Source organism: Streptomyces sp. NPDC029836, assembly GCF_055574495.1.
On the sequence record NZ_JBVHZI010000004.1, the window covers coordinates 532812 to 590482 of the forward strand.

Annotated in this window: 48 protein-coding genes and 1 tRNA gene (1 of these 49 only partly in view); 35 read left to right on the top strand and 14 right to left on the bottom strand. The window is 72.2% G+C overall.

Going from position 1 to position 57671, the window contains the following annotated elements; genetic code table 11:
* Positions 1–352: 352 nt before the first annotated feature.
* Positions 353–703 carry a WhiB family transcriptional regulator gene (locus tag ACZ4XJ_RS16200; protein ID WP_053676911.1) on the top strand — a complete coding sequence of 117 codons (351 nt, stop codon included), beginning with the start codon at positions 353–355 and terminating at the stop codon, positions 701–703.
* A gap of 40 nt (positions 704–743) precedes the next feature.
* Here the strand turns inward: ACZ4XJ_RS16200 and bagB are convergent, their stop codons facing one another.
* Both bagB and bagA read right to left on the bottom strand, forming a co-directional pair.
* Positions 744–1982 (bottom strand): ATPase BagB, encoded by a 1239-nt coding sequence (bagB, locus tag ACZ4XJ_RS16205; protein ID WP_468496530.1) that lies wholly within the window; start codon positions 1980–1982, stop codon positions 744–746.
* Positions 1979–2965, bottom strand: coding sequence for an ATPase BagA (bagA, locus tag ACZ4XJ_RS16210; RefSeq protein ID WP_468496531.1), 987 nt, complete (start codon positions 2963–2965; stop codon positions 1979–1981). The genes bagB and bagA overlap by 4 nt, the downstream gene beginning before the upstream one ends.
* A 72-nt stretch (positions 2966–3037) precedes the next feature.
* Here bagA and ACZ4XJ_RS16215 point away from each other — a divergent pair, with 72 nt between their 5' ends.
* The 5 genes from ACZ4XJ_RS16215 (at position 3038) to ACZ4XJ_RS16235 (ending at position 5893) form a co-directional block, all read left to right on the top strand.
* Positions 3038–3199, top strand: a complete 162-nt coding sequence (locus tag ACZ4XJ_RS16215) for a DUF4177 domain-containing protein (RefSeq protein ID WP_007264966.1) — start codon at positions 3038–3040, stop codon at positions 3197–3199.
* A complete protein-coding gene (locus ACZ4XJ_RS16220; RefSeq protein WP_362875375.1) occupies positions 3196–3669 on the top strand; it encodes a RidA family protein in 474 nt (157 codons plus the stop codon). Before ACZ4XJ_RS16215 ends, ACZ4XJ_RS16220 begins: the two co-directional genes overlap by 4 nt.
* Before the next feature lie 174 nt (positions 3670–3843).
* A complete protein-coding gene (locus ACZ4XJ_RS16225) occupies positions 3844–4755 on the top strand; it encodes an NUDIX hydrolase (protein ID WP_468496532.1) in 912 nt (303 codons plus the stop codon).
* Entirely contained in the window at positions 4752–5597 is an 846-nt protein-coding gene (locus tag ACZ4XJ_RS16230; RefSeq protein ID WP_362875377.1) for an MBL fold metallo-hydrolase, read from the top strand. Before ACZ4XJ_RS16225 ends, ACZ4XJ_RS16230 begins: the two co-directional genes overlap by 4 nt.
* Positions 5594–5893, top strand: coding sequence for a hypothetical protein (locus ACZ4XJ_RS16235; RefSeq protein ID WP_468496533.1), 300 nt, complete (start codon positions 5594–5596; stop codon positions 5891–5893). Before ACZ4XJ_RS16230 ends, ACZ4XJ_RS16235 begins: the two co-directional genes overlap by 4 nt.
* A 14-nt stretch (positions 5894–5907) precedes the next feature.
* Here the strand turns inward: ACZ4XJ_RS16235 and ACZ4XJ_RS16240 are convergent, their stop codons facing one another.
* Both ACZ4XJ_RS16240 and ACZ4XJ_RS16245 read right to left on the bottom strand, forming a co-directional pair.
* On the bottom strand, positions 5908–6708 hold the full coding sequence (locus tag ACZ4XJ_RS16240) for a nucleotidyltransferase domain-containing protein (protein WP_362875379.1): 801 nt from the start codon (positions 6706–6708) through the stop codon (positions 5908–5910).
* Positions 6709–6853: 145 nt separating this feature from the next.
* On the bottom strand, positions 6854–7528 hold the full coding sequence (locus ACZ4XJ_RS16245) for a Crp/Fnr family transcriptional regulator (RefSeq protein ID WP_003981529.1): 675 nt from the start codon (positions 7526–7528) through the stop codon (positions 6854–6856).
* Between the two features lie 248 nt (positions 7529–7776).
* Here ACZ4XJ_RS16245 and nth point away from each other — a divergent pair, with 248 nt between their 5' ends.
* The 3 genes from nth (at position 7777) to ACZ4XJ_RS16260 (ending at position 10710) form a co-directional block, all read left to right on the top strand.
* A complete protein-coding gene (gene nth, locus ACZ4XJ_RS16250) occupies positions 7777–8649 on the top strand; it encodes an endonuclease III (RefSeq protein WP_468496534.1) in 873 nt (290 codons plus the stop codon).
* A gap of 128 nt (positions 8650–8777) precedes the next feature.
* On the top strand, positions 8778–9494 hold the full coding sequence (locus ACZ4XJ_RS16255; RefSeq protein WP_468496535.1) for an NUDIX hydrolase: 717 nt from the start codon (positions 8778–8780) through the stop codon (positions 9492–9494).
* A 13-nt stretch (positions 9495–9507) separates the two neighbouring features.
* Positions 9508–10710 (top strand): MarP family serine protease, encoded by a 1203-nt coding sequence (locus ACZ4XJ_RS16260; RefSeq protein ID WP_383990886.1) that lies wholly within the window; start codon positions 9508–9510, stop codon positions 10708–10710.
* Between the two features lie 433 nt (positions 10711–11143).
* Here the strand turns inward: ACZ4XJ_RS16260 and ACZ4XJ_RS16265 are convergent, their stop codons facing one another.
* The 5 genes from ACZ4XJ_RS16265 to ACZ4XJ_RS16285 form a co-directional block, all read right to left on the bottom strand.
* A complete protein-coding gene (locus ACZ4XJ_RS16265) occupies positions 11144–12115 on the bottom strand; it encodes an alpha/beta fold hydrolase (protein WP_362875389.1) in 972 nt (323 codons plus the stop codon).
* Positions 12112–12573: a phage holin family protein gene (locus tag ACZ4XJ_RS16270; RefSeq protein ID WP_362875390.1), complete on the bottom strand. Its 462-nt coding sequence runs from the start codon at positions 12571–12573 to the stop codon at positions 12112–12114. Before ACZ4XJ_RS16270 ends, ACZ4XJ_RS16265 begins: the two co-directional genes overlap by 4 nt.
* Positions 12574–12628: 55 nt before the next feature.
* Positions 12629–14050 (bottom strand): Na+/H+ antiporter NhaA, encoded by a 1422-nt coding sequence (gene nhaA, locus ACZ4XJ_RS16275; RefSeq protein WP_362875391.1) that lies wholly within the window; start codon positions 14048–14050, stop codon positions 12629–12631.
* A gap of 244 nt (positions 14051–14294) precedes the next feature.
* Positions 14295–16292 (bottom strand): acetate--CoA ligase, encoded by a 1998-nt coding sequence (acs, locus tag ACZ4XJ_RS16280; protein WP_362875392.1) that lies wholly within the window; start codon positions 16290–16292, stop codon positions 14295–14297.
* 178 nt (positions 16293–16470) lie between these two features.
* Positions 16471–18972 carry a SulP family inorganic anion transporter gene (locus tag ACZ4XJ_RS16285; RefSeq protein WP_468496536.1) on the bottom strand — a complete coding sequence of 834 codons (2502 nt, stop codon included), beginning with the start codon at positions 18970–18972 and terminating at the stop codon, positions 16471–16473.
* Between the two features lie 235 nt (positions 18973–19207).
* Here ACZ4XJ_RS16285 and ACZ4XJ_RS16290 point away from each other — a divergent pair, with 235 nt between their 5' ends.
* Positions 19208–20512 (top strand): polysaccharide deacetylase family protein, encoded by a 1305-nt coding sequence (locus ACZ4XJ_RS16290; protein ID WP_362875394.1) that lies wholly within the window; start codon positions 19208–19210, stop codon positions 20510–20512.
* Here ACZ4XJ_RS16290 and ACZ4XJ_RS16295 read toward each other — a convergent pair.
* Positions 20469–21500 (bottom strand): ATP-binding protein, encoded by a 1032-nt coding sequence (locus tag ACZ4XJ_RS16295; RefSeq protein WP_362875395.1) that lies wholly within the window; start codon positions 21498–21500, stop codon positions 20469–20471. The genes ACZ4XJ_RS16290 and ACZ4XJ_RS16295 overlap by 44 nt on opposite strands.
* A gap of 109 nt (positions 21501–21609) precedes the next feature.
* On the opposite strand from ACZ4XJ_RS16295, the gene ACZ4XJ_RS16300 reads away from it, so the two are divergent.
* A complete protein-coding gene (locus ACZ4XJ_RS16300) occupies positions 21610–22431 on the top strand; it encodes a Fic family protein (protein ID WP_468496537.1) in 822 nt (273 codons plus the stop codon).
* Positions 22432–22835: 404 nt separating this feature from the next.
* On the opposite strand, the gene ACZ4XJ_RS16305 is transcribed toward ACZ4XJ_RS16300, so the two are convergent.
* A complete protein-coding gene (locus ACZ4XJ_RS16305) occupies positions 22836–23705 on the bottom strand; it encodes an HAD family hydrolase (protein ID WP_362875397.1) in 870 nt (289 codons plus the stop codon).
* Positions 23706–24197: 492 nt separating this feature from the next.
* Here ACZ4XJ_RS16305 and ssd point away from each other — a divergent pair, with 492 nt between their 5' ends.
* From ssd to ACZ4XJ_RS16340, 7 genes are read left to right on the top strand one after another with little or no spacing between them, the layout of a single operon-like run.
* A complete protein-coding gene (gene ssd, locus ACZ4XJ_RS16310) occupies positions 24198–25376 on the top strand; it encodes a septum site-determining protein Ssd (RefSeq protein ID WP_468496569.1) in 1179 nt (392 codons plus the stop codon).
* Positions 25373–26521 (top strand): TadA family conjugal transfer-associated ATPase, encoded by a 1149-nt coding sequence (locus tag ACZ4XJ_RS16315; protein ID WP_468496538.1) that lies wholly within the window; start codon positions 25373–25375, stop codon positions 26519–26521. Before ssd ends, ACZ4XJ_RS16315 begins: the two co-directional genes overlap by 4 nt.
* Complete coding sequence (locus tag ACZ4XJ_RS16320) at positions 26518–27402, top strand: type II secretion system F family protein (protein WP_468496539.1); 885 nt, start codon at positions 26518–26520, stop codon at positions 27400–27402. Before ACZ4XJ_RS16315 ends, ACZ4XJ_RS16320 begins: the two co-directional genes overlap by 4 nt.
* On the top strand, positions 27402–28181 hold the full coding sequence (locus ACZ4XJ_RS16325; RefSeq protein ID WP_362875399.1) for a type II secretion system F family protein: 780 nt from the start codon (positions 27402–27404) through the stop codon (positions 28179–28181). Before ACZ4XJ_RS16320 ends, ACZ4XJ_RS16325 begins: the two co-directional genes overlap by 1 nt.
* A 57-nt stretch (positions 28182–28238) precedes the next feature.
* Positions 28239–28436 (top strand): DUF4244 domain-containing protein, encoded by a 198-nt coding sequence (locus ACZ4XJ_RS16330; RefSeq protein ID WP_362875400.1) that lies wholly within the window; start codon positions 28239–28241, stop codon positions 28434–28436.
* Positions 28423–28800 carry a TadE family type IV pilus minor pilin gene (locus ACZ4XJ_RS16335; protein WP_468496540.1) on the top strand — a complete coding sequence of 126 codons (378 nt, stop codon included), beginning with the start codon at positions 28423–28425 and terminating at the stop codon, positions 28798–28800. Before ACZ4XJ_RS16330 ends, ACZ4XJ_RS16335 begins: the two co-directional genes overlap by 14 nt.
* Positions 28797–29156: an Rv3654c family TadE-like protein gene (locus ACZ4XJ_RS16340; protein ID WP_468496541.1), complete on the top strand. Its 360-nt coding sequence runs from the start codon at positions 28797–28799 to the stop codon at positions 29154–29156. The genes ACZ4XJ_RS16335 and ACZ4XJ_RS16340 overlap by 4 nt, the downstream gene beginning before the upstream one ends.
* 1074 nt (positions 29157–30230) lie before the next feature.
* Here ACZ4XJ_RS16340 and ACZ4XJ_RS16345 read toward each other — a convergent pair.
* Positions 30231–32696 carry a DEAD/DEAH box helicase gene (locus ACZ4XJ_RS16345; protein ID WP_468496542.1) on the bottom strand — a complete coding sequence of 822 codons (2466 nt, stop codon included), beginning with the start codon at positions 32694–32696 and terminating at the stop codon, positions 30231–30233.
* Between the two features lie 81 nt (positions 32697–32777).
* Here ACZ4XJ_RS16345 and bldG point away from each other — a divergent pair, with 81 nt between their 5' ends.
* The 11 genes from bldG (at position 32778) to ACZ4XJ_RS16400 (ending at position 49528) form a co-directional block, all read left to right on the top strand.
* Positions 32778–33119, top strand: coding sequence for an anti-sigma factor antagonist BldG (bldG, locus tag ACZ4XJ_RS16350; RefSeq protein ID WP_362875404.1), 342 nt, complete (start codon positions 32778–32780; stop codon positions 33117–33119).
* A 117-nt stretch (positions 33120–33236) separates the two neighbouring features.
* On the top strand, positions 33237–33677 hold the full coding sequence (locus ACZ4XJ_RS16355) for an ATP-binding protein (protein WP_362875405.1): 441 nt from the start codon (positions 33237–33239) through the stop codon (positions 33675–33677).
* Between the two features lie 396 nt (positions 33678–34073).
* Complete coding sequence (locus ACZ4XJ_RS16360; RefSeq protein ID WP_362875406.1) at positions 34074–36482, top strand: sodium-translocating pyrophosphatase; 2409 nt, start codon at positions 34074–34076, stop codon at positions 36480–36482.
* Positions 36483–36703: 221 nt separating this feature from the next.
* Positions 36704–37270 carry a small secreted protein gene (locus ACZ4XJ_RS16365; RefSeq protein ID WP_362875407.1) on the top strand — a complete coding sequence of 189 codons (567 nt, stop codon included), beginning with the start codon at positions 36704–36706 and terminating at the stop codon, positions 37268–37270.
* A gap of 321 nt (positions 37271–37591) precedes the next feature.
* Entirely contained in the window at positions 37592–39109 is a 1518-nt protein-coding gene (locus ACZ4XJ_RS16370; protein ID WP_362875408.1) for a DUF7059 domain-containing protein, read from the top strand.
* A gap of 152 nt (positions 39110–39261) precedes the next feature.
* The gene (locus tag ACZ4XJ_RS16375) at positions 39262–39459 is read left to right on the top strand and encodes a hypothetical protein (protein ID WP_362875409.1); all 198 of its coding nucleotides are present in this window, start codon (positions 39262–39264) and stop codon (positions 39457–39459) included.
* Positions 39460–39724: 265 nt separating this feature from the next.
* Positions 39725–42562 carry a type I DNA topoisomerase gene (gene topA, locus ACZ4XJ_RS16380; RefSeq protein WP_468496543.1) on the top strand — a complete coding sequence of 946 codons (2838 nt, stop codon included), beginning with the start codon at positions 39725–39727 and terminating at the stop codon, positions 42560–42562.
* Positions 42563–42844: 282 nt separating this feature from the next.
* Positions 42845–46099, top strand: a complete 3255-nt coding sequence (tmk, locus tag ACZ4XJ_RS16385) for a dTMP kinase (RefSeq protein ID WP_468496544.1) — start codon at positions 42845–42847, stop codon at positions 46097–46099.
* 255 nt (positions 46100–46354) lie between these two features.
* Entirely contained in the window at positions 46355–47566 is a 1212-nt protein-coding gene (locus ACZ4XJ_RS16390; RefSeq protein WP_362875412.1) for a DNA polymerase III subunit delta', read from the top strand.
* A gap of 228 nt (positions 47567–47794) precedes the next feature.
* Positions 47795–49327, top strand: coding sequence for an alpha/beta hydrolase (locus tag ACZ4XJ_RS16395; RefSeq protein ID WP_468496545.1), 1533 nt, complete (start codon positions 47795–47797; stop codon positions 49325–49327).
* Positions 49328–49454: 127 nt separating this feature from the next.
* Positions 49455–49528 (top strand) — tRNA-Thr (locus ACZ4XJ_RS16400).
* A gap of 196 nt (positions 49529–49724) precedes the next feature.
* Here the strand turns inward: ACZ4XJ_RS16400 and ACZ4XJ_RS16405 are convergent.
* Together ACZ4XJ_RS16405 and ACZ4XJ_RS16410 are read right to left on the bottom strand one after the other, a co-directional pair.
* Positions 49725–49955: a hypothetical protein gene (locus ACZ4XJ_RS16405; RefSeq protein WP_468496546.1), complete on the bottom strand. Its 231-nt coding sequence runs from the start codon at positions 49953–49955 to the stop codon at positions 49725–49727.
* 10 nt (positions 49956–49965) lie between these two features.
* Complete coding sequence (locus tag ACZ4XJ_RS16410) at positions 49966–50430, bottom strand: hypothetical protein (protein WP_468496547.1); 465 nt, start codon at positions 50428–50430, stop codon at positions 49966–49968.
* A gap of 493 nt (positions 50431–50923) precedes the next feature.
* Here ACZ4XJ_RS16410 and ACZ4XJ_RS16415 point away from each other — a divergent pair, with 493 nt between their 5' ends.
* The 6 genes from ACZ4XJ_RS16415 to ACZ4XJ_RS16440 form a co-directional block, all read left to right on the top strand.
* Positions 50924–51169 carry a phosphopantetheine-binding protein gene (locus ACZ4XJ_RS16415; RefSeq protein ID WP_281207318.1) on the top strand — a complete coding sequence of 82 codons (246 nt, stop codon included), beginning with the start codon at positions 50924–50926 and terminating at the stop codon, positions 51167–51169.
* Entirely contained in the window at positions 51166–52380 is a 1215-nt protein-coding gene (locus ACZ4XJ_RS16420) for a beta-ketoacyl-[acyl-carrier-protein] synthase family protein (protein ID WP_362875437.1), read from the top strand. The genes ACZ4XJ_RS16415 and ACZ4XJ_RS16420 overlap by 4 nt, the downstream gene beginning before the upstream one ends.
* A 90-nt stretch (positions 52381–52470) precedes the next feature.
* Entirely contained in the window at positions 52471–54219 is a 1749-nt protein-coding gene (locus ACZ4XJ_RS16425; RefSeq protein WP_468496548.1) for an acyl-CoA dehydrogenase family protein, read from the top strand.
* Entirely contained in the window at positions 54203–55189 is a 987-nt protein-coding gene (locus ACZ4XJ_RS16430) for a beta-ketoacyl-ACP synthase III (RefSeq protein ID WP_468496549.1), read from the top strand. Before ACZ4XJ_RS16425 ends, ACZ4XJ_RS16430 begins: the two co-directional genes overlap by 17 nt.
* Positions 55190–55394: 205 nt before the next feature.
* A complete protein-coding gene (locus ACZ4XJ_RS16435) occupies positions 55395–56387 on the top strand; it encodes a TauD/TfdA family dioxygenase (protein ID WP_468496550.1) in 993 nt (330 codons plus the stop codon).
* Positions 56388–56448: 61 nt separating this feature from the next.
* Positions 56449–57671, top strand: the 5' portion of a protein-coding gene (locus ACZ4XJ_RS16440; protein WP_468496551.1) for an ABC transporter ATP-binding protein. The gene runs 652 nt beyond the window's last position; only the first 1223 of its 1875 coding nucleotides appear in the window; it begins with the start codon at positions 56449–56451; its stop codon lies off the right edge, out of view.

The window sequence follows — 57671 nt, forward strand, 5'->3', positions numbered from 1 at the left end:
TTGGCCTAAGCTGGCCCCAACTGTCACAGCAGTGCGGTGCGACATCAACCCCTCGGCTTGTTTTTCACCCTTCCCGAATGGGGTGGACACGTGTCCGAATCTCGCCCTTCGCTCTGTCGGCCGCTTACCGGCAGCCCCCGATTTCACCCGAATCGCCGGAATGGTCGGGCATGTCGCCGGATCACTCCGTCGGGTGATCTGCCGCTTACCCATAGTCCGTTCGGACCATTCAAGATTGGGCCCGTCGGGGGTGTTGCACTGTGCCCACCTTCCGTAACGTCCTCAACTGGCAGCGGTGAATATGCCGCTACCGCCGTGGGGGAGCCTCGATTCGGGAGAGGACGGCGCCGGGATGGGCTGGGTTACCGACTGGAGTGCGCAGGCAGCCTGCCGCACTACCGATCCGGATGAACTGTTCGTTCAAGGAGCGGCACAGAACAGGGCCAAGGCGGTGTGCACCGGATGTCCGGTGCGGACCGAGTGCCTGGCCGACGCGCTCGACAATCGTGTCGAGTTCGGAGTATGGGGCGGAATGACCGAGCGGGAACGACGCGCGTTGCTGCGCCGACGTCCCACCGTCACCTCGTGGCGACGGCTGCTCGAAACCGCCCGCACGGAGTACGAACGCAGTACGGGCATCCTCACCATGGATGTCGACGCGGAGATCGACGTTCCGTACGAGACGTACGCGGCGGCCGGGTAGATCACCCGGGCACCACGTCGTACGAGAACCCTGCGAACGCCTACGCTCCGGCCGGTACCCCGGCCGCGAGGCACTCTCCGATGGCCCGCAGCCCGGCGAGGTCGTGCACGTCGCCGGGCAGGGCGGTCACTTCTGTCACCGCCACTTCCGGGTGCAGAGAGGTGAAGCGATCGCGTGTGCGCCGTTCACGCGCGATCACCTGCATCCGTTCCGCATGCAGACGCAGCAGTCCTGCCGTGACCTCGTCCACGTCGGGGGAGCCGTCGTCGGCGGCGTCACGAAGTCCAGCTTTCCCGGACTCCTGATCGACAATGCCGCCCTCTTCAAGATTCTCTGCGGCGGCCAGGGCCCGTTCCGCCGAGAGTTGGCCGGCGCCGCTCCCGTGGACCCGGTTCAACACCAGGCCGGCCAGCGGCATCCGTTCCGCCGCGAGCCGTTCCACGAAGTACGCCGCCTCGCGCAGGGCGTCCGGTTCGGGCGCCGCGACCACGAGGAAGGCCGTACCGGGGGCCTGGAGCAGCCGGAACGTCGCGTCCGCGCGGGTGCGGAACCCACCGAACATCGTGTCCATCGCGGCCACGAAGGTCTGCACGTCCTTCAGCAGCGAGGCCCCCATCAGCTTGCTCAGCGTGCCCGTCATCATCGACATGCCGACATTGAGGAACTTCATCCCGGCCCGGCCGCCGACCTTCGCCGGGGCCATCAGCACCCGGATGAACTTCCCGTCCAGGAAGGACCCGAGGCGCTTCGGCGCGTCGAGGAAGTCCAGCGCGGACCGGCTCGGTGGGGTGTCGACGATGATGAGGTCCCAGTCGTCCCGGGCCCGCAGTTGGCCCAGCTTCTCCATCGCCATGTACTCCTGCGTGCCCGCGAAGCCGGCCGACAGGGACTGGTAGAAGGGGTTCGCCAGGATCGCCCGGGCCCGCTCGCCGTCCGCGTGCGCCTCGACGATCTCGTCGAAGGTCCGCTTCATGTCCAGCATCATGGCGTGCAGTTCGCCGGTTTCGCCACCCCCCTCCAGGGGGACCCTGCGCGGGGTGTTGTCCAGGGAGTCGATGCCCATGGACTGGGCCAGCCTGCGGGCCGGGTCGATGGTCAGCACGACGGCCTTGCGGCCGCGTTCGGCGGCCCGTACGCCGAGCGCGGCGGCCGTGGTGGTCTTGCCGACGCCGCCCGAGCCGCAGCACACCACGATCCGGATGCTCGGGTCGTCCAGCAGCGCGTCGACCGCCAGCCTCGGCGGCGTGTCCAGGCCCATGGTGTCCACTCCCTCGCTCATTCGGCGTCCGCCTGCTTGCGCAGCTCCGCGGCCAGCTCGTACAGCCCGGCCAGCTCCATCCCCGCCCCGAGCAGGGGAAGTTCGTACGTCGGCACGTCCAGCTCCGCGAGCGTGGCGCGCTGTTCGCGCTCCAGCCGGACCCGGCCCGCGTGTTCCGCGGCCTGCGCGAGCAGCGGCTCCACCAGCCGCTCGGCCAGCCCGCCGCGGCGGGAGCCGCCCAGACCGGCCCGGGACAGGGCCTGCGCGATCTCGGCCCGGTGCTCGCCGACCGCGGAGCGCAGGGTGTCCTCGTCCAAGTGGTGCGGGCGCACCATGTTCACGACGACGCGGCCCACCGGAAGGCCGGCTTCCCGCAGTTCCGCGATGCCGTCCGCGGTCTCCTGGACGGGCATCTCCTCCAGCAGCGTGACCAGGTGTACCTCGGTCTCCGGGGACTTGAGCACCTTCATGACGGCCTGGGCCTGGTTGTGGATCGGCCCGAACCGGGCGAGCCCGGCGACCTCGTCGTTGACGTTCAGGAAGCGGGTGATCCGCCCGGTGGGCGGGGCGTCCATGATCACGTGGTCGTAGACGAACCTGCCGGCCTTGTCCTTGCGCCGCGCGGCCTCGCACGCCTTGCCGGTCAGCAGGACGTCCCGCAGGCCGGGCGCGATGGTCGTCGCGAAGTCGATCGCGCCGAGCTTCTTGAGCGCGCGGCCCGCCGAGCCGAGCTTGTAGAACATCTGGAGGTAGTCCAGCAGCGCCCGTTCGGCGTCGATGGCGAGCGCGTACACCTCACCGCCGCCCCCGCCGGGCGCGACGGCGATCTTCCGCTCCTCGTAGGGGAGCGCTTCCGCTCCGAACAGTTGTGCGATGCCCTGCCTGCCCTCGACCTCCACCAGAAGTGTCCGCCTGCCCTCGCGTGCGAGGGCGAGCGCGAGTGCCGCGGCGACCGTGGTCTTGCCGGTGCCGCCCTTGCCGCTGACCACCTGGAGCCTGCTCACAGCGTCCGAGCCTAACGACTCGGTCCACGGGCCGCGCATGAGGCCCGCACGACAGGCGTTACGCTCGCCCCCATGACCAAGAAGTTCGAATACGCGACGGTCCCCCTGCTGGTCCACGCCACCAAGCAGATCCTGGACACCTGGGGCGAGGACGGCTGGGAGCTCGTCCAGGTCGTGCCCGGCCCGAACAACCCCGAGCAGCTCGTGGCCTACCTCAAGCGGGAGAAGGCATGAGCGGCGTCGTCGACGCGAAACTGGCCGAGCTCGGCCTGACGCTGCCGGACGTCGTTCCTCCGCTGGCCACCTACCAGCCGGCCGTGCGCTCGGGTGACTACGTGTTCACCTCGGGCCAGCTGCCCATGGTCAAGGGCACCCTGCCGATGACCGGCAAGGTCGGCGCCGAGGTGTCCGCCGAGCAGGCCAAGGAACTCGCCGCGACCTGCGCACTGAACGCGCTGGCGGCCGTGAAGTCCGTGGTCGGTGACCTCGACAAGATCGCCCGCGTCGTCAAGGTCGTCGGCTTCATCGCCTCCGCCCCGGACTTCACCGCCCAGCCGGGCGTGCTGAACGGCGCGAGCGAGCTGCTGGGCGCCGTCCTCGGCGAGAAGGGCGTCCACGCCCGCAGCGCGGTCGGTGTGGCGGTCCTGCCGCTCGACGCCCCCGTCGAGGTCGAGATCCAGGTCGAGCTGGTCCCCGGAGCCTGACCCGAGCCCCGCACCGCGCGGGTCTGCGGCAAGGGGCCGCTGCTCGCGCAGCGGCCCCTTCCGCTTCCCCGGGGGCCGCCACGCCGCCCGCGGGGACGTCGCCCGCTTCGCCGTCGGGGCAGGTCACCGCGGGTGCCCCTCGAACATCGGGCCGGATGGTCGTAGCATCCGGCCATGCCGAACGGTCAGCACGGTCAGTCGTCGTCCAGCCCCGCCGGGGGTCAGTGGTACCCCCCGGAGTGGCCCGACCGCATCCGCGCGCTCGCGGACGGATCGCTCACCCCGGTCGCGCCCAGACGCGCCGCCACGGTGATGCTGCTGCGCGACACCCCCGCCGGCCCCGCCGTGCACATGCTGCGCCGCCGCTCCTCAATGGCCTTCGCGGGCGGCGCCTACGCCTACCCGGGCGGCGGGGTCGACCCCCGCGACGAGGACCACCGCATCGGCTGGGCCGGCCCGGACCAGGACGCCTGGGCCGCACGCCTCGGCACCGATGCCGCCTCCGCGCAGGCCATCGTGTGCGGAGCCGTACGGGAGACCTTCGAGGAGGCCGGGGTGCTGCTCGCGGGGCCGACCGCGGACACCGTCGTCGGCGACACCACCGGGGACGACTGGGAGGCCGACCGGCAGGCCCTCGTGGGCCGCGAGCTGTCCTTCGCCGAGTTCCTCGACCGGCGCGGCCTGCTGCTGCGCTCCGACCTGCTCGGCGCGTGGGCCCGCTGGATCACCCCGGAGTTCGAGCCCCGCCGCTACGACACGTGGTTCTTCGTCGCGGCCCTCCCGGAGGGGCAGCGCACCCGCAACGCCTCCACCGAGGCCGACCGCACCGTCTGGATCGGCCCCGCCGTCGCGGCCGACGGTTACGACAAGGGCGAGCTGCTGATGATGCCGCCCACCATCGCGACGCTGCGTTCGCTGGAGCCGTACGGGAGCGCCGCGGCGGCGCTCGCGGGCGCCGCAGCGCAGGACCTGACCGCCGTCGTGGCCCGGGCCGCCCTGGTGGACGGCGAGCTGGTGCTCAGCTGGCCGGGCCACGACGAGTTCACCAAGCGCGTCCGTTCCGACCGGCCGGGGGCCCCCTCATGACCGACGCCGCAGCCCTGCCGGGCCAGCCCCGCGGAGTGGTCTCCTCCGGGCCCGCGACCGCCCGCGCGGTCAACGTCCTGGCCCCCAACGCCTCCGCCATGACCCTGGACGGCACCAACACCTGGCTGGTCGGCGAGCCGGACTCCGAGCTGGCCGTCGTCATCGACCCCGGCCCGCTCGACGAGGCCCACCTCAAGGCCGTCATCGCCGCCGCCGAGCAGGCCGGCAAGCGGATCGCGCTGACCCTGCTCACCCACGGCCACCCGGACCACGCCGAGGGCGCGGGCCGCTTCGCCGAACTCACCCGGACCAAGGTCCGCGCCCTCGACCCGGCCCTGCGGCTCGGCGACGAGGGACTCGCCGCGGGGAACGTGATCCGCACCGGCGGCCTGGAGCTGCGGGTCGTGGCCACCCCCGGGCACACCTCCGACTCGCTCTGCTTCCACCTGCCCGCCGACCGGGCCGTCCTGACCGGCGACACCATCCTGGGCCGCGGCACCACCGTCGTCGCCCACCCCGACGGGCGCCTCGGCGATTACCTGGACTCCCTGCGCCGACTGCGCTCCCTCACCGTCGACGACGGCGTGCACACGGTGCTGCCGGGCCACGGGCCGGTCCTGGAGGACGCCCAGGGCGCCGTCGAGTACTACCTCGCCCACCGCGCCCACCGGCTCGCCCAGGTCGAGACGGCCGTGGAGGACGGCTTCGTCACCCCCGAAGCGGTCGTCGCCCGGGTCTACGCGGACGTGGACCGGTCCCTGTGGCCGGCGGCGGAGTGGTCCGTACGGGCGCAGCTGGAGTACCTGCAAGATCACGGACTGATCCCGGGAGGACCGGAATGAGCACGTTCCTCGTGCTGCTCGCCGTACTGGCAGGCGTCGGGTGGGTCGCCTCGTCGGCGACGCTGCGCGCCAAGGCGCTGGAGCACAAGGTCGACCGGCTGGAGCGCCGGCTCGGCTCGGTCCTGGGCCACCTCGGCATCGAGGAGCCGGAGCCGGCCGGGCTGGACGAGGTGCGCGCCCTGGTGCGCGAGGGCCGCACGGTTTCGGCCATCAAGGCCTACCGCGGCATCACCGGCGCGAGCCTGGTCGAGGCGAAGAGGGCCGTGGAGGCCCTGGACGTCACTCGGCGGGCCTGACGGGCCCCCGCTCACTACCGGGGCGACTTCGTGCCCAGCCGGGCCGTGTACTCGTCCGCGAGCCACGGGCCCAGGTCCGCCAGCCAGCGGCGCGTCACCTCCGGGTCCGCGACGGGCTCCAGTGCCACCTCGGCGGCCTCCCGCAGCTGTGCGGCGCGCTCCGGGTAGTAGCGGCCGAACACCTCGGCGGACTCGCGCAGGTCGCTGCTCCAGCCGCCCCACCGGGGCATCACCAGGGTGAACGCGGTGCGCACCAGGTGCCGCGAGAAGAAACGGTTCATCCTGCGGTACTCGGCGGGAGTGGAGGCGGCCCCGGCCCGCTCGCGCCATCGGGGCAGCAGGGCGGCCAGGTCGCCGTTCAGCTCACGGGCCAGCAGGGCGTCCGGACGGTACCGGGGCAGGTGCTCGGCGAGGTCGTCCCCGAGCAGCGGCGTGCACAGGCAGGCGAGGAACCACCCCAGGTCGTGACGTTCCCGCTCGCTCAGCAGCCGGTCCTTGCCGAACAGCAGGATGCCGACGCCGTCGATCTCGGCGAACTCCTCGTCGAGCCCGCGCCCCAGCGCCTCGGTCGTGTCCCGGTCCTCGTCGGTCGGCTCCCGGTGCAGGGCGATCAACAGGTCGAGGTCGGAGCGCCCCGGGCGGGCGGTCCCGCGCGGCACGGACCCGTACAGGTAGGCGCTGTGCAGCCGTTGCCCGTACGCCTCGGCGATCCGGGCCCTGGCGGTCGCGACGAGGGCGGCGAACCCGGGCTGCACCCGGCCCAGGGAGCCCTCCCGCTCGAAGTACCCGTCAGCGTCCAGCCCTCTGTGTTCCATGGCGCCCACTCTGCCCTTCCTTCGGCCGGGGTCCCACGCGTTTTTTTGGAGCCGTCGGCTCTCGTACGTCCGGACGCGTGAAGGGGCCCCGCCCGACCGGGCAGGACCCCTTCACGACGACTGCCGCGGTGCGCGGCGCGGTGCGTCAGCGCGAGCGCTTCGCGAGGCGCTCCACGTCCAGCAGGATCACGGCGCGGGCCTCCAGGCGGAGCCAGCCGCGGCCCGCGAAGTCGGCCAGGGCCTTGTTCACGGTCTCGCGGGAGGCGCCGACGAGCTGCGCGAGCTCCTCCTGCGTCAGGTCGTGGACGACGTGGATGCCCTCCTCGGACTGCACGCCGAAGCGGCGCGACAGGTCCAGGAGCGCCCGGGCCACGCGGCCGGGAACGTCGGAGAAGACCAGGTCGGACATCTGGTCGTTGGTCTTGCGCAGGCGCCGGGCGACTGCGCGCAGCAGCGCGGTCGCGACCTCGGGCCGGGCGTTGAGCCAGGGCTGGAGGTCGCCGTGGCCGAGGCCGAGGAGCTTGACCTCGGTCAGCGCGGTGGCGGTGGCGGTGCGCGGGCCCGGGTCGAAGAGCGACAGCTCGCCGATCAGCTCGCCGGGGCCGAGGACGGCCAGCATGTTCTCGCGGCCGTCGGGGGAGGTGCGGTGCAGCTTCACCTTGCCCTCGGTCACCACGTACAGCCGGTCGCCGGGGTCGCCCTCGTGGAACAGGGCGTCACCGCGTGCGAGGGTCACCTCGCCCATGGAGGCGCGGAGCTCCGCGGCCTGCTCGTCATCGAGCGCCGCGAAGAGCGGGGCGCGCCGCAGAACGTCGTCCACGAGTCTCTCTCCTATGTCGACCAGCCAGGGGACCGCTCCCCATTTTGCCGGACGGCTCAAACAGTGCGATCAATCACAAGGATGCCGGACGGAGGGGCGTGCTGTGCGGCGCGGGACCAATCGGAGTGGTGTTACCTGAGGTCCGGGCGGGTGTCAGCGGCCGGCCTTAGGCTGGCCGGGTGTCCAATAAGCCGGTGAGAGCACAGGCCAAGGGGTCCGCAGGAGTGACGGCGACCCGAAATTCAGCCGTGGGCGAACAAGCCCCCGTGGCGGCGCCGAGGAAGGCCCCGCCCGCCCCCCAGGGCAAAGTTTCGGCCAAGAAACCGAGGTCGGTGGCTTCCGCGAAGCCGGAATCGCACCTGGCGATGGTCCGCCGGGCCCGCCGGATCAACCGGGAACTGTCCGAGGTGTACCCGTACGCCCATCCGGAGCTCGACTTCCGCAATCCCTTCGAGCTGCTGGTCGCCACCGTGCTGTCCGCGCAGACCACCGACCTCCGGGTGAACCAGACGACCCCGGCCCTCTTCGCCGCCTACCCCACGCCCGAGGACATGGCGGCGGCCGCTCCCGAGGACCTGGAGGAGATCATCCGACCGACCGGGTTCTTCCGGGCGAAGGCGAAGTCCCTGCTCGGCCTCTCCCAGGCCCTGCGGGACACCTTCGGCGGCGAGGTGCCGGGCCGCCTCGACGACCTCGTCACCCTCCCGGGAGTCGGCCGCAAGACGGCGAACGTGGTCCTCGGCAACGCCTTCGGAGTCCCCGGGATCACCGTCGACACCCACTTCGGGCGCCTGGTGCGCCGCTTCAAGTGGACCGAGCAGCAGGACCCGGAGAAGGTCGAGGCGGAGATCTGCGCGATCTTCCCCAAGAGCGAGTGGACGATGCTCTCGCACCGCGTCGTCTTTCACGGCCGCCGCATCTGCCACTCCCGCAGACCCGCCTGCGGCGCCTGCCCCATCGCCCCGCTCTGCCCGTCGTACGGAGAGGGCGAAACGGACCCGGAGAAGGCCGAGAAGCTGCTGAAGTACGAGAAGGGCGGCCAACCCGGCCAGCGCCTGACCCCGCCCCCGGACTACCCGGGCCTGCCGGCTCCGCCGCTGGGGGCCCGTACGGAGGCCTGAGCGCCGGTGCGCCGGGTACGGAGGTACGAGGAGCCGGTGGCCCCTCGTACCTCCGTACGGGGCGTCGCGGAACGAATCGGTACCCGGACCGCGTTCAGCGGTGTGGGAGAACACGGACAGGGGTGCCTATGACGCGCGGGACACGGGACGAGACCACGGTGGCCCCGGCCGCCCCCGAGGTCCCGCCCCTGACGACCACCGGCCTGCCCGCCTGGCTGGACCCCGTGGTGGCGGTGGCCCGGACCGTGCGACCGCACCAGCTCAGCCGCTTCCTGCCCCCCGAGGACGGCCGGGGCCGGCAGTCCGCCGTACTGATCCTCTTCGGCGAGGGCCCGCGCGGTCCGGAGCTGCTGCTCCAGGAACGCGCCGGCACCCTGCGCTCGCACGCGGGCCAGCCCTCCTTCCCGGGTGGCGCCCTCGACCCGGAGGACGGCGACCCCCACACCACCGGCCCGCTGCGTGCCGCGCTGCGGGAGGCCGTGGAGGAGACGGGGCTCGATCCGTCGGGGGTCCAGCTCTTCGGGGTGCTGCCCCGGCTCTACATCCCGGTCAGCGAGTTCGTGGTGAGCCCGGTGCTGGGCTGGTGGTGCGAGCCCTCCCCGGTCGGCGCGGTGGACCCGGCCGAGACGGCCCGGGTCTTCACGGTGCCCGTGGCGGATCTCACGGACCCGGAGAACCGGGTCACGGTGGTCCACCCGGGCGGGTACCAGGGCCCCGCGTTCCTGGTGGAATCGGCCCTGGTCTGGGGCTTCACCGCCGGGGTGATCGACCGGATCCTGCACTTCGCGGGGTGGGAGCTGCCGTGGGACCGCTCACGTCACGTCCCGCTCGACTGGCGTGCATGAGACGGTGGCCCACGTGAACGTGCTGGACATCCTGTTGCTGGTCGCCGCCGTGTGGTTCGCGATCGTCGGCTACCGCCAGGGGTTCGTCGTCGGCATCCTGTCGGTGATCGGCTTCCTCGGCGGTGGTCTCGTCGCCGTGTCCCTGCTGCCCCTGATCTGGGACCGGGTGACGGACAACGGCACCCAGGTCACCACGACCGTCGTCGTCATCGCCGTCGTCGTGATCATCATCTGTGCCTCGATCGGTCAGGCCCTGACCACCCATCTGGGCAACAAGCTCAGACGCCACATCACCTGGTCACCGGCGCGCGCCGTCGACGCGACCGGCGGGGCGCTGGTCAACGTCGTCGCGATGCTGCTGGTGGCCTGGTTGATCGGGCTGCTGCTCGCGGGGACCTCGCTGCCCACGCTGGGCAAGGAGGTCCGCAACTCCAAGATCCTCCTCGGCGTGTCGGAGGTGCTGCCGGCCCAGGCGAACACCTGGTTCTCCGACTTCAGCACCACCCTCGCCCGCAACGGCTTCCCGCAGGTCTTCAGCCCGTTCTCCAACGAGCCGATCACCGAGGTCAAGGCGCCCGACCCGGACCTGGCCAGCAGCGGCGTGGCCGAACAGGCGAAGCTCTCGATCGTGAAGGTCGTCGGAACCGCGCCCAGTTGCAGCAAGGTCCTGGAGGGCACCGGCTTCGTCTTCGCCCCCGGCAAGGTCATGACCAACGCGCACGTCGTCGGCGGCGTCGGCGAGCCGACCGTCCAGGTCGGCGGCGAGGGCAAGCTCTACGACGGCAAGGTCGTGCTCTACGACTGGGAGCGTGACATCGCCGTCCTGGACGTGCCCAAGCTGAAGGCCCCGGTCCTGGAGTTCGCCGAGAAGGACGCGGCGAGCGGCAGCGACGCCATCGTCGCCGGCTTCCCGGAGAACGGCGCCTACGACGTCCGCGCGGCCCGCGTCCGAGGCCGGATCAACGCCAACGGGCCGGACATCTACCACCGGGGCACCGTCCAGCGCGACGTCTACTCGCTCTACGCGACCGTGCGCCAGGGCAACTCCGGCGGCCCGCTGCTCACACCCGACGGCAAGGTCTACGGGGTCGTCTTCGCGAAGTCGCTCGACGACCCGAACACCGGGTACGCCCTGACGGCGGACGAGATCCGCGAGGACATCCGCATCGGCCGGACCGCCGACCGACGGGCCGACAGCCAGGGCTGCGCCCTGTGACGGTCGTCGACTGACGTGTGAGGGGGCACCGCGTTCCGCGCGGTGCCCCTGCTGGTTTCGCGGTCTCCCTGCGCGTCTCTACATGCGCGGGTGGCGCAACCTGGCCGAGACCCAGCGGGCCCGACGGCGCAGGATGCGCGGGATACCGAGCCGGGGGTCGTGAAGGTCCCGGCCGGTCCTGTCGTGATCGCCCGGCGCTGTGGCCGAGCGGCGTTCGCGTGCGGTGTCACCGTAGTCGTGCGTCCAGCCCATACAACGAGCTGTGCCCGGGGCCCAAGGTCGGTAATCCCGTGCGGGGCGGCCAATTGGCCTATGCGCGGGGCAATTGAATGCTCGTAAGACAGGCATACGAATCATCCGCGCCGTCCCGTCGCCGCCGCCGGACGGTCCGTCAAGAACCGTCCGACCGGGCCCCGGTGTGCGGCGGGGCCGGTCAGCGGTCGGGCTCGGGGTCTCCCAGCCAGTTCACGAGCTCGGTCGAGAAGGCCGCCGGGTCCTCCTCGTGCGGGAAGTGCCCCAGCCCGTCGAACAGCCGCCAGCGGTAGGGAGCTTCGACGTACTCGCCGGATCCGGCGGCGCTGCGCGTACGCATCACGGGGTCGAGGGAGCCGTGCAGGTGCAGGGTCGGTACCCGCACGGGCCGCTTCATGCGCCGGTTGAACTGGAGTCCGTCCGGGCGGGCCATCGACCGCATCATCCACCGGTACGGCTCGATCGAGCAGTGGGCCGTGGAGGGGATGCACATCGCCCGCCGGTACACGGCGAGGGCCTCCTCGTCCGCGCCGTCCTCCTGGAAGCGCGGCCCGGACCAGTCGCGGATCAGCCGTCCGACCAAGGCCCCGTCGTCGGCGACGAGTTGCCGCTCCGGGACGAACGGCCGCTGGAAGCCCCAGATGTGCGAACTCGCCCGGGTCTGACCGAAGTCGGCCAGCATCGCCGAGCGCCAGCGGCGCGGGTGCGGCATCGAGGAGACGACCAGCCGGCGCACCAGCTTGGGCCGCATCACGGCCGCCGTCCACGCGAGGTAGCCACCCAGGTCGTGTCCGACGAGTGCGGCGTCCGGCTCGCCGAGGGACCGTACGACGCCGGTGATGTCGAGCGCGAGGTTCGCCGGGTCGTAGCCGCGCGGGGTGCGGTCGCTGCCGCCGACGCCGCGCAGGTCCATGGCGACCGCGCGGTACCCGGCGTCGGCGAGGGCGGTCAGCTGGTGCCGCCAGGTCCACCAGAACTGCGGGAACCCGTGCAGCAGGAGGACCAGCGGGCCTTCCCCGACCTCCGCGACGTGGAACCTCGCGCCGTTCGCCGCGACGTCCCGGTGCGTCACCGGCCGCCCGTCGGGCAGGTCGAGCCGGACCGCCGTGGCGGCGGTGGGCGGGGTACCGGCGTCGGGCGAGGGGGCTGTCATGAGGTCGAGCGTGCCACACCCACGACGTTGTCACTGACCGGGCGCGGGTGCGGCTTGACGGTGCCGACGAGGGCCGCGGTCTGCTTGACGGAGTCGATGGTCTTCACCGGGGGCTTGATCTTCTTGAGCATCCTCATGGCCACCAGCCCGACCAGTGCCGCGAGCAGCACGAACGCGCCGAAGACGATCAGGAAGGACCAGGCGAGACCCAGCCCGAGATTGTGGATGCCGTACGCCGCGGCGAAACTCCCCACCGGGAGGGAGAAGAGCAGCAGCACCCCCGCGACGATCGCCGCGCCGCCGCCGATGCCCGCGCGCTTGACGTCCTGCTTGATCTCCACCTTCGCGAGGGCGATCTCGTCATGCACCAGGGCCGACATCTCGGCGGTGGCCGAGGCGACCAGCTGGCCGAGCGTGCGCTCGGCTCCCGGGGTCCCCTGGTCCTCCACTGCGCTCATCTCTGATCTCCCTCTGTCGTCTGCTGCCGGCGGCTGTCCTGCGTCGTCAGACAGATCATGCCGGACGGTTGGCGCCGGCGCTGGACCCGCCCGGCGCTTCGGAGTCCGCGGGAGCGGCGGCGGCGGCCCTGCGGCGGTGCTCCGCGGCCTTCTCCTCGTAGATCCTCGCCATCCGCAGGTGGTAGTCCGGCTTGTCCTGTTCGTAGATGTCCGGGATGCCGTCGAGGTCCTCGTCGCGCTCCTCCGCCTCGGTCAGGGCCCGGTACTTGCGGTCGCGCATCTTCAACAGGACGCTCGCGATGATCGCCGCGATGAGGGAGCCGATGAGGACCGCGGCCTTGACCTCGTCCATCAGGACGGCGTCCTGGGGAAAGGCGAGTTCGCCGATCAGCAGGGACACGGTGAAGCCGATGCCGGCCAGCGAGGCCACCGCGAACACGTCGGGCCAGGCCAGGTCGTCGTTCAGCTCGGCCTTGGTGAAGCGGGCGGCGAGCCAGGTGCCGCCGAAGATGCCGACCGTCTTGCCGACGACCAGGCCGAGGACCACGCCGAGGGTCTCGGGGCGGGTGAAGACCTGCGCGATCGAGTCGTCGGAGAGCGAGACCCCGGCGGAGAACAGGGCGAAGAGGGGGACGGCCAGTCCGGCGGACAGCGGCCGGACCAGGTGCTCGATGTGCTCGCCGGGGGAGTGCTCCTCGCCGTCCCGGCGGGTGCAGCGGAGCATCAGGCCCATGGCGACGCCGGCGATGGTGGCGTGGACGCCGCTGTTGTACATCAGTGCCCAGATGACCAGGGCGAGCGGGACGTAGACGTACCAGCCGCGGACGCCGGTGCGGAGCAGGAACCAGAACAGGACCAGGCCGACGACGGCTCCGCCCAGTGCCAGGAAGTCGATCCGGCTCGTGAAGAACACCGCGATGATCAGGATGGCGAAGAGGTCGTCGACGACGGCGAGGGTCAGCAGGAAGGCACGCAGCGCGGACGGCAGGGAGGTGCCGATGACCGCGAGGACGGCGAGCGCGAAGGCGATGTCGGTGGCGGTGGGGACGGCCCAGCCGTCCATGGAACCGTTGCCGAACGTGTTGACGAGTACGTAGACCAGCGCGGGTACGGCCATGCCGCAGAGCGCGGCGATCACCGGGAGGGCCGCGGCCTTGGCGTCGCTGAGGTCGCCCGCGACGAGTTCGCGCTTGAGCTCGACGCCCGCGACGAAGAAGAAGATCGCGAGCAGGGCGTCGGCCGCCCAGTGTTGGAGCGAGAGGTCGAGGCCGAGGGAGGCGGGCCCGATGTGGAAGGAGCGGACGCTGTCGTAGCTGTCCGAGATACCGGGGATGTTCGCCCACATGAGGGCGGCGATCGCGGCCACGAGGAGCAGGACGCCGCCGACGGTTTCGGTGCGCAGCGCGTTCGCGACGAAGCGCGCCTCGGGGAGCGAGAGGCGACCGAGGAACTTGCGGGTGGGCGTGGGGGTGGCCACGGTGGGAAACCTCCGGGTGGTCGACGGCATGGCAAATGCTGTTGCCGACCAGACTTCCCGGCGCACCCTGAGACTTTCGGACGTCAAGAATTGACGCTTCTCTTACTTTACAGGGTGCGCGCGGTCGTATCAGGTGATCTTCACCTTAAACGGGAGGGGGGCGCCCGGCGCGTTGTGCGCCGGACGCCCCGGTGTTCCTCACCCGCTGTGCGTCGGTCTCCCGGGCGTTTCCCGCCCGCTGCCGTCAGTCCTCGTCGGAGGCGCTGGGCAGCTTGTTCTGGATCAGGTCCATGACGGAGGAGTCGGCCAAGGTGGTGACGTCGCCGACCGCGCGGTTCTCCGCCACGTCGCGCAGCAGACGGCGCATGATCTTGCCCGAACGGGTCTTCGGGAGCTCCTGCACCGGCAGGATCCGCTTCGGCTTCGCGATCGGGCCGAGCGTGGCACCGACGTGGTTGCGCAGCTCGCCGACCAGGGTGTCCGTCTCCGTCGCGCTGCCGCGCAGGATGACGAAGGCGACGATGGCCTGCCCGGTGGTCTCGTCGGCCGCACCGACCACGGCCGCCTCGGCGACGGCAGGGTGCGAGACGAGGGCGGATTCGACCTCGGTCGTCGAGATGTTGTGGCCGGACACCAGCATCACGTCGTCGACGCGGCCGAGCAGCCAGATGTCGCCGTCGTCGTCCTTCTTGGCGCCGTCCCCCGCGAAGTACTTGCCCTCGAAGCGGGACCAGTAGGTGTCGATGAAGCGCTGGTCGTCGCCCCAGATGGTGCGGAGCATCGACGGCCACGGCTCGGTGAGGACCAGGTAGCCGCCCCCGCCGTTGTCGACCTCGTGCGCCTCGTCGTCCACGACGGTGGCCGAGATGCCCGGCAGGGCGCGCTGGGCGGAGCCCGGCTTGGTCTCGGTGACGCCCGGCAGCGGGGAGATCATCATCGCGCCGGTCTCGGTCTGCCACCAGGTGTCCACGATCGGACAGCGGTCGCCGCCGATGTGCTTGCGGTACCAGATCCAGGCTTCGGGGTTGATCGGCTCGCCGACCGAGCCCAGCACGCGCAGGCTCGACAGGTCGAACTTCGCGGGGATGTCGTCGCCCCACTTCATGAACGTGCGGATCGCCGTGGGCGCGGTGTAGAGGATGGTGACGCCGTACTTCTGGACGACCTCCCAGAACCGGCCCTGGTGCGGGGTGTCCGGGGTGCCCTCGTACATCACCTGGGTGGCGCCGTTGGCGAGCGGCCCGTAGACGATGTAGGAGTGGCCGGTCACCCAGCCGATGTCGGCGGTGCACCAGTAGACGTCGGTGTCCGGCTTCAGGTCGAAGACGGCGTGGTGGGTGTACGCGGCCTGCGTCAGGTAGCCGCCCGAGGTGTGCAGGATGCCCTTCGGCTTTCCCGTGGTCCCCGAGGTGTACAGGATGAACAGCGGGTGCTCGGCGTCGAAGGCCTGCGGGGTGTGCTCGGTCGACTGGCGGCCGACCACGTCGTGCCACCACACGTCCCGGCCCTCGGTGAAGTCGGTGTCCTGGCCGGTGCGGCGCACCACGAGCACGTGCTCGACCTGCGGGCACTTGCCGACGGCCTCGTCGATGGCGGGCTTGAGCGCGCTGGGCTTGCCGCGGCGGTAGCCGCCGTCGGCGGTGATCACCAGCTTGGCGTCGGCGTCCTGGATGCGGGAGGCGACGGCGTCGGCGGAGAAGCCGCCGAAGACCACCGAGTGGGCGGCGCCGACGCGGGCGCACGCCAGCATCGCGACGACGGCCTCGGGGATCATCGGCAGGTAGACGGCGACCCGGTCGCCGGCCCGCACACCGAGCTCGGTGAGGGCGTTGGCGGCCTGCGAGACCTCGTCCTTGAGCTGGGCGTAGGTGATCGAGCGGCTGTCGCCGGGCTCGCCCTCGAAGTGGATCGCGACGCGCTCGCCGTTGCCGGCTTCGACGTGTCGGTCCACGCAGTTGTACGCGACGTTGAGCTTGCCGTCCGCGAACCACTTCGCGAAGGGCGGGTTGCTCCAGTCGAGCGTCTCGGTCGGCTCCGTGTCCCAGGTCAGCCGCCGGGCCTGCTCGGCCCAGAAGCCCAGCCGGTCCGCGTCGGCCTGCGCGTACGCCGCCTCGGTCACGTTGGCGGCGGCGGCCAGAGCGGCGGGCGGTGCGAACCGACGCTCCTCTTTGAGCAGATTGGCCAGGCTGTCATTGCTCACGACATCTCCCTTTCCCAGGGTGTCCGTTGTGTCCCCGGGCATAGCTCATCAGTTCAGACGCCCAGGTGACAAGGGGTAGCCGGAAATTGGTTTAGACCTATACCACGGCTGGGCCCGTGCTGAGGACGACGCACGAATGGCCCCTTCCCGCCGCAGGGCGCGGGAAAGGGCCATCCGCTTACACGGTTTCGGGAGCGTATCGGTTCAGGTGCGCCGCGTCTCAGACGCCCTGACCGACGCTGTCGAAAACCCGACAGTCGAAGAAGTCCTCACCGTCGGACAGCAGGTACGCCTGTGCCTCGCCCACGTGGAAGTACATGCCGTGCAGTTCCAGCGTGCCCTCGGCGAGCCGCCGGGCCACCGACTCGTGGGCCCGCAGGTGCTCCAGTTGCTGCACCACGTTGGTCAGGCACAACTGCTCCACGGCGTCGGCCGGGAGCCGTCCCGAGATCCGGGCCCAGGCGTGGTGCCGGCTGCCCATCCGCTCCAGGCTGGGCAGGCCGTGCCGCAGCCAGCGGCGCAGCGGGGTCATGGGGGCCTCGGGGTGGGAGTTCAGCAGGGCCTGCATGGCGCCGCAGCCCGAGTGCCCGCAGACGGTGATGCTGTCGACCTTGAGCACGTCCACCGCGTACTCGATGGCGGCGGCGACGGAGTCGTCGGTCGACTCGGCGCCGGGCAGCGGGACCAGGTTGCCCACGTTGCGGACGGTGAACAGGTCCCCGGGGCCGCTCGCGGTGATCATGCTGGTCACCAGACGGGAGTCCGCGCAGGTCAGGAAGAGCTGCGACGGCTGCTGGCCCTCGCGCGCCAGCCGAGCCAGTTCGTCGCGGACGTGGGGCGCGGTGTCCCGCTGGAAGGCGCTGATGCCGCTGGCCAGTTGGCCCGCGCCGCGCCGCCGGGCGGCGGCCGGCATCACGGTCGACCCGGGGAGCGTACGGGACTTCGCCGCGTCGGAGTCCGCCGGACGGTCGGCGTTCGCGCCGCCGGCGGTGGCCGCGCTGACGGCGCGGTGATCGCAGTGGTTCTGCCAGGGCGTCCAGGGGCGGCAGCACTGGTGCGTCCCGCGCGCGGCCGGTTGGGCGCGGTCCCGGCTGTCGGTCGTGCGGCCGGTCCGGCCCGTTCCCGAGGCCGGGTGGTCCCCGGAGATCGCGGCGCCGGCGCGGCCGGTGAGTTCGAGCGAACCGCCGTGTGCCCGGTGGGATTCCTGCCAGTCGTGCAGGGCCTCGTAGGCGGCGTGGTCCATGAAGGAGCCGTCGAACTCGATCACCGCGTGGCTCTTGTGCGGGATCTGGTTGAGCACCCGGCTCAGCCGGGGCACCGCGAGGAAGGTCAACTGCCCGCGCGCCTGTACGTGGTGGACGCCGTCCAGCTCCTCCAGGGTGATCCGGGTCCGGGCGAGCCGGTGCAGGGCCACCGCGACGGCCACGGCGATGCCGATCGCCACCCCTTCCAGGACCCCGCCCAGCACGACGGCCACGATGGTCGTCGCGTAGACAAGGACCTCGCGGTGCCGGGTGACCGTACGCAGGTGCGTGATGGACACCATCTGGATTCCGACGGCCATCACCAGCGCGGCCAGCGCGGCCAGCGGGATCAGATCGAGGACCGGGACGAGCAGGCCGGCCGCGACCAGCACCCACAGGCCGTGGAACATGGACGATCTGCGGCTGACGGCGCCGGCCTTGACGTTGGCCACGCTGCGGACCGCGACCCCCGTCACCGGCAGGCCGCCCAGCGCCCCGGACACGATGTTCGCGGCGCCCTGACCGCGCAGCTCGCGGTCGAGGTCGGCGCGGGGCGGACGGTTCTCCGTACCGCGCTCGGAGGCGATCAGCTTGTCGGTGGCCACGGAGGACAGCAGGGACTCCACACTGCCGACCAGCGTGATCGTCAGTACGGCGGCGATCAGGCCGAGCACGGGCCCCTCGGGCAGCTCCGGCAGGGCGTGGCTGCGCCACGAGGGGAGGTCGACGCGGGGCAGGGTGAGCCCCGCGAGGGCGGCGAACGCGGTGGCCGCGGCGACCGCGGCCAGGGCCGCCGGCACCTTCCGTAGGGCCGCGCCGAGCCGCCCGGGCAACCGGGGCCAGCCGAGCAGCACGCACACGGTCAGCGCGCTCACGCCGAGCGCCGCCGGATGGAGGTCGGCCAACTGGCCGGGCAGTCCCTGGACGTTGGCCACGGCGGAGCTCTGCGGGGTGCCGCCGAGCACGATGTGCAGCTGGGCCAGGGCGATGGTCACGCCGATGCCGGCGAGCATGCCGTGCACGATCGCGGGACTCACCATGAGCGCCGACCGGGCGGTCCGCAGGAAGGCCAGCCCGAGCTGGCAGCAGCCGGCCAGCACGGTGATGGCACAGGTGGTGCGCCATCCGTAGCGCTGGATCAACTCGGCGGTGACGACCGTAAGTCCGGCCGCGGGCCCGCTCACCTGGAGTGGGGCACCGCCGAAGCGGCCGGCCACGATGCCACCGACCGCGGCGGCCACCAGCCCCGCTTGCAGCGGTGCTCCGGTGGCGAGCGCGATACCGAGGGAGAGCGGCAGGGCGATCAGGAAGACGGCGATGGACGCCGACAGGTCCGCGGAGAGCTTCCCGTGCGGCCCGGGGGCGCCGTTGGCGCCTCTGGTGCCCCGGCGGCTCTTGGCGTCGGGTGGGGCTGTCGTCGGTGCGTGGATCGTGCTGGGGGTGGCCGGGCTGGGCACGGCCGGGATGGGGGTTGTCATGGGTTCCCGTCTCCTCTGAGGAGGGATGAAGCGGCGGGAGTCTCAACACTCGGTAAATGGATGGTAATGGAGAGTAAAGGGAAGGTGGGGGTAATTGGGGCAAATGGTCTATGAATTAGCCCCCAGGGGTGAATAAGCATTTTGTCCGGCTTGTCATACCGTCCTGAAATCGCCCCTCGTGGGACGTTGCGGCGCGGAAGTCCTGCGTTGGGAACTGCGAGGGAGAGGTGTGCGGATGATCGCCGCCACGAAGAAGATCGCCGGAGGCCTGGTCGCCACGGCCCTGGTGCTCGGCGCCGCCGGGTGCAGCACGTCCGAATCCGTGAAGCCCACCGGTGGCCCGAACGCCAAGAAGGCCGCCGTCCCGGAGGCCCCCGGCAGCGTCATGCGGCCGATCGGGGACGGCTCCACCGCCTACACCGGTCCCCAGCCGAACGTGGTGAAGCCGCAGAAGCTGAAGGCGGGCGAGAAGCCGCCGCAGTTCGTGGTCTTCTCGTGGGACGGGGCCGGCGAGGACAGCCAGAAGCTCTTCTCGCACTTCCGCGAGGTGGGGAAGAAGTACAACGCGCGGATGACCTACTTCCTCAGCGGGGTGTACCTGCTGCCTGAGGAGAAACGTTCCCTTTACACCGCCCCGCAGCACGACTCCGGCCGCTCCGACATCGGCTTCGGCGACTTGCAGGGCATCAAGGACACCGCCTCCCAGGTTCGGGCCGCCTGGCTCGAGGGCAACGAGATCGGCACTCACTTCAACGGCCACTTCTGCGGACCCGAGGGGGGCGTCGGCACCTGGTCCGTGGAGGAGTGGAAGAGCGAGATCAATCAGGCCAAGTCCTTCGTCAAGAACTGGAAGACGAACGCGGGACTCAAGGACATGGAAGCCCTGCCCTTCGACTACGACAAGGAGCTCATCGGAGCCCGCACCCCCTGCCTCGAAGGGCAGAAGAACTTCATGCTGGCCGCGAAGGACATGGGCTTCCGCTACGACTCCAGCGGCATCAGCAAGCAGATCTGGCCCAAGAAGACGGACGGTCTCTGGGACATCCCGCTCCAGTTGGTCCCGATGCCGGGCCGCGCCTTCGACACGCTGAGCATGGACTACAACTACATGGTCAACCAGTCGGGGACCACGTCCCAGGGCGACCCCTCGCAGCACCGGTACTGGGGTGACCAGATGCGCGACGGGCTGCGCCAGGCCTTCGACCGCGTCTACCAGGGCAACCGCGCTCCGCTGATCATCGGCAACCACTTCGAGTCGTGGAACGGCGGCACCTACATGCGTGCCGTCGAGGAGTCGATCAAGAGCATGTGCACCAAGCCCGAGGTCCGCTGCGTCCCGTTCCGCGAGCTCGCCGACTGGCTCGACGCCCAGGACCCCAAGGTCCTGGAGTGGATGCGCACCCTCGACGTCGGGGAGACGCCCAAGGAGGGCTGGAACAAGTTCCTGACCGCGGGGCCGCCGGCCGCGCCGGCCGCCCCGCCGGGTGCTGCCGGGGTCAAGCCGGCTGAGGAGCGGGCTGCGGAGTCGGGCGAGGGCTGACCAACACCCCGTCGCGGATTCCGACGGCCTCGTTCAGGACGAAGCCGGGGTCGACCTGGTCCGCCAGGTCGACCCCGGTCTTGGCGTTCCCCCAGCTCTCCGCGTTCCGCAGGTGGAAGTGCACCATCTGCTCGGTGTACTTGGCCCAGTCCCGGGCGGCGTAGGAGTCCTCGGCCGCGTTCTGGAGGGCCTGCAGGGCGAGCCGGTTGGTCGCCTCCAGCAGCTCGAAGGCGGCCGGCCGGCCCTTCTCCATCGCCCGCACCCAGTCGGAGTGCCCGAAGGTGACCAGCAGGTCCTCGCCCACCTCGTCCTGGAGGAACTCGATGTCCTCCGGCCCCTGCACCTTGTTGCCGACCACCTTGAGCGCGACCCCGAAGTCCCGCGCGTACTCCTTGTACTGGCGGTAGACGGAGACGCCCTTGCGGGTCGGCTCGGCGACGAGGAAGGTCACGTCGAAGCGGGTGAACATGCCCGAGGCGAAGGAGTCCGAGCCGGCCGTCATGTCGACGACGACGTACTCGTCGGGGCCGTCCACCAGGTGGTTGAGGCAGAGCTCGACCGCGCCGACCTTCGAGTGGTAGCAGGCCACCCCGAGATCGGCCTCGGTGAACGGTCCGGTCGCCATCAGCCTGACGGGATCGCCGTCGAGCAGCAGCGTGTGCGCGCAGGCCTCGTAGACCGGGTTGTCCTCGGTGATCCGCAGCAACCGCGAGCCGGTGCCGGGCGGGGTGGTCTTGATCATGCTGTCGGCGGACGCGATGCGCGGGTTGGACCCGCGCAGGTACTCCTTGATGAGGGGCAGGTGCGCGCCCAGGGCGGGCAGCGCGGCGGCCTCGTCCTCGCCGAGCCCGAGGGCCGCGCCGAGGTGCTGGTTGATGTCGGCGTCCACCGCGACGACGGGGGCTTCATTGGCTGCGAGGTGGCGGATGAAGAGGGAGGACAGCGTGGTCTTCCCGCTGCCGCCCTTTCCCACGAAAGCGATCTTCATGTTCACCAAGGGTAGTGGGTCGATCGCGTTCAGTGGTCGAGGTGAGTGAAGAAGACCACTCCAAGGAGGGGTCGGTGCTGAGGGTGAGCAGTGCGTAGGCTCCCTACTTATGAGTAGTGCTTCTGACCCGCTGGCGCCCCTGGGCTCGCTCCCCGGTGTCGCAGAGTCCGTGGATTCCGTACGCAAGGCAGTGGACCGGGTCTACGGGCACCGGGTGATGCGCCGCCGCAGCGCGGAGATCACCTCGGAGGCCGCGCTGCGCGGCGCCCGGGGCAGCGCGGCGCTGTCCGGCGCCGACTGGGCGTTGGAGGAGGTCCGCCGACGTACCGATTTCGGCGCTGAGGCGCAGGCGCGGGCGGTGGGTGCGGCTCTGCGCCTGACCGCCGAGGCCGGTCAACTGCTCAGCATCTGGCGCCAGTCACCCCTCCGGGTCCTGGCCCGCCTGCACCTCGTCGCCTCCGGGTCCACGGAGGCCGGGGACATCGTGGGTCGGCCCCGGCTGGCCGGCGAACCGGTGGACGAGCCCGTGGTGCGGCTCGCGCTGCCCAGCGCCGAGGAAGTGGCCGGACGCCTCGACGGGCTGTCCCGGCTGATCATCGCGGGCGGCTCCGCCCCGGCTCTGATCACGGGCGCGGTCGTGCACGGGGAACTGCTGGCGCTGCGCCCCTTCGGCTCCTACAACGGCCTGGTCGCGCGTGCCGCCGAGCGCATCGTGCTGATCAACAGCGGTCTCGACCCGAAGGCGATCTGCCCGGCGGAGGCCGGTCACGCCGAACAGGGTCGCGAGGAGTACCTGGCGGCCTTCGAGGGCTACGTCTCCGGTACTCCGGAGGGTATGGCGGCCTGGATCGCGCACTGCGGACGGGCGATCGAACTCGGGGTGCGCGAGTCGACGGCCGTCTGCGAAGCCCTCCAGCGCGGCGCCGCCTGAGGGGCGGGGGAGGGCCGGCCGGCCCCCGACATGGGTTGCGGCGACACCGTCTTGCTTTGGTGTCGCCGCTGGCACTTGCGCCCAGTTACCAAGCGTCCTCGATGATTGCCCATCAGGTCGGGAACTTTGCCCGTTCCCTGGTGCGGCTGGCCCGTAATCGACGGGTCGACGTCGCGTGGGTGCTCGGCGTTCGTGCTTCGGTCCGTGGGCCTTACTGCGTTTTAAAGATGATCCTCTCGGATGTTCTTTGGTCTCGCGGGCCGTGATTCCTTTGTACTCCGCTTCCCGGCGGAACGAAACCCCTGGCCACAGTTCTTTACTTTCCCGGACGATTCAGGGCGATCCGGACGTTCCGTTATCACCGCTGGTGGAGCCGACCGCGCCGCGCGGGACGGGGAGGTGCGTCAGGCCGACACGCCGCTCGCGGTTGCCCGCCGGCGGCTCGCGTACCAGACCAGTCCGGCGGTGGCCGCTGCCGCGCCGACGGCCGCCGCGGCGACCAGGGCGGGTCGTGCCGGCATCGACAGTCCGGGCATCCGCTGCTTCAGGCGGACCGGCTTGTTGAACACCAGTACCGGCCACTCGCGGGCGACGGCCTCACGGCGCAACGCCCGGTCGGGGTTCACCGTGTGCGGGTGTCCGACGGCCTCCAGCATCGGCACGTCGGTGACCGAGTCGCTGTACGCGTAGCACCGCGCAAGGTCGTAGCCCTCGGACTCCGCGAGCTCGCGGACGGCCTCCGCCTTCGTCGGGCCGTAGGCGTAGTAGTCGATCTCTCCGGTGAAGCAGCCGTCCTCGCCGACCACCATCCGGGTCGCCACGACCCGGTCCGCCCCGAGCATCTCGCCGATGGGCTCGACGACTTCGGCTCCCGAGGACGAGACGATCACGACGTCACGGCCGGCGGTGTGGTGGGCCTCGATCAGGGACGCGGCCTCGTCGTAGATGATCGGATCGATCAGGTCGTGCAGGGCTTCCGCGACGATCTCCCGCACCTGCTGGACGTTCCACCCCTTGCAGAGGGCGGAGAGGTACTCCCGCATCCGCTCCATCTGGTCGTGGTCGGCGCCACCGGCCAGGAAGATGAACTGCGTGTAGGCGGTGCGCAGCACGGCCCGCCTGTTGATCAGGCCGCCCTGGTAGAAGGACTTGCTGAACGTCAGGGCGCTGGACTTCGCAATGACCGTCTTGTCCAGGTCGAAGAAGGCAGCGGTCCGAGGCGAGGAGTGCGGCAAGGGCTGATTTTCCACGCCCCGAGCATATGCGCCCACCATTCGGCGTAAGGTGCGGCGCGTGGGTTTGCTTGAGAAGGCTCTCGGGTACACCATGGAAGTCACGGATCGTTCGCGACCGTGCTAACCCGGTCTGGCTCCTCCCCCCCCGAGTCGGACCGTGGGGACGACCCCCGCTCTCCCCCCCGGCGGGGGTCGTCGCATGTCCGGACGCGGTTTGCGTCCCGTGTTCACGACCTTCAGTGACCATTTCTTCGGCCCTCCCTCGATGGCCGGCCCTCGTGGCGAAGGCCCTCACCCTCTTAGACTCGTGACGCTGCGTAGTTGTTCCGCAGCGCTCCGGATCTCACCTGATGGTGTGGCGAAGTTATTCACAACCGCCTTCTCATCCACAGTTTTCACGCAAGATCCACTTCAATTTCCGGATCCCTGCACGGTGATTCCAGCCGCGAAGTCCGCGGTTCCTGGATTTGCAGTGAGAAGGGGGCGGAGATCGTGGCTGGATCGAAGTCGTGTGCGGCACCCGATGCCTCGGTGGCCCGTGAGGGCGGCCTGCCCGTCCGTACCGGTGGAACCGGCCCCGTCGGGGGCCGGCCGTTGATCATCACCGAGGATCCGCTGTTGCTCGACGACCTGCTGCGGCTGTGCGCCGCCGCGGGCGCCGAGCCCCATGTGCACCATGCGGTGCCCGAGCCCGCCGGCTCCGGCGCCGATCGGGGCGGGGCCGCCGGGGCGGACGGCGGTCGGGACCCGGCCGGACCGGTCGGGGGCGCCGGTTGGGAGAGCGCCCCGCTCGTCCTCGTCGGGGACGACGCCGCCCGCCGGGTGCGCGGGGCGCCGCGCAGGGACGGGGTGTTCCTCGTCGGGCGGGACCTCGACGACCCCCAGGTGTGGCAGCGGGCCGTCGAGATCGGAGCTGAAGAGGTACTGCGGCTGCCCGACGCCGAAGGCCTGATCGTCGACCGCATCGCCGATGTGGTGGAGGGCGCCGGCCGGCCCGCCCTCGCCGTCGGGGTGATCGGCGGCAGCGGCGGCGCCGGGGCCTCCACCCTCGCCTGCGCCCTCGCCCTTCGGGCCGCCCGGGCCGGGGAGCGCACCATCCTCATCGACGGGGACCCGCTCGGCGGAGGCATGGACGTGCTGCTCGGCGGCGAGAGCGCCGAAGGGCTGCGCTGGCCCGACTTCGCCGCCTCCCGCGGCCGGGTCGGCGCGGGGGCACTGGAGGAGTCCCTGCCGGAACTGCACGCGTTGCGCGTGCTGAGCTGGGACCGCGGGGAGCGGGTGGTGGTGCCGCCCGCCGCGATGCGGTCGGTGGTGGCCGCTGCCCGGCGCCGGGGCGGAGTGGTGGTCGTCGACCTGCCCCGCAGGGTCGACGAGGCCGTGGCCGAGATGCTGGCCCAACTCGACCTGGTGCTGATGGTGGTGCCCGGCGAGCTGCGGTCGGTGGCCGCGGCGGGGCGGGTGGCCGCCGGGGTGCGCATGGTGGCCCGGGACGTCCGCGTGGTCGTGCGGGGCCGCTGCGCCCACGGGCTCGACGCCGAGGCTGTGGCGCGGCTGCTGGACGTACCCCTGGCCGGGGAAGTACCGGTCGAGGTGGGGTTGCCGGGGCGGGTGGCCGAAGGGGAACCGCCGGGCTCGAGGGGCACGTTGGCCCGCTTCTGCGACGGCTTCTGGCAGCGCGCGCTCGGTTCCGCCCAGGGGGTGTCGGCGTGAGCGCGGTCCTGCTGGACGCGGTGCGCCAGCACCTCGCCGAAAGCGGCGGCGAGCCGACCCCGGCCCGGGTGGCCGCAGCCCTACGGGCGCAGGGTCGCCTGCTCGGCGACGCGGAAGTGCTCGGCGTGGCGGCGGAGTTGCGGTCCGAACTCGTCGGCGCCGGGCCGCTGGAGCGGCTGCTCGCCGACCCGGAGGTCACCGATGTGCTCGTCGCCGCCCCGGACCGGGTGTGGGTGGACCGGGGCGGCGGGCTCGAACTGACCGGGGTGACCTTCGCCGACGCCGAAGCCGTACGCAGGCTGGCGCAGCGGCTGGCCGCCGTCGCCGGGCGGCGCCTCGACGACGCCCGCCCCTGGGTGGACGCCCGGCTGCCCGACGGGACCCGGCTGCACGCCGTACTTCCTCCGGTGGCGGTCGGTTCGGCGTGCCTGTCCCTGCGGGTGGTCAGGCCGAAGGCCTTCACCCTGGACGAGTTGGTCGCCGCGGGGACCCTGCCGCCCGGCGGGCAACGCCTCCTGCGGGCGATGGTCGAGGCCCGGCTCTCCTTCCTCGTCTCCGGCGGCACCGGAACGGGCAAGACCACCCTGCTCAGCGCCCTCCTCGGGCTCGTCGGGCCGGCCGAGCGGATCGTGCTGGCCGAGGACTCCGCCGAACTGCGACCCGACCACCCCCATGTGGTGAGGCTGGAGACCCGGCCCGCGAATCAGGAGGGGGCCGGCCTGGTGACCTTGGCGGACCTGGTCCGACAGGCCCTGCGGATGCGGCCCGACCGACTCGTGGTGGGCGAGGTGCGCGGTGCCGAGGTCGCCGACCTGCTGGCCGCGCTGAACACCGGGCACGAGGGCGGGTGCGGCACGGTGCACGCCAATGCCGCCGCGCACGTCCCGGCCCGGTTGGAGGCGCTGGGAACGGCCGCCGGGTTGGACCGGACCGCACTGCACAGCCAGCTGGCGGCGGCGCTGACCCTGGTGGTGCACCTGACCCGCGATCGCAACGGGCGCCGCCGGGTCGCGGAGGTGCACGTACTGGAACGGGACCCGGCCGGGCTGGTGGTGACCGTACCCGCCCTGCGCTGGGGGATCCGCGGCTTCGTGCGGGAGCAGGGCTGGGCGCGGCTGGGTCCGCTGCTGGGAGGTGCCCGGTGAGCGCCGTGCCGATCGGCTCCGTGCCCGTGTTCGCCGGGCTGCTGTGTGCCGGGGCGGCCGCCTGGGTGGTGAGCGGGGGCGATCAGGGGCAACGGCGGGCCCGGCTGGTGCTCGCCGGAGGAGGTGCGGCCCCGCCCGGTGGGCCGGTGCGTGTGCGGCGGTTGGTGGCCGCGGCTCGGGTGTGCGCCGAGCGATGGCGGGAGTGGGCCGGTCCGGCGGGCGCCCTGCTGGTCGCCCTGTGGGGCGGGTCGGTGATCCCGCTGCTGCTGGGGGCGGTGTCCGTGCCGCTGCTGCGGCGCTGGCTGCGAGCCGCGGAGCGCGAGCGTGCCCGTACGGCCAGGGCAGCCGGGGTGATGGCGCTGTGCGGGGCCGTCGTGGGCGAACTGCGGGCAGGGGCGCAGCCCGGGCAGGCGCTCACCGTGGCGATGCGCCGTACGGTCGCGGGCCCCGGCGGTCCGGGGGCGGCGGAGACGGGCGTACTGGCCGCGGCGGCGTTCGGCGGGGACGTGCCCGAGGCGCTGCGCCAGGCGGCGCGGGAGCCGGGCGCGGAGGGGCTGGCCGGGATGGCCGCCTGCTGGCGGGTCTCGGTGGACGGCGGAGCCGGCCTCGCGGCCGGACTGGACCGACTGGAAGGAGCGTTGCGGGCCGAACGGGACCGGGAGGAGTCGCTGCGGGCCCAGTTGGCGGGCGCCAGGTCCACGACGGTCGTGCTCGCGCTGCTGCCGCTCGTCGGCCTGCTGATCGGGACCGGACTGGGAGCCGACCCGCTGCGGGTGCTGCTGCACTCGCCGATGGGGTGGGGCTGCCTGGCGGCGGGCGGGGTGTTGGAGGCGGCGGGGCTGCTGTGGTGCCGACGGATCGTACGGGCGGGGGAGCGGTGATGGACGGGCCGGATGTCCACAGGCTGGGGACGGCGTGCTGTCTGGCGGCGCTGGTGTGGTGGGCGACCTCCGAGCTGTGGGCGGGACTGCGGAGCCGGGCGGCGCGACGCCGGATCGCGAGCCTCTTCCGCTGGGAACAGGGTCGCCGCCGGCCGCGGTGGAAACCCGGGAGCGGGGCGGCGGTCACGGCGTGGGCCGGTCCGGGCGGCGTCCTGGTGGCGAGCTGGTGGGTGATCGGCGGTCCGGGGGGATTCCTGGTGGGGTGTGCGGCGGCCTTCGCGGCGCGGCGCCTGCTGCTCAGGGCCGCGCGGCAGCCGACCGGGGGCGACTCCCGGGAGGCAGAACGACAGTTGCCGTTCGCCGCCGATCTGTTGGCCGCGTGTCTGGCGGCGGGCGCCGGCCCGGTCGAGGCCGCCGAAGTGGTGGGGGAGTCGGTGGGCGGTCCGGTGGGTGAGCGGCTCGCGCTGGCCGGCGCGGAGTTGCGGCTCGGCGGCGAACCAGGTTCCGCGTGGGGGAGGTTGGCCGGGATACCGGGGGCCCGCGCACTCGCGGAGTGCCTGGAGCGGGCCGCACGGACCGGGGCTCCCGCGGCCGAGCCGGTCTCCCGCCTGGCGGCCGGCCTACGGGCGGAACGCATGCGGCAGGCGGGCGCCGGGGCCCAGCGGGCGGCGGTACTCATCACGGCGCCGGTGGGGCTCTGCTTTCTCCCCGCGTTCCTTGCGGTCGGAGTGGCTCCCGTGGTGATCGGAATGGCGTCGGGGCTGCTCTCCGGGGGCTGAAAACAAAAATCACGACCTGAGATGACATCAAGAACGTAATCCCACAGGAGGTTTGTCATGAGGATCATCTGGTTCCGACTGCGTAAGGCTCTGAGCGGTCGTGGCGGCGACACCGGAATGTCGACATCGGAATACGCCATGGGCACGATCGCGGCGTGTGCGTTCGCCGCCGTTCTGTACAAGGTGGTGACGAGTGACGTGGTCTCGACGGCGCTCCAGTCGACCATCGGAAAGGCGCTCGATGTGCCGTTCTGAGCGAAAGCCGGTGGGAAACGCGGACCGGGGCTATGTGACGGCCGAGGCGGCCATGGTGATCCCGGCCCTGGTGCTGTTCGCGGCGTTGCTGGTGTGGGCGCTAATGGCGGCCGCCGCGCAGATCCGGTGCGTGGACGCCGCCCGGGCGGGAGCACGGGCGGCGGCCCGCTCCGAGCCGGCGGAGGTGGCGGTGGCGGCGGCCCGGTCGGCCGCGCCGCCGGGGGCGGAGGTCGAGGTGGAGCGGGCGGGCGACCTGTGGCGGGTCACGGTCGCGGCGCCCGCGCCGGGCCCCGACCGGCTGCCGGTACGAATCGGGGCCCGGGCGGTGGCCCTGGCCGAGGACAGCGTGGGGCCGCCGCCGTGAGCCGGGACCGGGGGTCGGCGACGGTGTGGGCCACGGTGGTCGTCACGGTCCTGGGCGCCGTGTTCGGGGGCGTGCTGCTCCTCGGTCAGGCGGTCGCGGCCCGCCACCGGGCGGGAGCGGCAGCCGACCTCGCCGCCCTGGCGGCGGCCGCGACCTGGTCCCACGGCCCCGCCGCGGCCTGCGCCGCGGCGGCGAGGGTGGCCGGAGCGCAGGGCGCGCGGGTGACGAAGTGCCGGGTCGAGGGCGAGGTCGCCGAAGTCACGGCCCGCGTCCGAGCGGGCCCCTTCGCCCCGGCCCTCCCCTCCCGCGCCGGCCCGCCGCTGGCGGCGCCTCTGCCTCCGGCGGGGAGGGGGTGAGGGGCGCTGGCCTCCGGCCGCGCGAACGGGGCGGGCCGGGAGGCCGCTCGGGGGCCGGGCGGGGGGTCGGTACGGGACCCCGAGTCCCCTCCCGGCCTGGCCCGCTGCGGCGGGTGCGCCGGGTCGGGTCCGGGTCCGGCGGCTCAGGGTCGGATGGTGGGCCTTGGGGCGGCCCGGGAGTCGGAACGGCACCCGGAGGGGCATGGGCCAGGCGGGTGCGCCGGGTCCGGGTCCGGCTGGTCAGGGTCGGACGGTGGACCTTGGGGCGGCCCGGGAGTCTGTGCGGGACCCCGAGTGGCATGGGCCACGCGGATGTGCCGGGTCAGGGTTGGGCAGGTCAGGGCGGGTGGCGGGCCGTGGGGCGGGGCCGGGGGTCGGTGCGGGACCCCGAGCCGCTTCCCGGCCCGGCCCGCTGCGGCGGGTGCGCCGGGTCCGGGTCGGGGTCCGGCTGGTCCGGGCGGGTAATGGGCCGTGGGGCGGGGCCGGGGGTCGGTGCGGGGCCCGGAGCGGCAGGGCCGGGCCCGGTGTGGCGGGGGCGGCGGGGCAGGGAGGTCCGGCAGGGCAGGTTGGGAGGCTGGGATGCCGCTACGGACGGGCCCTGGATGTGGTGACCGAAAGGGGGATTCGGGGCGCGTGCTCGGGGAGTGGCTGGAGGTGGGTCACCCGGGCGGGTCAGCCGTCCAGAAGTGGTTTTCGTGGGCGGGTGGGGCTTCTGGGGAGGACGGAGGGGCGATTTTCGGCCATCTCGGTGATGGGGTGGGGGCGTCTTGCAGTCGACTTCAGAAGAGCCTTTTGGGTTGGTCCGGGATGGTTCGCGCAGTCGCGCGGGGTACGGCCTACAGTCGCCCTGAGGGCGGTTTGTGGGGCCTCGGAGCCTGCCCCCGGCCCGGCATGCCTCGGACCCTGCCCCCGGCCCGGCAGGGCCCGCTGTCTCCTGTGGGGCGCCGGCAAGGCCCTGATGCCCGGGCTGCCGGACCACGCAGGGGCGTCGTCCGGGGGGACGGTCGGCAGTGCTGCCGCTGGCTGTGGCGCGGCGAGGTGCGGCCTGTAGGGACCTGGGTGTCGGTCGGTGGGTCAGGGCGGGGGTGGAGGGGGGGTCGTGGGAGTGAGGAGGCGGGTGAGGAGGCGGATGGCGCCGCGTTTGTGGAGGGGGTCGTTGCCGTTGCCGCACTTGGGGGACTGGATGCAGGAGGGGCAGCCCGCCTCGCACTCGCAGGCGGCGATGGCGTCCCGGGTGGCCGTCAGCCAGGCCCGTGCCGTGTGGAAGGCCCGCTCGGCGAAGCCGGCGCCGCCCGGGTGGCCGTCGTACACGAACACCGTGGGCAGCAGGGTGTCGGGATGCAGCGGTACGGAGACACCGCCGATGTCCCAGCGGTCGCAGGTGGCGAACAGCGGCAGCAGGCCGATGGAGGCGTGCTCGGCGGCGTGCAGGGCGCCGCCGAGGATCTCCGGGTTGATCCGGGCCTCGTCGAGCTGGTCCTCGGTGACCGTCCACCACACGGCCCGGGTCCGCAGGGTGCGCGGCGGCAGGTCCAGCTTGGCCTCGCCGAGCACCTCGCCGGTGATCAGCTTGCGGCGCAGGTAGGAGACCACCTGGTTGGTGACCTCCACGGAACCGAAGCAGAGCCGGGCCGCGCCCCACGGGATCTCGGTCTCGGTCTCCAGGATCGAGATCGCGGTGGTGTCGCGGGCCGTGGTCGAGAACGGCGGGTTCGCCTCCTCGACGAGGGCCACCGAATCCTCCAGGTCCAGGTGCTTGACCAGGTAGGTGCGGCCCTGGTGGAGGTGGACGGCCCCGTCGTGGACGGCGGTGTGGGAGGCGGCCTCGTCGACCGTGCCCAGCAACCGCCCGGTGGCGGCTTCGACGATCTGCACCGGGCGGCCGCCGCCGCCCCGGATGTCGGTCAGGTCCGAGGCGCGCTCGCGGCGGGTCCAGTGCCAGGCCGTCGCCCGGCGCCGCAGCAGCTTCGCGGCCTCCAGCTGGGGCAGCAGGCCGTGCGCGGCCGGGCCGAAGAGGTCCAGGTCCGCTTCGGTCAGCGGCAGCTCGGCGGCCGCCGCGCACAGGTGCGGGGCCAGGACGTACGGGTTGTCCGGGTCGAGGACGGTGGCCTCCACGGGCTGCCGGAACAGCGCCTCGGGGTGGTGGACCAGGTAGGTGTCCAGCGGGTCGTCGCGGGCGATCAGGACGGCCAGCGCGCCCTGTCCGGACCGTCCGGCCCGGCCCGCCTGCTGCCACAGGGAGGCCCGGGTGCCGGGGTAGCCGGTGATCAGGACGGCGTCCAGGCCCGAGACGTCCACGCCCAGTTCCAGGGCGGTGGTCGCGGCCAGACCCAACAGCTCGCCGGAGTGCAGGGCCCGCTCCAGGGCGCGGCGTTCCTCGGGCAGGTAGCCGCCCCGGTACGCCGCGACACGCCGGGGCAGCGAGCGGTCGACCTCCGCGAGCCGTTCCTGGGCGATCACGGCGATCAGCTCCGCCCCGCGCCGGGAGCGGACGAAGGCCACCGTGCGGACCCCCTGGACGACCAGGTCGGTCAGCAGGTCGGCGGTCTCGGCGGTGGCGGTGCGGCGTACGGGGGCGCCCTTCTCGCCCTTGAGGTCGGTCAGCGGCGGCTCCCACAGGGCGAAGACGACCTCGCCGCGCGGGGAGGCGTCGTCGGAGACCTCGGTGACCGGTACGCCGGTCAGCCGGGACGCGGCCGCCGCCGGGTCGCTCGCGGTGGCGGAGGCCAGCAGGAAGACCGGATCGGAGCCGTAGCGGGCACACAGCCGCCGCAGCCGGCGCAGGACCTGGGCGACGTGGGAGCCGAAGACCCCCCGGTAGGTGTGGCACTCGTCGATGACGACGTAGCGCAGGGCCTTCAGGAACGAGGCCCAGCGGGGGTGGGCGGGCAGGATCCCCCGGTGCAGCATGTCCGGGTTGGTCAGGACGTAATTCGCGTACTGGCGCACCCACTCCCGTTCCTCGAACGGGGTGTCGCCGTCGTACACGGCCGGCCGGACGGCGTTGCCCAGCGGCACCGCCAGCTCCCGTACGGCCCGCCGCTGATCGGCGGCCAAGGCCTTGGTGGGGGCCAGGTAGAGCGCGGTCGCACCCCGGCCGTTCGGGGCCTCGGAGCCGTCCGCGAGGGCGGAGAACACGGGGGCGAGGTAGGCCAGCGACTTGCCCGAGGCTGTCCCGGTGGCGACGACCACCGACTCGCCGTCGAGGGCGAGCTCGGCGGCGGCCGCCTGGTGTTCCCACGGATGTTCGATGCCGGCAGCCGAAATCGCCGCCACGACATCCGTTCGGATGCGATCGGGCCAGACCGCATGACGACCCGCCCGAGGGGGCAAGTGCTCCGTATGAGTGATGCGCGCAGCTCGGGAAGGCCCCCGTGACAACCGGTCCAGGACCGTGTCGGGAGTGGGTCGTGCGTCCGCGGGCGCCGTGGGCCGACCGGGGCGGTGAGTGTTGGCCATTGGAACCGAGTGTGTCACTGGCGTGCGGGACAATGGTCCCAAGGCGTCGTGCGCGCCTGCCGGTAAGTGATTGAATGCCATCGCGGCAGCCGATCCCTCCCCTACCTTCGGGTGGGGAGGCCCCTGGGGGGCGCCGCTCGATAGCAAGGTGCTGGAGGATCCGTGGACCTGTCCCTGTCGACTCGCACTGTCGGCGACCGCATGGTCGTAGAGGTCGGTGGCGAGATTGATGTGTATACCGCGCCCAAGCTGCGCGAGCAGTTGGTGGAGTTGGTGAACGACGGCAGCTACCACTTGGTTGTCGACATGGAGCGAGTGGACTTCCTCGACTCCACGGGCCTGGGTGTGCTCGTGGGAGGCCTCAAGCGCGTCCGCGCGCACGAGGGCTCGCTGCGTCTGGTCTGCAACCAGGAGCGCATTCTGAAGATCTTCCGTATCACCGGTCTGACCAAGGTGTTCCCGATTCACACCACGGTGGAAGACGCAGTCGCAGCCACCGACTGACGTGCTCCTGGCGGCTGCCGCCGGAAACGGCGCAGGCGCCGACGAGGAGCGGGGGTACCGGGCCATGGGCGGTCCGGACCCCTGTCAAGTCACGCCCGTAGTCCGAGGGGGACGCACATGGCCACCGTTGAACTGCGCTTCAGCGCCCAGCCCGAACACGTCCGGACGGCCCGCCTGGTCGCGGCCGCCGTGGCGCGCCGGGCCGGGGTGGAGGAAGCCGTGCTCGACGAGGTCCGCCTCGCTGTGGGCGAGGCGTGTTCGCGTGCCGTCGGACTGCACCGGAGCAACGGACTGACCGCGCCCGTCCGGGTGGTGCTGACCGAGGAGGAGAAGTCGTTCTCCATCGAGGTCGGCGACGAGGTACCCGGGCCGCCCGGTGGCGCCATCGACGGCGTTCCGGGCATCGCGGCCGTCCTGGACCCGGACATCGACGGTGAGGACGAGATGGGTCTCGCCGTGATCAGCGGGCTCGTCGACGACGTCTCCGTGTCGGCGGACGAGTTTGGCGGAACGATTCGGATGAGCTGGCCCGTATCGGGGTCCGGGCAGGTTTCGTAGCGTCAGGTCGGCGTTTTCGCCGCCCGGCGTCGCCCCCACCCCTCCACCGGCGTCACCGACACCCGAAAGCCGCCGGGTTCCGCCCGTGCGCCGCGCCCGGGGTGACGTACGTCCCCGCACACGTCCGGCGCACCGCCGGGTGGCGCGGATCGTATCGTCCGATCTTTATCAAGGCCCTGCTGAGCAGGGCCTTTTGCATTTCTCAGAAAAACTCCCTAGATCGTTGATCAGTCGTCAATGCCTTTGTCCCATTACTTCTTTCGAGGGTAATGGAGTGACGTGATCCATTGCTGAGGAGCAAGTGCGGGCCAATTCCGTTTCACGCCCACTGTTTTGATCAGGTCGCGCTCCCTACAATCCGTCCACATCTTGAGCTCATCACGTCAAGGAGGACGAATGACGGGGCTCTTCACCCCTATCGCGCCGGATCGCGCAAACGATCTGGCTGCCGCAGTACTCACCGATGACAATCGGCTCATCGTCATCGTCATCGCCGTCGTCGCGTTGGCGGCGCTCGTCGTCGCCCAGATCCTGACCCGGCAGGTCCTCGCAGCCGACGAGGGCACCGACAGCATGAAGAAGATCGCCGCGGCCGTCCAGGAAGGCGCCAACGCCTACCTGGGACGGCAGTTGCGCACCCTCGCCGTCTTCGCGACGGTCGTCTTCTTCCTGCTCTTCCTGCTCCCCGCCGACGACTGGTCGCAGCGTGGGGGCCGCTCCGGCTTCTTCCTCGTCGGCGCGCTGTTCTCGGCCGCCACCGGCTACATCGGCATGCGCCTCGCGGTGCGCGCCAACGTCCGTGTCGCGGCCGCGGCCCGTGAGGCCACCCCCGCCGAGGGCGAACCGGCCAAGGACCTGATCGAGGTGTCGCACAAGGCGATGAAGATCGCCTTCCGCACCGGTGGTGTGGTGGGCATGTTCACGGTCGGCCTCGGCCTGCTCGGCGCGTCCTGCGTCGTCCTGGTCTACGCGGCCGACGCGCCCAAGGTCCTGGAGGGCTTCGGCCTCGGCGCCGCGCTGATCGCCATGTTCATGCGCGTCGGCGGCGGCATCTTCACCAAGGCCGCCGACGTCGGCGCCGACCTGGTCGGCAAGGTCGAACAGGGCATTCCGGAGGACGATCCGCGCAATGCCGCGACCATCGCCGACAACGTGGGCGACAACGTCGGCGACTGCGCGGGGATGGCCGCCGACCTCTTCGAGTCGTACGCCGTCACCCTCGTGGCCGCGCTCATCCTGGGCAAGGCGGCCTTCGGCGACCTCGGGCTCGCCTTCCCGCTGATCGTGCCCGCCATCGGCGTCGTCACCGCCATGATCGGCATCTTCGCGGTCTCCCCGCGCCGGTCCGACCGCAGCGGCATGACCGCCATCAACCGCGGCTTCTTCATCTCCGCGGCGATCTCCCTGGTGCTCGTCGGCATCGCCGTCTACGCGTACCTGCCGGGCACGTACAAGGAGCTCGTCGGGGTCGAGGACGCCGCCATCGCGAACCACCCGGGTGACCCGAGGGTCCTGGCGATCGTCGCCGTCGCGATCGGCATCGTGCTCGCCGCCCTGATCCAGCAGCTGACCGGCTACTTCACCGAGACCAACCGTCGTCCCGTCCGGGACATCGGCAAGTCCTCCCTGACCGGCGCGGCCACCGTCATCCTGGCCGGCATCTCCGTCGGCCTGGAGTCGGCGGTCTACACGGCGCTGCTGATCGGCCTCGGCGTGTACGGGGCCTTCCTGCTCGGCGGTACGTCGATCATGCTGGCGCTCTTCGCCGTGGCGCTGGCCGGCACCGGACTGCTGACCACCGTCGGCGTCATCGTCGCGATGGACACCTTCGGTCCGGTCTCGGACAACGCGCAGGGCATCGCGGAGATGTCCGGCGACGTCGAGGGAGCGGGCGCGCAGGTGCTCACCGACCTGGACGCCGTCGGCAACACCACCAAGGCCATCACCAAAGGCATCGCCATCGCCACCGCCGTCCTGGCCGCGGCCGCGCTGTTCGGCTCGTACAACGACGCGATCGCCGGAGCCGTCAAGGAGGTCGGGGCCAAGGCGGGCGAGATGAACCTCAGCCTCGACATCGCCCAGCCGAACAACCTGGTCGGCCTGATCCTGGGCGCGGCCGTCGTGTTCCTGTTCTCGGGCCTGGCCATCAACGCCGTGTCCCGCTCGGCCGGCGCCGTCGTCCACGAGGTGCGCCGGCAGTTCCGCGAGCACCCCGGGATCATGGACTACACCGAGAAGCCCGAGTACGGCCGCGTCGTGGACATCTGCACCAAGGACGCCCTGCGCGAACTCGCCACGCCCGGGTTGCTCGCCGTCCTCACCCCGATCGCGGTGGGCTTCTCGCTGGGCGTCGGCGCGCTCGGTTCCTTCCTCGCGGGTGCCATCGGCACCGGCACGCTGATGGCCGTGTTCCTCGCCAACTCCGGTGGCGCGTGGGACAACGCGAAGAAGCTCGTCGAGGACGGCCACCACGGGGGCAAGGGCAGCGAGTCGCACGCCGCCGTCGTCATCGGCGACACGGTCGGCGACCCGTTCAAGGACACCGCCGGCCCGGCCATCAACCCGCTGCTCAAGGTGATGAACCTGGTGGCGCTGCTGATCGCCCCGGCCGTGGTCCAGTTCAGCTACGGGGACGACACCAGCCCGACGGTACGGGCCATCGTGGCGATCCTCGCCATCGGTGTGATCATCGGCGCGGTGTACGTCTCCAAGCGCCGGGGCATCGCCGTCGGCGACGAGGGGGAGGACGAGGAAGCGAAGGCCGAGCGGGCCGCCCAGTCCCCGGGCCCGGCGGTGGTGTCCTGACGCCCCGACCACCGGCTCCCGCTCCGGAGCCGCGGCCTTCGGGGCTCCGGCCCCCGGTGTCGCGCGCTCCCGAGCGCTGAACTCCTCGGGCGACCGGCTCGAAGATGCGCCCGAACGGCGGACGGGCGACGCGTAGCGACGCGTCGTCTGTCCGCCTTTGTGCGTCTGCGGAGGGCGGGCGTGTATCTTCCGGGCCGAGAGCCTTCGAAGGGACCAATCCGGTGAACAAGAAGTTTGCGGCCGCGGTGTCCGGCGGTGCGGTACTGATGCTCGTCCTGTCCGGCTGCGGCGGCGACGGGGAAGACGACAGCAAGCAGAAGGCCGACGCCTGGGCCAAGAAGGTCTGTGACAAGTGGGAGCCCGAGCTCACCAAGATCAAGACCACCAATGACGAGTTGAAGCGGGTGGCCACCCAGAGCAACAAGCCCGAAGAGGTCCAGCAGACCGACTCGGCCGCGTTCCAGTCGCTGTCCGACGCCTACAAGTCCATGGGCGGGGCGCTGACCGCGGCCGGCGAGGCGCCGGTCAAGGACGGCAAGAGCGCGCAGGACGCCGTGGTGAAGAGCTACGACCAGATCGCCAAGAGCTACACCGAACTGAAGACGAAGATCGACGCGCTCGACGCGAAGGACCAGAGCAAGTTCGCGGAAGGGCTCCAGCAGGTGGCCGGCGGGCTGACCGAGGTCGCGGCCAACGAGACGGCGAGCAAGCAGAAGCTGGAGTCCACGGGGCTCAAGGTGATCTACGGCCAGAAGGGCTGCCAGGTCACCACGCCCGCGACGGGCTGATCGCCGTAAGGGCCGGTCGCCGTACGGGCGGGCCGCCGCGCGGGCGGGCGGACGTACGGGCCCGCCGCCGCGCGGCGCGACTGCCCGACGGTTGATCGCCGATGCGGCGCGATCGCCCGACGGTTGACCGCCGTACTGGCTGACCGTCGTACTGGTTGACCGCCGTACGGGAGCATCGCGCGCAGGCGATCCCCTCCAGGGGTTGCTCGCGGCGCGGGTCGATCGCCGCTCCGGGCGGCCGGAGTTCCCTCGGGGAGCCGGCCGCCCTGCCGTGTGTCGGGGGTCGTTCGGTTTGCCGGTCCCAGCGGCCACAATGGACGCGTGAGTACCACCAGCCTTCCCTCGTCCGACCGCGCCGCCGAACTCCGCGCCGCGCTGCTCGCCGCCGGTTTCACCGCCGACGGGCTGCTCGACCTGCTCGGCGCCCCCGCCTACGCGGCGTTGGCCCGCAGCGAGACGGTGCCCGCCCTGCGGGCCACGCGCACCGCCGGCGACACCCCGCTCGCGAGCCTGGTCCGGCTCTTCCTCCTCCAGCAGCCCGTGCCGTACGTGCACGCCGCGGCCGCGCTGCCCGTCGAGGCCGCCCTCGCCGGCGGCTGGTTGCGGGGCGAGGGCGACGAGGTGCACGCCACCGTCGACGTACGCCCGTACGGCGGCCCCGAGGGCGAGGACTGGTTCATCGTCTCGGACCTCGGCTGCGCCGTCGGCGGGGCCGGCGGGATCGGCAGCCGGGAGGAGGGCGTGGTCCTGGGGGTGGGCGGGGCGTCCACCACGCTGGCCGGCATCACCGTGCGGATCCCCGTCGGGTCCGCCCTCGACCTCGGCGCCGGATCCGGTATCCAGGCGCTGCACGCCGCCCAGCACGCGACCCGGGTCACCGCCACCGATGTCAACCCGCGCGCCCTGGAGTTCACCCGTTTGACGCTGGCTCTCTCGGGTGCGCCGGAGGCCGAACTGCTGGCCGGCTCGCTCTTCGAGCCCGTCGGGGACGCCACGTACGACCTGATCGTCTCGAACCCGCCGTTCGTGATCTCCCCCGGCGCCCGACTGACCTACCGCGACGGCGGCATGGGCGGCGACGACCTGTGCCGGACGCTGGTCCAGCAGGCGGGCGCGCACCTCAACCCCGGCGGGTACGCCCAGTTCCTCGGCAACTGGCAGCACGTGGAGGGCGAGGACTGGCACGACCGGCTCCGCTCCTGGGTGCCGCGCGGCTGCGACGCCTGGATCGTGCAGCGTGACGTGCAGGACGTGACGCAGTACGCGGAGCTGTGGCTCCGTGACGCGGGCGACCACCGCGCCGACCCGGCCGAGTACACCCGCCGGTACGAGGAATGGCTGGACGAGTTCGAGGCCCGCGGCACCAAGGCCGTCGGCTTCGGCTGGATCACCCTGCGCCGCACCGACGCGGCGGAGCCCTCGATCGTGGTCGAGGAGTGGCCCCACTCGGTGGAGCAGCCGCTGGGCGATTCCGTCCTGGCGCACTTCGCGCGCCAGGACTACCTGCGCGAACACGACGACGCGGCCCTCTTGGCCGGCTACTTCCGGCTGACCGCCGAGGTCGTCCAGGAGCAGGTCGGCGCGCCCGGGGCGGAGGACCCGGAGCACGTGGTGCTGCGGCAGAACCGCGGCATGCGGCGGGCCACCAAGGTCGACACGGTCGGGGCGGGCTTCGCCGGAGTGTGTGACGGCTCACTCAGCGCGGGCCGGATCCTCGACGCGATCGCCCAGCTGATGGAGGAGGATCCGGTCGTCCTGCGCGACCGCACCCCGGAGGCGATCCGGCTGCTGGTGGAGCAGGGCTTCCTGGAGCCGCTGGCGGGCGAAGGCGCTTCCTGAGGCCTCTCCGGGCCTCCCCGGGGGCTTCGGAACTTCTCCGCGTACCCGTGATGTAACCCGGGGTTCGCCCGCCGTATCCCCACGGCCGGCAGGCTCCGGGGCAGCGGGATCCGGGGGGATCCCCGAGCGGTCCAGGGGTAAAGGGGAACGGCATGGAACGCGGTCCGGCGATCTTCGCGGCGGCCGTGTTCCTGCTGTTCGGGGCCGCTCTGCTGGTCTGGACGGGGGCGCGCGCCCTGCACCGCGCTCCGGTGGCTGAGGGCGTGCGCCCCGTCGTGGCCGTACCGCTGGCCCTACTGGCCGGCGCCGGGGCGTTGGCCCTCGGCGTCTGGTGCCTCCAGCGCTTCTGAGGCGGACTCGCCGATGATCTCCGTACGGGGTGAAACCCGACGTGGAGACGGGTGCGGGGGCGGGGCCAGACGGCCCTCGGGCCACCCCGGTCGGTGACCGGAAGGGGTCCGGCGCGGCATCCGGGCGGCAGAAACGGCACTTGTCGGGTTACCGTTCGAGTGGCCGTTGCGGGCTTGTGCCGTTTGACACGGGGGCGGGTTGTACCGTCACACTCCGCAGCGTCGCCGTACTGCGACCGAGTGCCGACCGGAGAGAAGAGCCAAGTTGTCCCCGACTAGCGAGACCGCAAAGGGCGGCCGCCGACTCGTCATCGTCGAGTCCCCTGCCAAGGCGAAGACGATCAAGGGCTACCTCGGCCCGGGATACGTCGTCGAGGCGAGCGTCGGGCACATCCGCGACCTCCCCAGCGGCGCGGCCGAGGTTCCCGACAAGTACACCGGCGAGGTGCGCCGTCTCGGCGTGGACGTCGAGCACGACTTCCAGCCGATCTACGTCGTCAACGCGGACAAGAAGGCGCAGGTCCGCAAGCTCAAGGACCTGCTGGCCGAGTCCGACGAACTCTTCCTCGCCACCGATGAGGACCGCGAGGGCGAAGCCATCGCGTGGCACCTGCAAGAGGTCCTCAAGCCCAAGGTCCCCGTCCACCGCATGGTCTTCCACGAGATCACCAAGGACGCGATCCGCGACGCCGTCGCCAACCCGCGCGAGCTCAACCAGCGCATGGTCGACGCCCAGGAGACCCGCCGCATCCTCGACCGCCTCTACGGCTACGAGGTCTCGCCGGTCCTGTGGAAGAAGGTCATGCCGAAGCTGTCGGCGGGCCGCGTCCAGTCGGTGGCCACGCGCATGGTCGTGGAGAAGGAACGCGAGCGCATCGCCTTCCGCTCCGCCGAGTACTGGGACCTGACCGGCACCTTCGCCACCGGCCGCGCCGGTGACGCCTCCGACCCCTCCACGCTGGTCGCCCGGCTGAACACGGTCGACGGCAAGCGCGTCGCCCAGGGCCGCGACTTCGGCTCGACCGGGCAGCTCAAGAGCGAGGTGCTGCACCTCGACGAGGCGAACGCCCGGGCGCTCGCCGCCGCGCTGGAGCAGACGTCGTTCGCGGTCCGGTCGGTCGACTCCAAGCCCTACCGCCGCTCCCCGTACGCCCCCTTCCGCACGACGACGCTCCAGCAGGAGGCCTCGCGCAAGCTGGGCTTCGGCGCGAAGGCGACCATGCAGGTGGCCCAGAAGCTGTACGAGAACGGCTTCATCACCTACATGCGTACGGACTCCACGACGCTCTCCGACACCGCGGTGAACGCGGCCCGCGCGCAGGTCACCCAGCTGTACGGGGCCGACTACCTGCCGGAGAAGCCGCGCGTATACGCCGGCAAGGTCAAGAACGCGCAGGAGGCGCACGAGGCGATCCGGCCTTCGGGTGATCGTTTCCGCACCCCGGCCGAGACCGGTCTGACCGGCGACCAGTTCCGCCTGTACGAGCTCATCTGGAAGCGGACCGTCGCCTCCCAGATGAAGGACGCGACCGGCAACTCGGTGACCGTGAAGATCGGCGGCGCCGCGTCGGACGGCCGGGACGCCGAGTTCAGCGCCTCCGGCAAGACGATCACCTTCCACGGCTTCATGAAGGCCTACGTCGAAGGCGCCGACGACCCGAACGCCGAGCTCGACGACCGTGAGAAGCGGCTGCCGCAGGTCGCCGAGGGCGACGCGCTGTCGGCCGACGAGATCACCGTCGACGGCCACGCGACGAAGCCGCCGGCCCGCTACACCGAGGCCTCGCTGGTCAAGGAGCTCGAAGAGCGGGAGATCGGCCGCCCGTCGACGTACGCGTCGATCATCGGCACGATCCTCGACCGCGGCTACGTCTTCAAGAAGGGCACGGCCCTCGTGCCGTCCTTCCTGTCGTTCGCCGTGGTGAACCTCCTGGAGACGCACTTCGGGCGGCTCGTCGACTACGACTTCACGGCGAAGATGGAGGACGACCTCGACCGCATCGCGCGGGGCGAGGCCCAGTCCGTGCCGTGGCTCAAGCGCTTCTACTTCGGTTCCGAGGAGGCCTCCGAGGTCGTCCCGGCCAACGGCGACCACCTCGGCGGCCTGAAGGAGCTGGTCACGGACCTGGGCGCGATCGACGCCCGGGAGATCTCCTCCTTCCCCGTCGGTGACGGCATCGTGCTGCGCGTCGGCCGCTACGGGCCGTACGTGGAGCGCGGCGAGAAGGACACCGAGGGCCACCAGCGCGCCGACGTACCGGACGACATGGCTCCGGACGAGCTGACGGTCGAGTACGCGGAGGAAATGTTCGCGAAGCCGAGCGGTGAATTCGAACTGGGCGCCGACCCGGTGAGCGGGAACCAGATCGTCGCGAAGGACGGTCGTTACGGGCCGTACGTCACCGAGATCCTTCCCGAGGGCACCGCGAAGACGGGCAAGAACGCGGTCAAGCCGCGGACGGCCTCCCTCTTCCAGTCGATGTCCCTGGACACCGTCACCCTCGACGACGCGCTCAAGCTGATGTCGCTGCCGCGCGTGGTCGGCGTGGACGCGGAGGGCGTCGAGATCACGGCCCAGAACGGCCGCTACGGCCCGTACCTGAAGAAGGGCACGGACTCGCGGTCCCTGGAGACCGAGGACCAGCTCTTCGCGATCACCCTGGACGAGGCCCTCGCCATCTACGCGCAGCCCAAGCAGCGCGGGCGGGCCGCGGCCAAACCCCCGCTGAAGGAGCTGGGCACGGACCCGGTGAGCGAGAAGCCGGTCGTGGTCAAGGACGGCCGCTTCGGGCCGTACGTGACGGACGGCGAGACCAACGCGACGCTGCGCCGGGACGACGACGTCGAGACGATCACGCCCGAGCGGGGCTACGAGCTGCTCGCGGAGAAGCGGGCCAAGGGCCCGGCGAAGAAGACCGCGAAGAAGGCGCCCGCGAAGAAGGCGCCGGCCAAGAAGGCCCCGGCGAAGAAGGCGACGGCCACCAAGACCGCCGCGAAGAAGACGACGGCGGCCAAGAAGACGACCGCCGCCACGAAGACGGCGGCGGCGAAGAAGGCGACGACGGCCAAGAAGACGGCGGCCGTTCCGGCGGCGGAGGCGTAGCGGCCGGGTCGGGGGAGCGGGCCTGGCGGGCGGGTCGGGCGTAGCGGGCGGGTCGGGCGGGTCGCCGGGCTCGGTCCGGGCGGCTCGATCGGGAGGCTCGTGCTTCCGTCCGTTCCCGGTCCTTCCGTCCGGGTTTCGGTTCGTTTTTCCGAGGGCCCCGCGCGATCCGCGCGGGGCCCTCGGGCATGCCGGACCGGGGTGCGGGACGAGTGGGTGCGGGGTCACACGAGGCCCTGTCCACAGGCCAACGCAACCGCCAGGGACAGCGGATAGGCTGGGCGGATGACGCGAGCCGAGCAGCCGACGGTCGTGACCGACGCCGAGAACACCGCCTACGACGAAGCCCTGGCCGCGGACTCCCGCGAGCGAGCGGTGCGCGCACTGCTGCGCACGCCCAGACTCCGCCGGCTGTGGAGCGCACAGCTGGTGAGCGGCATCGGCGACGCCCTCGCCCTGCTCGTCCTGGTGTTGCTGACGCTCCAGGCGGCCGTCGGCGCGGCCCCGGGAGGCGTCTTCGGCGACGGCTACCGGGGAGCGGCCTTCGCCGTCGCCGCCGTCTTCGGCGTGCGGATCCTCGCCACCGTGCTGTTCGGAGCGGTACTGCTCGGCCCGCTGGCCAAGCTCACCGCCCCCGGGGGCAGGCTGGACCGCCGCTGGACGATGGTCGGGGCCGACGGGCTGCGGATCTGCCTGTTCGTCGTCGCCCCGCTCTGGCTCGACTGGATCCCCGGGCAGGCCACGACCGCGCTGCTCGCCACCGTCTTCGTCGCCGGCGCCGCCGAGCGGGTGTGGACGCTGGCCAAGGAGAGCGCCGCGCCCGCGCTGCTGCCGGAGCCGCCGCCCGAGGGGGCGACCGTACGGCCGCTCCCGGACCACCTCGACGCCCTGCGGCGCCTGACGCTGCGTACGGCCTTCGCGGCGATGCCCGTCGCCGCCGGCGCGCTGCTCGCCGCGACCCTCGTCGGGCGGGCCCTGGGCCTGGGTGTGGACTGGTTCGCCGCGAACCAGGCGGCGCTCGGTTCGTACGTGGCGGCCGGCCTGTTCGCCGCGTCCGTCTCGCTGCTGCTGCCGCTGGTGCTGCCCGCGACGAAGACCCCGAGGCCGCGGTCCCCGCTGGAGGGCCTGCGGGCCCCCAAGGCGGGCGACCAGCGCGAGAAGGGGCGTACGGGAACCCTGCGACTGTTCGTCCTGGCCGGCGCGGCCGTCGCCGGAGCGGTGGCTTCCGCAGCTTCCGTCGCCGTGATGCTGGCCTTCGACCTGGGCGCCGGTCCCGCCGCGTACGCCCTGCTGGTGCTCGCCCTCGTCGGCGGCACCGCCCTCGGCATTCGTGCCACCCAGGCCGGCAAGGTGCTGCCCACGCTGTCGCGGCGCCGCCTGCTGGCCCTGGCCACGGGCGTGACCGGCCTCGCACTGCTGCTGATCGGGCTCGTCCCGGACACGGCCACCGTGGTGTTCCTGGCCCTGCTCGCCGGTACCGCCGCGGGCGTCGCCGCCAACACCGGGCACACCCTGCTGGACCAGGAGACCGAGGAGTTCCGGCGGGCCCGGGTCACCGAGCACCTCCAGGCCGCGGTCCGGGTCGCGGTGGCGCTGGGCGCCGTCGTGGCGCCGCTGCTCGCCGCCGCGATCGGCCCGCACCGGGTGGGCGGGGGCGAGGTCGTGGTCGCGTACGGTGGCGCGGCCTTCACGCTGATGCTCGTCGGCGCGCTGCTGCTGCCCGTCGCCGTGGTGGTCCTCACCAAGGCCGACGACCGCGGCGGAGTACCGTTGCGCCGCGACCTGCGCGAGGCGCTGCGCGGCGGTGACCCGGTCCAGGCCCCCTCCACGACCGGGTTCTTCCTCGCCCTCGAAGGCGGTGACGGGGCCGGCAAGTCCACCCAGGCGGAGGCCCTCGCCGACTGGATACGGGGCAAGGGGCACGAGGTCGTCGTGACCCGCGAACCGGGAGCCACGCCGGTCGGCAAGCGGCTCCGCTCGATCCTGCTCGACGTGTCCTCCGCCGGGCTGTCGAACCGCGCCGAGGCGCTGATGTACGCCGCCGACCGCGCGGAGCACGTGGACACGGTCGTCCGGCCCGCGCTGGAGCGCGGCGCCGTGGTCATCTCCGACCGCTACATCGACTCCTCCGTGGCCTATCAGGGCGCCGGCCGCGACCTCGCCCCGACCGAGATCGCCCGGATCTCCCGCTGGGCCACCGGCGGACTCGTACCGAACCTGACCGTCCTGCTCGACGTGTCCCCGGAGACCGCCCGGGAACGCTTCACCGAGGCGCCCGACCGACTGGAGTCGGAGCCGGCGGAGTTCCACCAGCGGGTGCGCGCCGGATTCCTGACGCTCGCGGCGGCCGACCCCGGCCGCTACCTGGTCGTCGACGCGGGCCAGGAGCCGGGTTCGGTGACCACCGTCGTACGGCACCGCCTGGACCGGATGCTGCCGCTGTCCGAGGCAGAGGTGGCGGCGCAGATCGAGGCCCGCCGACTCGCGGAGGAGGAGGCCCGGCGCAAGGCCGAGGCGGAGGCCGCCCGCAAGGCGGAGGAGGCCCGGCTGAAGGCAGAGGAAGAGGCCCGGTTGGCCCGGGAGGCCGAGGAGGCCCGGATCAGGGCCGAGGCGGAGGCCGCCCGCAAGGCGGAGGAAGAGCGGCTGCGCGTCGAGGAGGAGGCCCGGGCCCGGGCCGAGGCCGAACGGCTGCGCGTCGAGGCGGAGGCGAAGGCCCGCGCCGCCGAGCAGGAACGGCTCCGGCTCCAGGAGGCGGAGGAGGCCCGGCTGCGTGCCGAGGCCGAGGCGCGGAGGCTGGAGAAGCAGCGTCGCGCCGAGGAGGCCCTGCTGAGGGCCGAGGAGGCACGCCGGCAGGCGGAGGGTTCGGCGGCTGCCGCGGCGGCCGCGTCCGCTGCTGCGGCGGCTGCTTCGGCGCCGCCGGCTGCTTCGGCGCCGGGGCCTGCGGCTTCGAGGCCTGCTGCATCCGGGCCCGCGGGTTCGGCGTCCGCTCCCAAGGTCGGCATGCGGAAGGGTCCGCTGCCGGACGACGCGGTCACCGTCGAGACGCCGGTGGTCAGGCGGGTCGTCCAGCCGGACGACGTGACCCAGACCGTCCCGGTGCCGAAGGTCGATCCGCCGCGGGGCGCGGCCGGAGCGTCGGACGAGACGGCGGTGCTGCCCGCCGTACGACCCGCCGGGGCGGCGGGTCCGGGTGATTCCGGGGCCACGGGTCCGTCCGGGGCCGCTGGTCGGCGGACCGCGCCGGCCGCGCCGGCCACCGGGTCCGGCGGTCGGAGCGGCTCCGCGTCGCGGCCGACGGCCCGCCGGTCGGAGGAGAACCCGACGGAGCGGGTTCCGCCCGGCATCTTCCGTGACGCCGGGAACGACGTGACCCGCGAGCTCCCCGTCCTCGGGGAGGACGGCCGGCCGCGCCGCGAGCCCTCCGACTGGGCGGAGGCGACCCCGATGGACGACCTGCCGACCCTGGCGGACGAACTGCTGGGCTCGCGCCGCGACGATGACGACGAGGACGAGGGGCGCCGCCCGCGGCGCAGGCGCTGACGCGGTGCGTCGGCGCAGGCGCTGACGCGGTGCGGCGCCACGGACGCTGACGGCGGCGAGCGGATCGCGGAGCGGCCGGGATTGTCGGTGGCGGGCGCCACAATGGGAACGGCACGCGCGTGGCCGCCGACGGCCGCCCGGACTTCGGGCGGCTGCCCGTTCGCACAGCGGGCGGGCCGCACGGCCAATGGGGTCGCACGACCCCGGATCGACACATCGACACATCGACACGGAGTGGGAAGGGTGGTGGGCGGGATGCCCGTATGGGACGACCTCGTGGGACAGGACCGCGTGCAGGCGCAGCTGGCCGCCGCCGCCCGGGACGCCGACACCCTGGTCACCGCCACCGCGGCCGGCACCCCCGTACCCGCCACGTCCAAGATGACGCACGCCTGGCTGTTCACCGGACCGCCCGGCTCCGGGCGGGCCACGGCGGCCCGCGCCTTCGCGGCCGCACTCCAGTGCGTCAGCCCCGACCGCGCCCTCGGCGGTGAACCCGGCTGCGGGTTCTGCGACGGCTGCCACACCACCGTGATCGGTACGCACGCCGACGTGGAGATCGTCCGTACCGACCTGCTGTCCATCGGCGTCAAGGAGACCCGCAGCCTCGTCCGTCGGGCCCAGCTCTCCCCGGCCGTCGGGCGTTGGCAGGTCATCGTCCTCGAAGACGCCGACCGGCTTACCGAAGGCGCCGGGAACGTGCTCCTGAAGGCCGTGGAGGAACCCGCTCCGCGGACGGTGTGGCTGCTGTGCGCGCCTTCCCTGGAGGACGTGCTGCCCACCATCCGGTCCCGCTGCCGGCACCTGACCCTGCGTACCCCGTCCGTGGAGGCGGTCGCCGATCTCCTGGTGCGGCGCGACGGGGTCGAGCCCGCGGCCGCTGCGGCGGCCTCCCGAGCCACCCAGGGGCACATCGGGCGGGCCCGGCGGCTCGCCACCGACGAGGCGGCCCGGAGCCGGCGCACCGCCGTCCTGCGGCTCCCGCTGCGCGTGGACGACGTGGGCGGCTGCCTCAAGGCCGCGCAGGAACTCGTCGACGCGGCCGCGGAGGACGCCAAGCAGGTCGCGGAGGAGGTCGACGGCAAGGAGACCGAGGAACTGAGGGCGGCGCTCGGCGCCGGCGCCGGAGCGGGCAGCCGGATGCCGCGCGGCACCGCGGGCGTGATGAAGGAACTCGAGGACCGCCAGAAGCGCCGCCGCACCCGTACCCAGCGCGACAGCCTCGACCTGGCGCTGACCGACCTGACCGGCTTCTACCGGGACGTGCTGGCCCTCCAACTCGGATCCGGCCTCGCCATCGCGAACGAGGAGATACGGCCGGACCTCGACCGGATCGCCCGCGCCTCGGGTCCCGAGCGCACGTTGCGGCGGATCGAGGCGATCATCGCCTGCCGGACCGCCCTCGACCGGAACGTGGCGCCGCTGCTCGCCGTCGAGGCCATGACGATGGCGCTGCGCGCGGGCTGACGGGGGCCTACGGATGGCACCGGTCCGGGCCCGGGCCCGCCTCGGTGGTTCACCCGTACGAGCGGTCCGGTGCGGGCCGCGCGGGACGGGCCGCTCCGGGCGGGTGACGGGCTCTGCCGGGCGGGCGACGGGCTTTTCGGGCGGGCGACGGGCTTTTCCGGCTCGGCCGTCCGCTGCCCGGACCGCTTCCACCCGACGGCGGGCGGGCCCGAGCCGTAGGCTCCTGGCATGGACACCAGTCGCCTGCTGCGTACCACCGGGACCGTGATCGCGGCCGCCGGGCTGCTGCTCTCCGGGTGCACGTCCGGCGGTTCGGGGGTGGCCGCCTCGGCGGGTTCGTCCGCGGTCCCGGCCGGGCTGCGTCCGTACTACGAGCAGAAGCTGAGCTGGCGCGCGTGCGGTGTCCCCGGCTTCCAGTGCTCCACGATGAAGGCGCCGCTGGACTACGGGAACCCGGGCGCCGGCCAGGACATCGACCTCGCGGTCGCCCGCCGCACCGCCACCGGCCCCGGCAAGAAGCTCGGCTCGCTCCTGGTCAACCCGGGCGGGCCGGGCGGCTCCGGCATCGGCTACCTCCAGGCGTACGCGGGCATCGGCTACCCGGCGGCGGTGCGCGCCCAGTACGACATGGTGTCCTTCGACCCGCGCGGGGTGGATCGCAGCAACCCCGTCGAGTGCCTGACCGGACCGCAGATGGACAAGTTCACCCAGGTGGACCAGACGCCGGACGACAAGGCGGAGCGGGCCCGGCTGGTGGCCGCGTTCAAGGAGTTCGCCGCGGGCTGCCAGACCCGCTCGCAGCGGATCCTGCCGCACCTCTCCACCGTCGACGCCGCCCGGGACATGGACATGCTCCGCGAGGTGCTGGGCGACGAGAAGCTCAACTACGTCGGGGCCTCGTACGGCACCTTCCTCGGCGCGACGTACGCCGACCTCTTCCCGGACCGCGTCGGGCGGCTGGTGCTGGACGGCGCGATGGACCCCTCCCGGCCGGCGATCGACCTCAACCGGGACCAGACGGCGGGCTTCGAGACCGCCTTCCGGTCCTTCGCCACGGACTGCGCGAAGCAGTCCGACTGCCCGCTGGGTCAGGGCGATCCGGACGCCGTCGCGCAGCGCCTGAAGGAGTTCTTCCGCAAGCTCGACGCGCAGCCGGTCCCGTCCGGTGACGTCTCCCGTCCGCTGGGCGAGTCGCTCGCGACGACGGGCGTGATCGCGGCGCTGTACGACGAGAGCGCCTGGCCGCAGCTGCGCGAAGCCCTCACCAACGCCATCGACGGCGACGGCGCGGGGCTGCTGGCCCTGGCCGACAGCTACTACGAGCGCGGGGCGGACGGGAAGTACGCGAACCTGATGTTCGCGAACGCCGCCGTGAACTGCCTCGACCAGCCGCCCGCCTTCACCGGCCCGGACGCCGTCGACGCCGCGCTGCCGTCTTTCGCGAAGGCCTCACCGGTGTTCGGCGCGGGGTTGGCCTGGGCCTCGCTGAACTGTGGGTACTGGCCGGTGAAGGCCACGGGCGAGGCGAAGGCGCTGCCCGCGAAGGGCGCGGCGCCGATCGTGGTGGTCGGCACCACGCGTGACCCGGCAACCCCGTACAAGTGGGCCCAGGCCCTGGCCGGCCAGCTCGACTCCGGCACCCTCCTGACGTACGACGGCGACGGCCACACGGCGTACGGACGCGGCAGCGACTGCATCGACACCGCCATCAACCAGTACCTCCTCCAGGGCGTCGCGCCGAAGGACGGAAAGCGCTGCTGACCGGGCCCGACCCCACCGAAACCGCGCCCCGACGGACCCGGTTCGGGGCACCCCGTTTAACCCTGTAGACTTGGCGCCGCTGCTGATGAGAGCCTCCCACCAGGGAAATTCTTGTCTTCCCAGCGGTGCCGCCTTAGCTCAGTTGGCCAGAGCAACGCACTCGTAATGCGTAGGTCTCGGGTTCGAATCCCGAAGGCGGCTCGGATTAGCCCCAGGACTCACTCGCCGTGACCTGGGGCTTTTTCATGCCCTCAGGGGGTGGGGCGGATCGGTGCAGGGGCCTGCTCTTTCGGTCTTGGGGTGGGGAGACCGTGGCGGTGAGCGGGCCAGCCGGGGTCGCTCAATCGCGAGTGGGTGCCGCTTCAGGGAGCTGATCGGCGACCGAGCCGGCTGGGGGCTATCCGAGGGGGGTGTTCTTTCTGGTGGTTCGGGATTGCCAGGCCCAGCGGGTGAGGGCGCCCACGGCTACGGATGTGATGATCGCGCCCCAGTCGATGACGTGGGGGAGGCCGGGGAAGAAGGCGAAGAAGGCGAAGGACGCCGCGGTGCCGGTGAGGAAGGCGGTGATGCCGGCGCGGCGTCGTTTGGGGTCCCGGGTGGGGTCTTCGGGCGGGGGCTGAGTGCTCATGTGCGGCGGCTCACTTCGTGATGTGGTGGCACTGGCCGGCCCGGCGAACGTTGTTGACGTGGATGTACGCACACGTTTTTCCGTAGCGCGGGAGTTTCTGGGGAGCGTTGTCGCGCATCGGGTTGATCTTGCACTCGGTGTGCGTCCTGCCGCGGGAGGTGCGGTAGGTCTTGTTGCTGGTGTCCACGTACGTGAAGTCGATGCGCCAGTTGCAGAAGCCGGCGTTGAGGGCGCCCACGAAGCCGCAGTCCACGCCGGCGTTCTGGTAGGTGATGTTCTTGCCCTCGCCGCGCACGATGTGCGTGAACATGCAGCCGGTCGGGACCTTCATGGTGACTCCGCCGACTTGGTAGTCGAAGGTCGCCACGGGGGTCGAGCCGATGGCGCCGGCGTGCGCCGGTGTGCTGGGTAATGCGGCGAACGCGGCCATCGTGGTGAGAGCGGCGATGATGCGGGATGTGAGGCGCTTGATCATTCATTTCCCCTTCTGGCGGAGTATCTCTACATACGGGAACTCCTTTTGTAGGGGCGGGGGTTCTGGCTGGTTGGCCGGTTCGCCACGAAGAGTGATCGAATGGGGTGTGTGCTGACGGAGCGTTGTTGAGCCGAGGTGCGTCTCGACTCCGTGCGTGCGTGCGTGCGTGTGGGAGGGCTTGGGGGCGGGGTTCGGGGGCGTTGTTGGGGTGGGGTGAGGTTTGTTGTCCGGTGGGGGTCCAGGGGTTTTGGGGTGGGGCGGGGAGGTGGGGTGAGCTGGGGGGACGGGGTGGTGGGGCGGGGGTGCGGGGTGGGGCGGGGCGGGGGGCTCGAGGGGCGGGATAACCGGGGGATACGGGGCGCATATCCGGCGGCAGCACAGTGGACTCGATCTCGTTCCTTTCCCTGTTGTCGCCCTTGCCGGTCTTGAGCGCGGCTCAAGTGCTCGGCGGTGGCGGCCGATCCGCGTTTCTCCCTAACAGAGGTGACAAGCCGTGAGCATTGACCCCAAGACGATCGTGCACGGGATCCTGGCCGAGGACCTGGAAGTGGACCCCGCGGAGATCGCCGACGACGTCCTGTTGCGCACCCTTGAGTTGGACTCCCTCGCCATCGCCGAACTCATCGTGCGCATCAAGGAGGAGACGGGCGCGGACCTCGGTGGTGACGAGACCCGGCTGGTGGACTGCACGGTCGGGGACGTCGTCGCCCTCGCCCACTCCGTGCTGGAAGCGGCGTGACGGGAGGCGCCGCCGCCATCACCGGGACCGGCCTGGTGACTCCCGCGGGCACGGACGTCGACGCGACCTGGGCCGCGCTGTGCGCGGCCCGGTCGCCCGGGTCCGGTGATCCGGGGCCGCTGGAGGGGACGGGGGTCCGGCACAGCCTGCGGGTGCCCCCGCTCGGGGAGCAGCTCACGGGGCGCGGGACCGCGCGTACCGATCCGTTCATCCGGTTCGCGCTGGTGGCGGTGGACCAGGCGGTGCGGGAGGCGGGGCTCGATCCGGGGGTGTGGGACGGCAGCCGGGTCGGGGTCGTGGTGGGGTGCGGGTTGGGCGGGGTGACCACCTTGGAGGAGGGGCACCAGCGGCTCTCGCGGAGCGGGCCCGAGCTGGTCTCGCCGTACATGCACCCGCGATCGCTGATCAACATGGCGGCCGGCACCCTCGCGATGCGGTGGGGGATCACCGGGCCCAGTCACACGGTGGTCGCGGCCTGTGCCTCGGGGGCGGCGGCGATCGGGCTGGCGAAGACGCTGCTCGACGCCGGGACCTGTGACACGGTCATCGCCTGCGGCACGGACGCGGGGGTCACCCCGCTCGTGGTCTCGGGCTTCGCCCGGATGGGAGCCCTGTCGCGGCACGCGGGGACGGACGCCTCCCGGCCGTTCGCCGCCGACCGCGACGGGTTCGTCATCTCCGAGGGGGCGGGGGCCGTCGTCCTGGAACGTCCGGCGACCGCTCTGGCCCGCGGCGCCCGGGTGCTCGGCCGGCTGCTCGGCTACGGCAGCACCTCCGACGCGTACCACCCGGTTTCGCCGCATCCCGAGGGGATCGGTGCCGAGGCGGCGGTCCGGCAGGCGTTGGACCAGGCCGGTCTGGTGCCGAAGGACGTCGGGACGTTCAACGCGCACGGGACGTCCACACCGCAGAACGACCGGTCGGAGGCGCAGCTCATCGCCCGGGTGTTCCCGCACGGGCCGTCGGTGACGGCGAACAAGGGGCTGCTCGGGCACACGCTCGGCGCGTCCGGCGCCATCGAGGCCGTCCTGGCGTTGCGCAGTCTGCGGACGGGGACGGTACCGCCGATCGCGCACACGGTCCGGGCCGATCCGGACCTGCCCGACATCGACCTCGTTCTGGGGGGCGCGCGCCGGCACGGCGCGTCCGTCGCCGTGAGCACGTCCTTCGGCTTCGGCGGCAGCAACTCGGCTCTGGTGCTCGATGTTTGACCTCGCCGCGGACCCCGCCGCGGACCCCGTCGCCGAGCCCGCCGCGTACCGCTCCGCAGACCCGTCCGTCACGTCCCAGGGGAAGGAATCATGACGCAACGCGAAAAGGAGCTGGCCCACCTCCTCTCCGGGCCCGAGTTCGCCACCGTCCGGCCCGTCGACCAGAGCGTCCTCGACTACAGCCTGCTGACGCTGCGCCGGGCGAGGATCCTCAACCGGGCCGGATTCAGCTCGAACGCGCAGTGGTTGGGGCGCGGCGACCGTGCCCGCTTCCCCGACTTCCTGCGGACCATGGGGTGGATCGGCGCCTACGACCTGTCGCTGCTCAACGTGCTCGTCTCCCACCAGATCGCCGGGGACGCGCTGCTCAGCCACGCGGGGCCGGTCCAGGTGCGCAGTTACGGCCCGGAGATCGACGGCATGGGCAAGGTGTACTGCTTCGCCGCCTCGGAACTGCACGCCGGGTCCGATCTGAAGCGGGTGCTGACCACCGCGACGTACAGCCCAAAGGACCGGCAGTTGGTGCTCAGCACGCCGGAGCCGGCCGCCAGCAAGGTCTGGATCGGCAACAGCCTGCACTCGGGCGACGTCGCCATGGTGTTGGCCCGGCTCGTCGTCGCCGGTCGGGACGAGGGCCACCACTGGTTCCGGGTGCCCCTGCGGGCCGGCGGGAAGGTGCTGGCGGGCATCAGCATCGGGCGGGCCGAACCGAAGGGCGGGGTGACGGCCAACCAGACCGGCGTCCTGACGTTCACGGACCACCGACTCCCGCTGTCGGCCCTGATGAACCGGTGGGCGTCGATCGACTCCGACGGCGTCTACCGGTCGGCGTTGGCCCGGCACCGGCGCTTCGAGGAGTGCCTGGCGACCTTCACCCACGAGCGGCTGTTCCCGTCCGTGGGCGCCGCGCACGCGCAGCGTCTCGCCTGCGCGGTCACCACCCGGTTCGCGGCCGTGAAACGGGCCTTCGGGACCCCGCTGCTCGGCCACGCCCACTACCGGACGCGGTTGACGACCGCGGCGGGTCGGGCGCTGGCCTCCCGGTACGCGCTGGAGGCGCTGGCGGACATCGCGGTCGAACGGGCCGCGGACGGGCCGCCCGCGGGTGATCAGGTGCTGCACGCGCTGATCTCCTGCGGCAAGTCCGGATCCACCGGCGACGCCCGGCACACGCTCGCCGAGACGCGCGAGCTGTGCGGCGGGCTCGGCTACCACGACGCGAACCAGATCGCCCCGCTGCTGCACGACTACGAGGTGGCCGTCACCTTCGGCGGGGACAACACCGTCCTCGGCTACCAGGCCACCCGCTACGCGCTGCGGCAGCGCGCGGAGTTCGACAGGGCGCTGGACGCGGCCGCGGGCCCGGCGGACGGACCGGACGCCGTACGGAAGCTGCGCGCGATCTGCGACGCCCTGCTGGACCAGGTCGACGCCCACGGGCCGGGCGAGGCGACCACCCGGTGGACGCGGGCCGTCCACCAGCTGCTGGCGCTGGGGCGGTGGGCGGCGACGGTCGACGGACCCTTCGAGCGGCGGCTGTTGGGGCAGTACGCGGCGAGCTGCGTGCTGGAGCACGCCCTGACCGCTCTGGCGGCCGGGATCCTGGACCGGGACGACGTGCTGCGCCTGGAGGCCGAGCGGCAGGAGGCGGCCGGCGCGCCGTTCGAGGCCGGCGATCTGCTGGAGGCGCTCGCGGTCCCCGACGAGCTGATCACCGCTCCCATCGCCCGTCCCGACTTCGCCGAACGGCACGTGGCCGCGGCGCACGGGGGGCGGATCCTGGCCGCGGTGGGGGCTCCCGGGTACCGAGAGGAGTTCGTCCATGACCGGTCCGCGTGACGGTGGCGGGGCGGTCATCACGGGCATCGGCAGCTGTCTGCCGGAGGCCGTGGTCACCAACGAGGAGGTGTCGCGGAACCTGGACACCGACCACGCGTGGATCCACAGCCGCACCGGCATCGCGGCGCGGCGCCGGGCGGCGTCCGGGATCGAGACGGGCGACCTCGCCGTCACCGCGGGCGCGGCGGCGCTGAAGTCCGCCGGGCGCGACGGCTGCGACCTGGTGTTGCTGGCGACCACCACCCCGGACCGTCGCTGTCCGGCCACCGCTCCGCGGGTGGCGGCCGAACTGGGGCTGCGGGTGCCCGCGTTCGACCTCGCCGCCGTCTGCTCGGGGTTCGTCTACGGGCTGTCCGTGGCCACGTCGATGATCACCGCGGGGAGTTGTGACAGCGTCCTGCTGATCGGCGCGGACGTCTACTCCTCGATCGTCGACCCCGACGACCGGGTGACGGCCCCCCTCTTCGGGGACGGGGCCGGCGCGGTCCTGCTGGAGCGGGGCGGTCCGCACGAGCCGGGCGCGGTGCTCCGTACGGAGTTGGGCAGCGACGGGACCGGGGACGGGCTCATCACGATTCCCAAGGACGGGGCCTATCTGACGATGGACGGGCCGGAGGTCTACAAACGGGCGGTGACGACCATGGCGGAATCCGCCCGGTCCGTCGCCGGGCGGGTCGGATGGGACCTCGCCGATATCGACGCGTTCATCGGACACCAGGCGAACATTCGCATTCTCAAGGCCGTGGCGAAACGCCTGGGGCTGCCGCCGGAACGCGTGATCTCGAATATCGAGAACGTGGGGAACACGGCGGCGGCGTCCATTCCGTTGGCGTTGGCCGACGCCGCCGCCGCGGGCCGGATCAAGGAGGGCGACCGGCTGCTGCTGACCGCCTTCGGCGGCGGTCTGACCTGGGGTTCCTCCGCCGTCGTCTGGACGGGCGCCCAGCCCGTGCACGACGTGCGGGGCTGACGGCGGAGCTCCCGCCCCCGACGGTCCGGTTGATCGGCAGGACGGTGGGGGCGACCGGCCGGCGCCATGTCGCGTCGATACGGGGCCGATAACGCATTTCCCTAGCGTTTCCCCAGTGCTTTCGAGACCAGTGCTTTCGAGACAAGTGCTTTCGAGGCCAGTGCTTTCGAGAAAAAACACATCCCTGTGAACGGAGGCTTTGAACATGGCGGTGACAGCCGGGTATGTGGCACATCCTTATGACGTGACGCTCGACCTGAAAGACGCGGAACGGGTCGAGGAAGTCGCCTGGAAACTCGTCACCCACGTGTCGGGCCGGCCCGACGACCCCGACTGGGTGGCGGCCGCCAGGAACTCCTGGCACGAGCTGCCGGTCGCCCTGCGCCGGACGCTGGCCGACTTCCGGCGCGACTCGGGCCCCGACGGCGGACTGGTCCTGCGCGGCCTTCCGGTCGGCGCCCTCGACCTCCCGGCGACCCCCGACGCCAAGGGGTCCGTCCAGCGGGAGCCGTCCATCGGGGCCGCGGTGCTGCTGATGGTGGCCTGCGGCCTGGGCGACCCCGGGGCGTTCCGGCCGGAGAAGGGCGGGGCCCTCGTCCAGGACGTCGTACCCGTCCCCGGCATGGAGGAGTTCCAGGGCAACGCGGGCTCGACGCTGCTCACGTTCCACAACGAGAACGTCTTCCACGAGCACCGGCCCGACTTCGTGATGCTGCTGTGCCTGCGCGCCGACCCCGAGGGTCGGGCGGGACTGCGTACGGCGAGCATCCGTCAGGTGCTGCCGCTGCTGTCCGCGGCGACCGTCGAGGCCCTGTGGGCGGCGGAGTTCATCACCGAGCCGCCGCCGTCCTTCGGCATGGACGACTACCGGGCCGAACCGGCGCCGGTGCTCAGCGGGGACCCGCAGGACCCCGACGTCCGCGTCGACCTGTCCGCGACGACCGCGGTCACCGGGCGGGCCGCCGAGGCGCTGCGCGTCCTGCAGGAGCAGTTCGACCGGCACGCGGCGACCCACCGGCTGCGCCCCGGCGAACTCGCCATCGTCGACAACCGGGTCACCGTGCACGGACGCACCGAGTTCACCCCGCGATACGACGGCACCGACCGTTGGCTGCAACGCACCTTCGTGATGACCGACCTGCGTCGCTCACGAGGACTGCGACCGGCCGACGGATACGTGCTGGGAGACCTTCCGTAGCCGTACCCCCCGCCGGGGCGGGCCCACCGGCCGCCGGCAGCGAGCGATGAGTTGGAGTGCGATGACGAGCATGCAGACCCCGGTGAGGCCGTCCGCTCCGGACACCTCGACGCAGCCGCCCCGGAAGGTTCCGCCCCAGGCGCCACCACCCGTCAAGGACGTCGGACTGCGGTCCCTGTTGCCCTACCTCCAGGGGCGCTGGCGCACCCTGGGGGCCGTCGCCGTGCTGTCCCTGGCGACGACCCTGCTCACCCTCAGCCAGCCGGTCATGACCCGTGAGGTGCTGGCCAACATAGAGGCGGAGCGGCCGGTCGGATCGCTGGTGGCGCTGCTCGTCGCGGCGCTGCTGGTGGTGGCCGTGCTCAGCGGCTTCCGCGACTACCTGCTCCAGCGCGCCGCCGAGGGCCTCGTCCTCACCGCCCGCCGCCGACTGGTGGCCCGGCTGCTGCGGATGCCGATCATCGAGTACGACCGGCGGCGGACCGGCGACCTCCTGTCGCGGGTCGGCTCCGACACCACGCTGCTGCGGGCGGTGGTCACCTCCGGCCTGTTCGACACCGTCACCAACGTCCTGATGGTCGTCGGCTCCGCGGGCATGATGTTCGTCATCGACCCGACCCTGTTCGCGGCCACCGCCCTCGGGATCGGGCTGGGCGTCGCCGGGGTCCTCGGACTCGCCCGGCGGGTCCGCGGGGCCTCCCGCGACGCACAGGACCGCATCGGCGAGATGACCGCCGCCGTCGAGCGGGCGATCTCCGCGGTGCGCACCATCCGCGCCAGTGGCGCCGAGGAGCGCGAGGAGCGGGCCGTGGACGGCTACGCCGAGGACGCCTTCGACGCGGGCATGCGCATCGCCAAGCTCCAGGCGATGATCAACCCGATCACCTCCACGACGATCCAACTGGCCTTCCTGGTCGTCCTGGGCCTGGGCGGCGCCCGGGTGGCCGCCGGCGCGATCCAGGTCGGCGACCTGGTCGCCTTCGTCCTCTTCCTCTTCATGCTCTGGTTCCCGCTCGGCCGGGCCCTCAACGGCTACGCCCGCCTCCAGACCGGCCTCGGAGCCCTCCAGCGCATCGAGGAGGTGCTGGTGCTGCCCCAGGAGAGCGACGTCGCCGGCCCCGCGGACCTCGCCGCCGTCCGGCTCGCCGGCCGCGCGCCCCTGACCGTCCGGGAACGCACCGCCCCGGCCGCGCCGGCCGGCGCCGCGCCCGCGATCGAGTTCGACCGGGTCTCCTTCGGCTACGGCAACGGCGAAACCGTCCTGCGCGACGTCTCGCTGACCGT

Coding starts and splice junctions, on each gene's coding strand:
- ACZ4XJ_RS16235 (WP_468496533.1), top strand. CDS start 5,594: ATGAGCACGTTCCTCGTGCTGCTCGCCGTACTGGCAGGCGTCGGGTGG.
- ACZ4XJ_RS16375 (WP_362875409.1), top strand. CDS start 39,262: ATGGAACGCGGTCCGGCGATCTTCGCGGCGGCCGTGTTCCTGCTGTTC.
- ACZ4XJ_RS16425 (WP_468496548.1), top strand. CDS start 52,471: ATGACGCAACGCGAAAAGGAGCTGGCCCACCTCCTCTCCGGGCCCGAG.
- bagB (WP_468496530.1), bottom strand. CDS start 1,982: ATGAGCGAGGGAGTGGACACCATGGGCCTGGACACGCCGCCGAGGCTG.
- ACZ4XJ_RS16405 (WP_468496546.1), bottom strand. CDS start 49,955: ATGAGCACTCAGCCCCCGCCCGAAGACCCCACCCGGGACCCCAAACGA.
- ACZ4XJ_RS16435 (WP_468496550.1), top strand. CDS start 55,395: ATGGCGGTGACAGCCGGGTATGTGGCACATCCTTATGACGTGACGCTC.
- ACZ4XJ_RS16270 (WP_362875390.1), bottom strand. CDS start 12,573: ATGAGCGCAGTGGAGGACCAGGGGACCCCGGGAGCCGAGCGCACGCTC.
- ACZ4XJ_RS16285 (WP_468496536.1), bottom strand. CDS start 18,972: ATGACAACCCCCATCCCGGCCGTGCCCAGCCCGGCCACCCCCAGCACG.
- ACZ4XJ_RS16430 (WP_468496549.1), top strand. CDS start 54,203: ATGACCGGTCCGCGTGACGGTGGCGGGGCGGTCATCACGGGCATCGGC.
- ACZ4XJ_RS16335 (WP_468496540.1), top strand. CDS start 28,423: ATGTGCCGTTCTGAGCGAAAGCCGGTGGGAAACGCGGACCGGGGCTAT.
- ACZ4XJ_RS16410 (WP_468496547.1), bottom strand. CDS start 50,430: ATGATCAAGCGCCTCACATCCCGCATCATCGCCGCTCTCACCACGATG.
- ACZ4XJ_RS16230 (WP_362875377.1), top strand. CDS start 4,752: ATGACCGACGCCGCAGCCCTGCCGGGCCAGCCCCGCGGAGTGGTCTCC.
- ACZ4XJ_RS16255 (WP_468496535.1), top strand. CDS start 8,778: ATGACGCGCGGGACACGGGACGAGACCACGGTGGCCCCGGCCGCCCCC.
- ACZ4XJ_RS16390 (WP_362875412.1), top strand. CDS start 46,355: ATGCCCGTATGGGACGACCTCGTGGGACAGGACCGCGTGCAGGCGCAG.
- acs (WP_362875392.1), bottom strand. CDS start 16,292: ATGCCCGGGGACACAACGGACACCCTGGGAAAGGGAGATGTCGTGAGC.
- ACZ4XJ_RS16345 (WP_468496542.1), bottom strand. CDS start 32,696: ATGGCATTCAATCACTTACCGGCAGGCGCGCACGACGCCTTGGGACCA.
- ACZ4XJ_RS16290 (WP_362875394.1), top strand. CDS start 19,208: ATGATCGCCGCCACGAAGAAGATCGCCGGAGGCCTGGTCGCCACGGCC.
- ACZ4XJ_RS16295 (WP_362875395.1), bottom strand. CDS start 21,500: ATGAAGATCGCTTTCGTGGGAAAGGGCGGCAGCGGGAAGACCACGCTG.
- ACZ4XJ_RS16325 (WP_362875399.1), top strand. CDS start 27,402: ATGGACGGGCCGGATGTCCACAGGCTGGGGACGGCGTGCTGTCTGGCG.
- ACZ4XJ_RS16395 (WP_468496545.1), top strand. CDS start 47,795: ATGGACACCAGTCGCCTGCTGCGTACCACCGGGACCGTGATCGCGGCC.
- ACZ4XJ_RS16200 (WP_053676911.1), top strand. CDS start 353: ATGGGCTGGGTTACCGACTGGAGTGCGCAGGCAGCCTGCCGCACTACC.
- ACZ4XJ_RS16220 (WP_362875375.1), top strand. CDS start 3,196: ATGAGCGGCGTCGTCGACGCGAAACTGGCCGAGCTCGGCCTGACGCTG.
- ACZ4XJ_RS16355 (WP_362875405.1), top strand. CDS start 33,237: ATGGCCACCGTTGAACTGCGCTTCAGCGCCCAGCCCGAACACGTCCGG.
- ACZ4XJ_RS16215 (WP_007264966.1), top strand. CDS start 3,038: ATGACCAAGAAGTTCGAATACGCGACGGTCCCCCTGCTGGTCCACGCC.
- ACZ4XJ_RS16225 (WP_468496532.1), top strand. CDS start 3,844: ATGCCGAACGGTCAGCACGGTCAGTCGTCGTCCAGCCCCGCCGGGGGT.
- tmk (WP_468496544.1), top strand. CDS start 42,845: ATGACGCGAGCCGAGCAGCCGACGGTCGTGACCGACGCCGAGAACACC.
- ACZ4XJ_RS16305 (WP_362875397.1), bottom strand. CDS start 23,705: ATGGTGGGCGCATATGCTCGGGGCGTGGAAAATCAGCCCTTGCCGCAC.
- ACZ4XJ_RS16360 (WP_362875406.1), top strand. CDS start 34,074: ATGACGGGGCTCTTCACCCCTATCGCGCCGGATCGCGCAAACGATCTG.
- ACZ4XJ_RS16330 (WP_362875400.1), top strand. CDS start 28,239: ATGAGGATCATCTGGTTCCGACTGCGTAAGGCTCTGAGCGGTCGTGGC.
- ACZ4XJ_RS16240 (WP_362875379.1), bottom strand. CDS start 6,708: ATGGAACACAGAGGGCTGGACGCTGACGGGTACTTCGAGCGGGAGGGC.
- ACZ4XJ_RS16265 (WP_362875389.1), bottom strand. CDS start 12,115: ATGACAGCCCCCTCGCCCGACGCCGGTACCCCGCCCACCGCCGCCACG.
- ACZ4XJ_RS16300 (WP_468496537.1), top strand. CDS start 21,610: ATGAGTAGTGCTTCTGACCCGCTGGCGCCCCTGGGCTCGCTCCCCGGT.